Genomic DNA, 57671 nt, shown 5'->3' on the forward strand with positions numbered 1-57671 from the left:
AGCCTCACCCTGCCCTCTCCATAGGAGAGGGTTCAATAACGGCATCTTTATAAAGTCCTCTCCTTTGGAGAGGATTTAGGTGAGGCTGCCCTTGCAAATACGAAGTTTTGTAAAAGCAGAAATGTCATTGCGAGCGCCAGCGTGGCAATCCAACAAGCCTCACCCTGCCCTCTCCAGAGGAGAGGGTTCAATCGCAGCATCTTTACAAAATCCTCTCCTTTGGAGAGGATTTAGGTGAGGCTGCCCTTGCAAATACGAAGTTTTATAAAAACAGAAATGTCATTGCGAGCGTAGCAATCTTATAGGACAAGCAATCGTAAACTGCCTATGAGATTGCCACGTCGCCTCCGGCATCCTCGCAATGACACTGTTTTAAGTAATGTGGCAATCCAATAAGACTCACCCTGCCCTCTCCAGAGGAGAGGGCTCAATAGCAGCATCTTTACAAAGTCCTCTTCTTTGGAGAGGATTTAGGTGAGGCATTCATTATCCGATATTATCCTTACACAATATTGCTTTCCAACAAAATCTTTACCTTAGCCCACACAATAAAACAATAAATTTGAGCTGATGAAAAATGGGTTAAAGATAGCCATTGGGGCTGACCATGCCGGGTTTGATTTTAAGCAGGCCATACTGGGTATGTTTGATAACATTACCTTTAATGATTTCGGTACGTATTCCTCCGAATCTGCCGATTACCCGGATTTCGCGCATCTGGTAGCTAACGCTGTTGAAAGCGGCGAAGCCGATTTTGGGATATTGATATGCGGTAGCGCCAACGGTGTAGCCATGACGGCTAACAAGCACCAGCACATACGTGCCGCTATTTGCTGGAAACGCGATCTGGCAGTACCCGCACGCACCCACAACAATGCCAATGTGCTTTGCCTGCCCGCCCGCCACATGAGCCTGGATGAGGCGAAGGCTACTATCGAAACATTTTTAACCGAAGAATTTGAAGGCGGCCGCCATGCAAGGCGTGTCGATAAAATAAGTTGTTAACTATAAACTGACCAATTAGTAAAAATTAAATGAAAAAACTGACACTATGGGTTACGGGCCTGGCCATTTCGGCAACGGCCTGCGCGCAAAACCCGACAGCGGTAAAGTACGGTAGCCTCATTACCGCTGCCGATGCTAAAAGGCATCTGAGCATTTTGGCTTCTGATGAGTTTGAAGGCCGCGAAACAGGCAAGCCGGGCGCCGAAAAAGCGGCTAACTACATTGCCGCTGAATTTAAAAAATTAGGCTTGCAGGCACCGGTAAAGGGCTCCTACTTTTTAGATGTACCGCTGGTAGAAAATATGGTTACCGTTAGTCCGCTAACGCTTAACGGCCAGAGTTTCATGAACTGGAAAGACTTTGTTTACCAGGGCTCTGCAGAAACCAAAGTAAACAGCAACGAGGTGGTATTTGTAGGTTTTGGTACTGCCGATGAATTGGCAGGTACCGATATTGCCGGCAAAGTGGTGGTTTGGATAAATGAGGACAAGCCGGAAGCAGGCAAGGAAGCCAATACCGGTTACCGCATGAATGCTGCCCGCCAGGCCATTGTAAAAGCAATAATGGAGAAAAAGCCGGCTTTGGTGCTGGCTGTAAATGAAGGCTTAACCGCTGTGCTGGCACGCTTTAACGGCGTAAACCCAAGTGGTGCAGGTCGCCTTACTATTAAAAAAGCCACTGCTGATGAAAAGAAAGATACATCGGCCCCTTTATTTATGGTAACAGGCCCCGTGGCTGACGCCGCCTTAAAAGCAAGCGGTAAAAGCTATGCCGACCTTAAAGCCGCTGCTAAAGCAGGTAAACAAACGCAGGTAATTAAAGGTACCGCGGCGGTTACCATTAGCAGCACTACCAAAGATGTTAAGGCTGTTGATGTGTTAGGCTTTATGCCCGGAAGCGACCCTAAACTAAAAGACGAAGTACTGGTTTTTTCGGCCCACTATGACCATATTGGTTTAAACCTGCGCCCGGGCGCTACCGATAAGGTAAACAACGGTGCCGATGATGATGGTTCCGGTACTACCGGTATACTGGAGATAGCACGCGCTTTCTCACAGGCTAAAAAAGATGGCAAAGGCCCTCGTCGCAGTGTGCTGTTCCTGGGTAACGTAGGTGAGGAAAAAGGCTTGTTAGGCTCAGAGTACTATACCGATCATCCGGTATTTCCGCTGGCAAACACCATTGCCGATCTTAACATTGACATGATTGGCCGCGTTGGTGAAGAATACATTGGCAAGCCCGATTCTGCCAACTATGTGTATTCGATAGGTTCAAACATGCTGAGCTCCGATCTGCATAAAATTGGCGAAGAGGCCAATAACACTTATACCAAGATGAAACTGGACTATAAGTACGATGATCCGAACGATCCTAACCGCTTCTATTACCGTTCAGATCATTATAACTTTGCCCGTTACAACGTGCCAATTATCTTCTACTTTAATGGTGTACATGCTGATTATCATGCTCCCGGCGATGAAGTAAGTAAGATCAACTTCCCGCTGCTGGCGAAACGTGCGCAGCTGGCTTTCTATACCGGCTGGGAACTGGCTAACCGCGATAACCGCCCGGTAGTAGACAAGGCCGACGCGGCCAAAGGCACCCGGTAAGATATTTTCAACCTGTTTATAACAATAAGAGCGGCTCACGGGCCGCTTTTGTTGTTAACAAGGGCGGCATTTTTAAAGATATCGTAAAACTTTTATCAGCTTTATTTACTTTCGCATACATGGGGAACACGGCAGAAGAATTTTTGGCAGCATCGGAGCAAAAAGCGTTTGAGATTGACCATCGCCGTATTATCAACAAGAATATTGATAAGTACGGTGTGGCGTTTGAGCGTGGTAAAGAAGCGATGATCAATCTCGAGCACTCCAAAAAGAAGGGCCACGTAACCAAATGGCGGGTAATGGAAAACCTGGACAAGTTCCTGCCCGAGTTTGAATCAAATTTCCTCAAACGTGGTGGCAAGATAATATGGGCCAATGATGCTGATGAAGCCCGCCGCGAAATACTGCAAATTATACAAAAGGCGGGTGCCAGATCGGTTATCAAATCAAAATCAATGGCTACCGAGGAGATCCACCTCAACGCAGCCCTGCAGGAGAACGGTATAGAGGCCCTTGAGAGCGATCTGGGGGAGTATATTGTACAGTTGCTGGGGCAGGAGCCCTACCACATGGTAACGCCGGCCATGCACCTTTCTACCGAGGATATCGCTAAACTGTTTAATGAAAAATTCGGCAGCCCGTTAGACAGTACGCCCGAGCAGCTTACCCAAAAAGCGCGTGAGATATTACGAACAAAATATCTGCAGGCTGATGTAGGTATCACCGGGGCCAACTTCCTGATTGCTGATACCGGCAGCATTGCCATAAGCGAGAACGAAGGTAATGCCCGGCTAACTACCAGCTTTCCCAAGATACATATAGCGGTAGTGGGTATTGAGAAAATGATACCTTCTATTACCGACCTGGATACCTTTTGGCCCATGCTGGCTACGCATGGTACCGGCCAAAACCTTACGGTATATAACACCATACTGAGCGGCCCCCGCCAGCCGCACGAAACAGACGGCCCCGAAGAAATGTACGTAGTGTTGCTGGATAATGGCCGTACCAATCTTTTAGCGCAAAAAGACCAGCGGCAGGGCCTTTACTGCATACGCTGCGGCGCCTGTTTAAATGTTTGCCCGGTTTTCCAGAACATTGGCGGCCACACCTATGATTTTACTTATGGCGGCCCTATAGGTTCCGTTATTGCCCCGCATTTACAGGGCATGGAAAAGTTTAAACACCTGAGCTATGCCTCCAGCCTGTGCGGTAAATGTACCGAGGTGTGCCCGGTAAAAATAGATATCCATAAAATGCTGCTGCTTAACCGCCGCGACGCGGTAAAGGAAGGGCTTACCCCATTAAAAGAAAAATGGGGCTGGGCCATATGGACCAAAGGAATGCTCAAACGCAGCCTTACCGATTTTTTTGGTGGCAAAATGAAAAACCTTTTCATGCGTATCTTCTTTAAGAAAACCTGGGGCCATTACAAGGAAATGCCTAAGGTTGCCGAGAAATCCTTCAGTCAGTTATGGAAAGAAGGCCACCGGTCCGAATAAACCTGTTTTAACATGCGAAAAGTGATCATGAACCTGGCTGTAAGCCTGGATGGTTTTATTGAAGGCCCTAACGGGGAGTACGACTGGTGCTTTAACGATCAGGACTATGGTATGGAAGCTTTTTATAGCCATACCGATACCATGTTTATCGGCCGTAAAAGTTTTGAGGTGATACGTGCCGATCTCAACCTGTTCCCGGTGCCTAATATTTACGTATTCTCAGATACGGTTACTCCACTGGCGGGCGAAAATATAAAGGTAGTTAGCAAAGCTGGGTTTGATGCAGTAGTAAACGAGGTACTCAACGCGCCCGGCGGCGATATATGGCTGTTTGGCGGTGCCGAACTGATCGCGGAAATGATGAACAGGCGCCTGGTTACAGAAATGCTGCTGGCGGTACACCCCGTAATACTGGGTGGTGGCAAGCCCCTGTTTAACGGTATACAGCAAAGAGTAGATATGACCCTGCTGGATAGCAAGACCTATGATACCGGGTTGGTACAGTTGCGCTATACCCTAAGCCCCAAATTCGACCTCTCGCAGCTGCACCTGCTGGGTTAATCAGTGCTTATCGCCAAAGCCAAATTCCTTATAGGTATTTGGCTCATCATCGTGGTTCCTGAACGAGAAAATGTAGCTGGCCACCCATGATTCGTAATCGGCATCTTTACCTTTTGAAGCCTCAAACTTGGTAGCGCGTATCATGTAAATTCCCTCACGACTGATGTTAGCGTAAATTCTGCCGGAAGCATCGCTGGAAAGCTGTTGCGGGTACACATTGCCCGATGCGGTTTTAATGTACAGCCAAACCGGGCCCTCATAAGGTTTGCCCTTAAAGGTGACTGTAGCGGTTAGGTCTTCACCGTAGTTGAGTTTATACGGGTTCTTTTTTAGGGTGATCTCGAAATCGTCGCCAACAATTTTGTTGTAATCGTTGCCGCCGCCGTCGCCAACGGTAACCAGTGTTTTCAGGTAACGGTTATATTTCTCGGTAAAATTGAGCGCGTTACTGTTTTTTAGCTTCTCGGCAATATTATCATACCCCTGCTCGGTTAAAAAGGTCATGAAGTCTTCGCGGGGTATCTCGTTTATTTCGTTATTGTTGAGCGATACCAATATCAGTCCGTTGTTTTCAGGGCGGTAACTCAGTAAGGGTACGGCGTTATTCTTAATAGTTTTAGAAAGGTCGGTTGTTTTCTTACCTTCGTAAACCATGAGTTTAGTGGTTTGCTTTGCGGCGTAGGGTACCTCGCTATCCTTGCTCAGGTTTTCGCCCAGCAGCAGGTGCAGGCTCAGGGTATCGCCTTTTTTCAGGAAGAAGTGTTCGGGCATCAGGAAATGGTCGGGTACAAAGGCCATCAACACAAAAAAAACGAACAACAAGGCAATTCTGAGGTACAAATGCTTCATAGCGGAATAGTGGAATGTTCAAACATACAAAGTTTTAAAAACTTCTTAGCTTTACGTAATGATTTTTGACCGGAAAAATATCGACGACAACGGTTTGATAACGTTTTATAAGAAACTGTTATTGCCCCGGCTGGTCGAAGAAAAAATGCTGATACTACTGCGGCAGGGGCGTATCGGCAAATGGTTTTCGGGTATAGGGCAGGAAGCTATTGCCGTAGGCAGTACGCTCGCGCTTAATAATGATGAATATATACTGCCTATGCATCGCAATTTAGGAGTGTTTACCTCGCGCGATATCCCCATTTCCCGTTTAATGGGGCAGTGGCAGGGCAAGGCGTCGGGCTTTACCCGCGGGCGCGACCGCTCCTTTCATTTCGGAACACAAGAGTATAAGATCATTGGGATGATATCGCATCTGGGCCCGCAGCTGGCCCTTGCTGATGGTATAGCCCTTGCCGATAAATTAAAGAAAGATAAAAAGGTAACGCTGGTATTTACCGGAGAAGGCGCTACCAGCGAAGGCGATTTCCACGAAGCGCTTAACATTGCCGCCGTTTGGGACCTGCCGGTGATATTTTTGATAGAGAATAACGGCTATGGCCTGTCTACCCCAACCAATGAGCAGTACCGCTGCGCCACCCTTGCCGATAAGGCTATAGGCTATGGCATGGAAGGGCGCCGGATAGACGGGAACAACATCCTGGAGGTTTACCATACCGTTAATGAACTGGCCAAAGAACTGCGCGAACACCCGCGCCCGGTATTGCTGGAGTGCATGACCTTTAGGATGCGGGGCCACGAAGAGGCATCCGGAACCAAATATGTGCCCCAGCATTTGTTTGATGAGTGGAAACAGCGCGACCCGGTAGATTGCTTCGAGAAGTTTTTGCTGGACGAGAAAGTGCTGCGGCCCGAGTGGGTGCCCTTCTTACGCAAGGAGTTTACCACGTTGATTGACAATGAGGTAGAGAAAGTATTTAACGAACCGGACATCATACCCCATGAGCAAACAGAGGTGCAAAGCATGTATCGCTTGTTTAACCATCCGCGCCACCTGCCCGCCGAAACCTTTTCTGAGAAACGGTACATTGATGCTATAAGCGACGCGCTACGCCTAAGTATGCAGGCACACGCTAACCTGGTGTTGATGGGGCAGGATATTGCCGAGTATGGCGGTGCTTTTAAGATTACCCAGGGCTTTGTGGAGGAGTTTGGCAAGGATAGGGTACGTAACACACCTATTTGTGAATCGGGTATTGTGGGTACGGCCATGGGGCTGGCTATTAACGGCTACAAGTCGGTGGTAGAAATGCAGTTTGCCGATTTTGTAAGCTGCGGTTTTAACCAGATAGTGAACAACCTGGCTAAAACCTATTATCGCTGGGGGCAAACGGTAGATACGGTTATCCGCATGCCGGCAGGCGCGGGCACAGGCGCGGGGCCTTTCCATTCGCAGAGTAACGAGGCCTGGTTTACCAAAACACCCGGATTAAAAGTGGTTTACCCCGCTTTCCCTGATGATGCTAAGGGTTTGCTGATGGCCGCCATAAATGACCCCAACCCGGTAATGTATTTTGAGCATAAACTGTTGTACCGCAGCATTAATGGTATAGTGCCCGATGAGGAATATTACGTAGAAATAGGCAAGGCTAACGTTGTACGCAAGGGTACTAAAGCCAGCATTATCACCTATGGCCTCGGTGTGCACTGGGCCATGGAATACGCCGATAATCATCCCGACCAGTCTATTGAGATACTCGACCTGCGCAGCCTGCAACCATGGGATAAAGAAGCCGTTGAAAAAACGGTAAAGAAAACCTCAAAGGTACTGGTGCTGAATGAGGATACGCTCACCAGCGGTTTTGGCGGCGAAATAGCCGCCTATATAGGCGAGCACTGTTTCCAATACCTTGATGGCCCGGTAATGCGCTGCGCCAGCCTGGATACCGCCATCCCGATGAACAAGGCCCTTGAAGACCAGTTCCTGGCCAAAGCCCGTTTGGAAGAAATGATGGATAAATTATTGAAATTTTAGTATCTTCAAATATGATAACCCTCGATGAGCTATATGAAAATGATCCTATACAAAAGGTAATAGATGAAGGTGCCGGATGGGGAGCAGAACAGATGCTGAAAGCAGGAGTGCCTATATATTATCGTGATGAGCTTTACCCGGAGACTATGCAAGGTGAGCTTTTTGTAAAAGAATATTCAAGCGGTGCAAAGTTTATTGTACGTAAGTATCTCACGGAAGATTTGCGTTTACTGGAGGAAATAATACGCTCCATCAATGCTTTGTAAACCTGTAAAAATGTTTCACAAACTACTTCTGCCGTTTATAGTGGCTGTACTGTTCACCTGCACCCTGCATGCCCAGTCGGTTGATTGCTCTAATGCCAAAACGCAGTTGGAAATGAACCTTTGCGCGCAGAAGCAATTCGCGGCGGCTGATAAGGAGTTAAATGCACTCTACAAAACCTTAATGGGCCGGTTAGCGCCTGAACTAAAAACGGCTCTCACCTTATCGCAGCGCAAGTGGGTAGCTTTCAGGGACGAGGAGGCAAAAATATACGCGTTACTGTATGAGGGGGGCTCTATGGCGCCATTAGCGGTTTATAACTCTAAAACGCAAAGCACACAGGCCCGTATCAAACAGCTAAAAGATCTTGCCGAGGAAACAGACCATTAAGCTATGTTCAGCTTATCCAGGTAGGTATTCAGTTCTGCGTCGCCCATGCCATAGATGGATTCGGTTTTCAAGAATTCCTTGTGGATGAGATGCCGGTCGGTTATACCGCTGTTGTAAATATCCAGTAACCTTTGCGCAATATAATTATGCCCTTCGCTGTTGGTTTGCAGGCGTTTTAACTGGGCTCCCAGTGCCGGTTTTAACGCGGTCATATTTGCCCAGAACCGCTCTTTGGTCAGCCAGTCCGCTAAGGCCTTTGCATCCTGCATCAAATAAATATCCCATGCCTCGGTAGCCAGTTCAATATCGTAATCGCTTAGCTGCACGCGGATGTTATCATACAGGTATTCCAGTTCGTCGCCGTTGAGTTCACCCATCCCTCTGAAATCAGGCTTATCGGGGTAGCTATCAGGGCAGATCAGATAAACCGCCCGCTCATTAAGGTTTGTTTGTTGCGATAGCAGCATGATTACGCCCAGTAGGTTCACCTGGCAGTGCAGGTCGAACTCAAACCACAGGTTGATCTCGGAGTACGGGCTATTGAGTTTCTCCAGCGGCTGTATCACTTTCTCCTCATATCCCTCAGGTGTTTCATCAAAGGTTGATGTAATCCACGCTTCTCTTTGCTTCCAGAACGCGGCAGTGCCTATACGCTCCATCAATGGGCCTTCAGACAGTACCTCGCGCCAAATTAATATATCACCATCAATGCCGGTACTTTCAAAGCCGTACAGGGTAGCGTCGCCGTTTAAAATATGCAGTATGTTGCTCATGACTATTCTTTAGCAGTTTATGGGCCAAAAACTTAAGGCAAGTTAACTATAAAGCTTTAAATATGATGATGCGGTTAAACAAGCACGGCTCCGATAAAGGAGCCGTGCTTATTATTATTCCATTACCAACTGGCCAAGCGCGGCCGGGCTAAAGCCCTTGAGTTGCTCGTTGTGGCCCTGGTGTACCTTTTTGGTCCATTGCGGGTCTGATAACAGCGGGCGGCCCACCGCTACCAAATCAAAATCGCCGCGGTCATACCTTCTCAGCAGTTCGTCTAAAGAACTGGCCTGTGAGCTTTCGCCGGCAAAAGCGCCAAAGAAATCGCCCGACAAGCCAACCGAACCTACCGTAATGGTGGCCTTGCCGGTAAGCTTTTTGGCCCAGCCGGCAAAGTTAAGATCGCTGTCGGTAAACTCAGGTTCCCAGAAACGGCGCTGCGAGCAGTGGAAAATATCAATACCGGCATCGGCAAGCGGGGTAAGCCAGGCTTCCATTTCCTGAGGGGTAGCTGCCAGTTTGTTATCATATGCAGAAGGCTTAAATTGCGAAAGGCGTATAATAACGGCAAAATCGTCCCCAACACGTTTACGCACTTCTTTAATTACTTCTATGGCAAAGCGGCTGCGCTCAGGTAAGGTTTTACCTCCATAGCTATCTGTACGCAGGTTGGTACCTTCCCAAAAGAACTGGTCAATGAGGTAGCCATGCGCGCCGTGTATCTCTACGCAATCAAAACCCAGTTGTTTGGCATCTGCCGCGGCCTGGCCAAAAGCGGCTATCACGTCGGCAATGTCGCTTTCGGTCATGGTTTTGCCGTTGTTGTTGCCGGGGCGGTTAATGCCTGAAGGGCCTTCGAAAGGTACGGGAGGTACCCAGCCCGAAGCATGGTTGTCCATTACACCCATATGCCATATTTGCGGGCCCATAGCACCACCGGCCTCGTGTACGTTATTAATTACCTGCTGCCATCCGGCTAAGGCTTCCGTTCCGTAAAAATGCGGTACGTTGGCATCGTTAGATGATGACGGCCTATTGATCACGGTACCTTCTGATAGTATCAAACCTACTTCGCCTTCGGCGCGTTTGCGGTAATAAAGGGCTACATCCTCTGTAGGTACGCCGTTTGGAGAGAATGACCGCGTCATGGGGGCCATTACAATGCGGTTTTTAATATTTAATGATTTTAGGCTGAAAGGCCTGAATAAACTGTCGGTATTCATAAGTATATAATTAGATATCTGCTTCAATTAATTTGCTCAGTGCCTTAAAGGCTTCCTCGTTACGTTTGTAATAGGTCCATTGCCCTACCCGTGTAGAGGAGATGAGGCCCGCGCGCTGCAGGCTGGAAAGGTATTCGGATACGGTAGATTGGGTAAGGCTGCTTTTGGCATGTATCTGGCCTACGCATACGCCATTGGCATAACCATTTTGCGCCTGTGCGGGGAAATGTACTTCCGGATCTTTGAGCCAGCTCAAGATCTGCAAACGGGTTTTGTTGGAAAGTGCCTTAAATACTTCTACCTGATCCATGATGCAAATATATATCGGTTATTCCCGATATGCCAATAATGGAAGTAGGATATGACAGTGTGCTGATAGAGGGTAATAAAAAAAGCCGCTTCAATTGAGTTGAAGCGGCTTTGTATAAGGGTTGTTAAGCTTATTTAGCTACGTACATTACTTCTTTTACAGCTTTTACCAGGCGCTCGGCATTTGGCAGGTACTCCTGGATAAGGGTTGGCGCATATGGCAGTGGTACATCGCCGCCGGTTAAGCGCAGGATAGGCGCGTCAAGATAGTCAAACGCGTCTTTTTGCACCTTAAAGGCTACCTCGGTAGCAATTGAACCTAAAGGCCAGCTTTCTTCTACAATAACTAAGCGGTTGGTTTTCTTAACCGATTCAATTACGGTAGCGTAGTCAATAGGGCGTACGGTGCGCAGGTCGATCACTTCGGCGCTGATGCCTTCTTTTTCCAGCTCAGCAGCAGCGGCATTAACCACTTTCATGATCTTACCGAAACCAACCAGGGTAACGTCAGTACCTTCTTTGGTTACTTTCGCTTTACCTAATTCAATATAGTAAGTTTCTTCAGGCACTTCGCCTTTGTCGCCATACATTAATTCTGATTCCATGAAGATCACCGGATCCGGATCAAGGATAGCTGATTTCAACAGGCCTTTCGCGTCATAAGGGTTTGAAGGTACTACTACCTTTAAGCCCGGGCAGTTGGCATACCAGTTCTCAAAACACTGGCTGTGTTGTGAGCTAAGCATACCGGCATTACCAGTAGGGCCACGAAATACGATAGGTACCGAGAACTGGCCACCGCTCATTGACATCATTTTGGCAGCGCCGTTAATGATCTGGTCAATAGCTACCAATGAGAAGTTGAATGTCATGAACTCGATGATAGGGCGCAGGCCGTTCATGGCCGAGCCTATACCTATACCGGCAAAACCCAACTCAGAGATAGGTGTATCAATAACGCGCTTAGCGCCAAATTCATCAAGCATACCCTGGCTTACTTTGTAGGCACCGTTATATTCGGCAACCTCTTCGCCCATCAGGTATATATTCTGATCGTTGCGCATTTCTTCCGACATGGCTTCACGTAGCGCTTCTCTGAATTGTATTTCTCTCATTATATTATTAAAATGAAGTTTTTTGCGATGGCAAATATAAGCACTAATGTGTAAAATGCAATCAGTTATGTATGCATAATAAAGGTGTTACATTTTACGCCCAGGTTTGCACGTAGGGGGCAAAATTCAGTATCACTTCAGGATCGGGGATATTTTGCTCATATTCGCTTAAGCGGCTGTAATAACCCACGCCCGGGTAATCGCCTCTGGCATCGCCAATATTCAGCATCAACTGGAAATGCAGGTGCGGCGGCCAGCTGCCATTTTCACCGGCATCACCAAAGGTACCAATAGGCTGGTTCTTTTGTATCACCATACCATTGTGCAAGCCCTCCAGGCTTTTGCGGCTCAAATGCCCGTATAAACTGTACAGCGTAAATTCGGTAAACTGGTGCTGCAGGATAATGGTTGGGCCGTAATCGCCAAAGTGGTTATTATCTGCAAAGCTGTGTATGGTACCTGCTACAGGGGCATAAACGATTGTACCTGCCGGCCCCCAAATATCTACCCCGAGGTGCAGGCGGCGGGGTTCGCCTTCCGCGTTAAATAACTGGCTACGGGTATAAACAGCCCGGTGTTCCATATACCCGCCAATAGCATAGCGGCATTTATTTACAGCAAGGCATTGATTTACCCATTCGCTAAAAGCGGCGGTATCTGCTAAAAGTTCCGGCGTAAGTTCGGTGTTAGACAAGGTGAGATCCAACGGATACAACTTATCGTACACCGGGTCGAGGTCTACCACCTTGCCAAACGTGGCCGGGTTTTCCTTCACGTAAGCTGCCAGCTTTTCGATAGCGGTCATGAGCTTAGTTTTCGTCCGTATCCGGCTGGCGGTCTTCCTTGCTTATCTTATCAAATATCTTGTCCATACGCTCCACGTATTCGTTGGTATCATCAACAAAGAACTCGAGTTGAGGGATAACCCTTACCTGGTCTTTGATACGCGCGCCTAACTTGTAGCGTATCTCTGATGCGTGCGACTTTACAGTTGCCAGCGATTGCTGTGTATTAGTATGATTAAAAAAGCTGAGGAACACACGGGCGATAGCCAGGTCGGGTGTAACGCGCACTTTTGTAATGGTTACCAAAGTATTGGGCAGATAGTTCTGGCCCTCGCGCTGAAAAATGGCTGCCAGGTCTTCCTGGATCACCCCTGCAAATTTTTGCTGACGTTTAGATTCCATAATATTGTAACGCCCTGCGGGCGATTGAGTTTTATTAATTATTTGAGCCGGGCAATGCCTAAAGCTATCATTTTATTTTAATAGTTGCTCACGGTCCGACTCACCCCGACATCGCTTGCGCTCGTCGACCCTCTCTTCGCTGCGCGAAAAGAGGGTGAGAAAAATTGCCTCTTATACCTTCTTTGCTGATCGCAGCAGAGAGGGTGGTCCAGCGTAGCGCAGACCGGGTGAGTCAATGTTTGCCAGACTTCAGACCAAAGACTACTCGACTTTACAAGTCTTTCTTTATCTCATCCAGCCGCTTTACGCTCAGCCGCGCGCTGATACCCGACGCGATAACCGATATGGCTAATACCGTAAAAAATACCAGCACAAAATCGGTAGGTTTAAAAGCCACCGGGTAGGCATCCAGTACCGAAAGGCTCGACCCCATTTTGATCAGCTTAAAATGCTGCTGAGCCAAACACACCAGGCTGCCCATGATGATACCGCCTATGCAGCCGATAAAGGAGATCATCATCCCCTCGAAAAAGAAAATGCCCTGTATGAGCGGTTTGCCGGCACCCAGGCTGGTAAGTATGGCAATATCTTTTCGCTTATCAATTACCAGCATGGTAAGCGAGCCCACAATATTAAATAAAGCGATAATGAGCACAAAAACCAGTATCATGAATATAGACCAACGCTCGTAGTTGATGGTTTTATACAAGCCGGTATTTTGCTGTTTGCGGTTTTTAACCGTGTATTTGTTGCCTATTTTTTCGATTATGTTATCCTGTATCTCCTCTATATCAGTGCCTTTTTTAAAGTTGATCTCGAGTGATGATACCCGGTTGGGTTCTTCGAGCAGGTCGCGGGTAAACTCCAGGGGAGTAATAATGATATCGTCGAAATCCTGCTGTATGCCAAAAACCCCCGATGGCTGTATGGAGCGGAACACAAAATCATTCATGGGATTGGTAGAGTTACCCGCCGTACGCTTGGGCGAGTATACCTGTAACGCTATAAACTGGTTTTTAAGGCTTACGCCGAGGCTACCCTGCACGGTAGCGCCAATTACGGCATAGTCGGTGCCTCTGTCTTTTAAAGTGAAGGAACCAAACTGTATGGTGCTATCCAGTTGGCGGCCTTTTAAAAAATCGTCGCTTACACCCTTAACAGTACCGATGAACGAACGTTCGGCATATTTAATAAGCGCTTTTTCTTCCAGCACTTCGGTGAATGAAACAATGCTTTTATCTTTTTTGAGCGACAGAAAGTAAGGCTCATCGGGGTTAAAGGTTTTGCCGAGTTTGGGCTCTATCTTTAGTTCGGGCGTGAAATTACTGTACAGCTTCAGGATCACCTCTTCCAGCCCATTAAAAACGGAAAGGATGATAATAAGCGCGGCACTCCCTACCAATACCCCCAGCATGGATATACCGGAGATAATGTTAATGGCGTGGGTCTGTTTTTTGGAGAACAGGTATCGCCGGGCTATGTAAACCGAGGTGTTCAAATTAAGCTGCTTGCCTTTAATAACTTATAAATACGGATTATGTTGTTTTTCGAAACCGATGGTGGTTTCGGGGCCGTGGCCGGGGTATACGGTACAATCATCCGGCAGGACGAATAGTTTTTCTTCAATACTTTTTACCAAAGTGGAATAGTCGCCGCCCGGCAGGTCGGTGCGGCCAATGCTGCTGCGGAAAAGCACATCGCCGCCTATCAGCATATTGGCTTGCTTATCGTAAAAGCATAAACTGGCGGGCGAATGCCCCGGCGCGAAGATCAGCTCCAAAGTAGTGTTGCCAAAGGTAATGGTGCCGGTTTCCGGTAAATAAGTATCCGGTATGGGGGAGGCATCATACCTGAACCCCATGGCCGGCGCGTAAGCCACCACAGCGGCCAGCGTTTCCGATTCGCCCTCGTTAAATTGTGGTTTTAATCCATACTGGTCAAATACAAAGCGGTTACCCAGCACATGGTCTATATGGCAATGGGTATTCAGCAGCAATACGGGCTTAAGCTGGTTATCCTTAATGAAATTTACCACGGCGTCCTGCTCAGGCCGGGTGTACATGCCGGGGTCGATGATAGCGCACTCGCCGGTTTCATCATAAATGATGTAGGTGTTTTCCTGGTAAGGGTTATTTACAAACGATTGTAATTTGGCCATGCGGCAAAGGTAGGGTATTAAGGTGAAAGGTTAAAGGCGGAAGGCGAAAGGTCACGAAACTCGGAAAAACCCTTAACCCTTTGCCTTTCGCCTTTAACCTTAAAAACTATCGCCACTTAAAGCTTTTGATCATTACATCCACATCTTTCTTGATAAAGTTGAGCACGGGTTGTATGGAATCGAGCCTGGGTTCGGAATTGAAGTACAGTGCCCCGCGCAGGTAATGGTGGGTACTATCGGTTAAAAAAAACTGCGCCGATGAAGCCGCGTTACCATCAATGGTGTAATAAATGCCGTAAACCTTACGATCAGGGTAGCTGATGCGCCCTTCGTCTATAGAAGTGGCCTTAACGGTATGTTTAAAGCTGAGCTTGTGCGCGTCTTCTACCAGTTGGTTAAATTCCTTTTTAGAGGTAACCGGCTGGTAGCTCAGGTGCAGCGTGGCGTTAAACTGCGGAAACTGGATATTTTGCCAGCAGGGTTTAGCCCCCGGAGAGCGGTCGGGTTCTATTTTGCTGTATTTAGGATATTCAAAGGTAAAAGGGCAGCCTTCACTGTAAGGCTGGTATACCTTTTTCGGGAATTCAATACGGAAATAGCCCCTCGGCTTGGGCGAAAAATCGTTATTGCCCCCGCAGGCGGTAAATACCAGCGCGATGAGCGCTATCCACAAAAAGTTTATTTTACGGTATTGGAGTTCCATATTTCCCATGCTTTTTCGGCCTGTAATACTAACATTTCATAACCATTTTTAATGGTGGCGCCGCGCTCTTTGCCCTTCTTCAAAAATAATGTTTCTTCGGGGTTGTAAACCAGGTCAAACAAAAGATGCTTGTGGCCTACACCTTCATAAGGGATGGGCGGGCACTCATCAACATTAGGATAAGTACCCAGCGGGGTGGTATTAATGATGAGTTTATTATCCTCAATATCCTTTACGGTAAGTTCGCTGAACAGTAAATTGCCGGGAGCGGGCTTGCGGGTTACGGTTTTGTAAGTAATGCCCCGGTTCTCCAGCACGCATTTAACGGCGCGCGCCGCGCCACCATCGCCCAGTATAAGGGCGGTATCATGGTTTTGAGTAAGCAAAGGGTTAAGCGAACCGTCGAAACCATAAATATCTGTGTTGTGGCCTTCGAGCCAAAGATCGTCATTGTTAAAGGCTAACTCGCCTGAAAAAGCAGTTGATACAGGACTTTGCGAAACCACCTTGATACAGTTTACCGCTCCCACACGCTTGGCATCGTGCTCAATCCAGTCGAGGTGTTTTAACACACTTACCTTGTGGGGGATGGTTACGTTTAAGCCACACAAATACGGGTTTTTATGCAGAAGTTTTGGCAGATCGTCGATATTTTCTAAGGGGTAAAGTTCGTAAGTGCAGTCTTCAATGCCTTCTTTCTCGAATTTTTCGGTAAAGTATTTTTTTGAAAAAGAGTGCGAAAGCGGGTAACCGATGAGGCCCAAATGTTTCATTGCCGTAATATTATGCCGCGGCAGCAAAAAACCGCCGCGGCTGTAATATTAGCAACAAAGAAGCACGTTTTAAAATTTATTGAGATACGTTGACTGGAATAGATATCTTTCTATTTTTACATAAAAAAACTGCATGAAAAAAATTCAATTATCGGCTTTTATCGGGAAAGAGGTTGAGCCCGTTAAGGTTTTAAAGCGAGAACAATTAAGGAAAGTTTGGGGTGGAAACGATGGCGGAACTCCAACGAACCCTAATGACGCGAATGGTGGGCCTCAATTCCCGGATACTACAAAGCCTAAGCCCTAAGATTAATAAAGGGATGCACATACTGGGCATCCCTTTTATTTAAAATTCTAAATTGTCTAAAAAAGATTTTACCATCTTTAAATATTCATCACTTGTTTCTTTTTTGGCTATATCTGTTGGGGTAAATATCTGCTGTGAGAGTATTTCCTCGTTTTTAATACTGCTTAAGGCGCTCCTGAACACATCCGCCCACGTATCGGGAAAAAGGCCTAACGTAAGGTGTACCGAAGATTCTTTAACTGTTACTGCTTCATGAACCATTCCTCTTGGTATATAAAGCAAATCTCCCGGCAAAAGTTCTATTACTTTACAGGGTTCAATTCCTTCGTAATTAAGCTGTTTGTAAGACTCGCTTAGTATTGGTTGTTTCTTGTTGATATCATATAGGTTCCAGGTTTTTTTTCCGTATAACTGAAGTATTACTACATTGTGATTGTCGTAATGCGCGTTAAAGCCTTTCGCATTCTCAGGAGTAATAAAAATGTTTGTTTCCGTTCTGAAGTTTAGCAATCTTTCTAACTCAGCTGTAAAATTTGATAAACTTTCAAGGCTATACTTCATTCTTTGCAACACAATGGTCGCGCCCTCATAAAAGCAATTAAACAGTTTATCAGTATTAATGATGGGTGCTGCAAAAGAATCTTCTGCAATATCTATGTCTGTGTATTCGATAAATGGTAATTCTAAACCATTACGCGCTACTCTGATTGATGGAAACCGGGTGTCTTGCTTTGATAAAAAATGATTGATGTCTTTTAAATCAATTATGTTTTTATAATAGTCAGCATCATTCCTTTTGATATTTAGAAACGCCTGGTCCCAATATTCGTTAAAAAATTGTTTGTCAGGTATTGGCGACAGTATAAAATTAAAAAGATTATTCATTATTAATTTTTAACAAACCTTTCTCGATCAGTACTTCTATAAATTTTATATCATTTTCTTCAACAGTCAAAGCTTCTCTAACAGTTAGTCTGCCAACGGCCACAATTTTTTCTACAATATCATATTGAGCTTTATTAATAAATAAGCTGTTATTGGTAAGTTTCAAAAGTGCATAATTATCGGGATCTCCGATCAATATTTCAGTAGCCGGCACTTGTCTTATCGCCACTATGGTTTCAGATGAGATAGACTTTAATTGAAGGTAATCGAAGAACCTGTCAGACTGATCTACATAATTTATTGTAATGCAATTTTTTTCGATCGTATTTTTAAAAACTAAGCCAGCTTCGTTTTCTATGAGATTTTTAATCTCCTCTAATTTTTCAGAAAAGTCATGATCACAAAATTGGGGAATAATAGATTCGCGAATAATGCTGTAATTTTCAATTACATGTTCCAATGTATCGCTTAGTAAATTATAAAATGTGGGTGTATTTAAATGCAGTTGAAGGATTATAACATCTTCGCTAACTGCTGAATAAGCTATTTCTTCCTCACTAATATATAACAAGTCGCCGGCGGCTAAGTGTTTAAAATCTGTATCATCTGTTTGAGCAGATAAAATGCCTGAAATAATTAAGTGAAGGCAATTTTTGGTATTTCTAAGAATCGTATCTCCTTTTTTTACTGGAATAAGAAAAAGTGAGATATCAATACAGGTATTGAATTCCTTTACAAGCCCAAATTGGCATTTTCTAACGCCGGAAAAACTTTTTTCAGGATTTTTTATACAAATAATTTCACCATTCTTATAGTGTTCAAGCAGTGCAGGCGGATAAACGAGCCTCTCGTTGGTAAATTGTCTCGCTTCAATAGGTTTTGCATACTCATCTATGGGTATAATACTCTCAAGCAGGCTAACGTCGGAAAAGCGGAGGTCTCTTCGTTTAAAAAAGCTTTCAATCTGTTCTTTACAGATGATGGTGTTGTAATAGGAATTATCATTACGCTGAATCAATAACGTCTTTTTGCCCCAAAAATCAGTGCGAAAAAGCTCGATATCAATTGAGCCTAATAAATGCCTAAATGTCATCGCTTAACGCTTTACTTAATACATTCAAATTTAACTACCAGTTCCCAGCGTTTTGGGTTTTCAACCAGTTTAAACATAGGGTCGGCCGAGTCATTGAACTCGCAACGGCGAATGTTGGTAAAACCTGCATCGCGTAACTCTTTTTCGGTAGATTCCCAGTCCCAAAGCCAAAGGTGTTCCAGGTAGCCAAACAAATGTTTGGTAACCGCCTTAAAGCTGCGCGGCCTTACTTCAACACCCATCATCATCCGTTTGATCAGGCGGATGGATGCTTCCGGGTCATGCTTTACATCTTTATCGGTAATATAATCGCGTACCAATACTTCCAGGTCGGGCATAATTATCCTGAAAATACCGCCGGGTTTCAGCATTTTATAGGTATTGCGTAACGCTATCCTGAAATGTTCCAGCGACATATGTTCCAGCACGTGCGAGCAGTACACGCCATCGGCAGTGTTATCCTTTATCCCTGGCAGGCCTTTGGTAATATCGCCGTACTGCACATTTTTATCAAAAACCTGCCCCAGGCTGTTCTTAAGCAGGTAGCCGATCACCGGCGTATTCTGGATCACCAGGGTAGGCGAAACATCAAAGTTTTTCCATTCAGGAGGTGCGGTTTGTCCGCAACCGTAGTGCACGTACAATTTATTATCAGGCATGGTGTATGGGTAGTTATGCGGTTTTAAAGGTAGGGGAAAAATTATAGATAATTTTAAAGCATATCTTATATTTTTAACAAAAATTAAGCTTTTTGCGCATCAAATAGTTTAAGTACCACGTTAAAAAGGTAGTTTAGACACTCACAAAAACATCCATGTTAAAAAACCGAAACATACTTTGCATCAGCGGTACCGAGTGGAATGGTAATTACATTAAGGCCGTGGTAGAGTTAATGAAAGTATTATCGGTGGGTAACAGGGTGCTTTTTGTAGAGAATGCTTATACCTACAAGGATGCCCTGCTTGGCGTTAACAATAAGGATAAGATAGATTTTAAAAAAGTTTTCGGGTTAAGGAGCCGCATCAGGCAGGTGCAAACCGAAGGCGGCGGCGTGGTGCATGTACTGTTTCCGCCGTTGGTTTTCCCGGTGAGCTTTTTACCGGAAGGAGCCCTTTACAGTAACCTGCTAAAGTTTAACGGATGGCTGCTGCGAAGGACGGTAAAAAAGGCCTTGAAGCGGCTCCATATGCAAGAGGAGCTGATCAACTTTACCTCCTTTAACCCCGGTATGGGCGTAATGACAGGGCGAAAATTCAATGAAAAAACACTTATTTACCATTGTTATGATGAGATAAAAGGCGCCGCGGCGTGGCTTAGCCGGCACGGGCTGCGCCTGGAAGCCCTGTTCATGAAAATGGCCGACGCGGTAATTGTTACCTCGCAGGGGCTGTATGAGAGCAAAAAGGACGGCAGCAAACAATGCTACATTGTAAAAAACGCCGTAAAGGTTGACCTGTTTAAAAAGGGGTTCAAAAGTGAGCCCGATACTTCTAAAACCATTGTAGGTTATGTAGGCACTATTGATGAACGCAGCAACTACGATATACTGGAACATTTGTTTACCCATATGCCCGATGCGCAATTTGTATTTGTTGGTCGCATCCTGAGCGAGCGGGGCTTAAATATCCTTAAAAAGTACCCCAATGTGAAGGTAGAGGGAGCAAAGCGCCCCGAGGAATTACCGGCCTACCTGCAAACGTTTAGCGCAGGTATTATCCCCTTTGTTAAGGACGACCTCACCAGTGGTATTTACCCCATGAAAATAAACGAATACCTGGCCGCAGGGCTGCCGGTAGTGAGTACCAATTTTGGAGACATGAGCGATTTTGCCGGCCTGGTGAAGATAACCGACGAAAAGGAGGATTTTTTAAACGCTTTAAAAGAGGAGATCGCTCAGGATAATGCCGCCAAAAGGGCATCGCGCTTAAAAATGGCCGAAAGCAATACCTGGGAAAAGCGGGCGGGAGAACTGTCTGACGTAATTGAGCGGGTAGAAGCAGGGCTGCAATAAAGCCGTTGCCATACCGGTAATTTCGCTACTCCGAAAAAAATGCGTTATTTGACTGCCTGTTTATGAACCCTTACGAACAAAAACGACGCTGGAAATATTTTTTGCTCGCCTTCGCGGTAGTTATTGCCAGCGGCTCAGTTTTCTATACCAGTTACCTTGTTAAAAACATTGCGCGAAGCGAGCGTACACGCGCGCAGGTATGGGCACTGAGCATGAAACAACTGGCCAATACCTATGATAACGATTTTCTATCATATGTTTTCGCGGTGCGCGACAGCCTGGTGGTGCCTGCCATTTTAACCAATACAAAAGGACAGATACAGACCACCCGTGGGCTGGACACCACCAAAACCTATATCAAGCTTGATCCGCAGGAGTTAAAGGCCAGTAAGAAAACCTACGACCCACAATACTTTCAGGACGAACTGGCCTACATGAAAAGCCAGCACGAACCCTTTAAGATCACGATGCTGAATGATACCTTCCTGGTATATTATAAAGATTCGGCCCTGCTTACGCAGTTAAAGATTTTCCCTTACATACAGCTGTCGGTAATAGCTATATTTTTGGTGGTGGCATACACGGCCTTCAGCTCGTCGCGGCGATCGGAACAGAACCAGGTTTGGGTAGGCCTGGCAAAAGAAACCGCACACCAGTTGGGTACGCCTATATCATCACTCATGGCCTGGATTGAGCTGATGAAGGAAAAGTTCAACGCCGAAAACGACCCGCTGATGGGCGAAATGGAAAACGATGTTAAACGCCTGGAAATTGTGGCCGACCGTTTCTCCAAGATAGGCTCCAAACCTCAGCTGGAAGACCACTCCGTATATACGGTGGTAAAAGATTTTGTTGATTATTTTAGGGTGCGCGTAAGCAGCCGCATTACTTTTGAAATGACCGGCAACCGCCGCCTTATAGCAGGGCTTAACATCCCGTTGTTTGATTGGGTGCTGGAAAACCTGTTAAAAAATGCCGTAAACGCTATTGAGGGGCCGGGTACCATTAAAGTACAGATACACGGAAATAAGCAGAAGAAACTTATCTTTATTGATATCAGCGATACGGGTAAAGGTATACCACGGTCTAAGTTTGATACTGTTTTCCAGCCTGGTTACACCACCCGCCAGCGTGGCTGGGGGCTGGGTTTATCGCTTACCAAGCGTATTATCCAGAACTATCATAACGGGCAGATATTTGTAAAGGACTCTGAAATAGGCAAAGGAACCACCTTCAGGATAGTACTCAAAACTATTAAATATGATAAAGAAACCAAGGTATGATGAGTACCGGCCTTATTTTGCCACGTACATTGATCTGGTGCCCGATAATGCCGATGTATTGCAGGTGTTAAAGGATAACCAGCAAAAAACATTTGACTTTTTTAGCAGCCTATCCAATGAGCAGGCCATGTATACCTACGCCGAAGGCAAATGGACCTTAAAAGAGGTATTGGGGCATATGATCGATACGGAAAGGGTATTCTCTTACCGGGCCTTTGTTTTCTCGCGGGAGGATATCTCGCTGCCGGGTTTTGACCAGGACACCTATATCAACAGTACCGATTATAACAACCGCGATATACTCGACCTGGCAGGCGAGTACAAAGCCTTGCGCGAGGCCACATTGTATTTATACCGTTCGTTTAGCCATGAACAGCTCACACGCTCAGGTGTTGCAAGCGGTAATCTGGTGAATGTAGCCGCATTGGTTCACATGACTGCCGGGCACGAACTTTATCACCTCAATTTGATTGAGGAAAGGTACCAGCAATAAAAAAGCAGCGCTGATTGCTCAGCGCTGCCTTTTACGTTAACTGGCGCGCTTATTCCGGGCGGTGATTTTCGTGCAGCTCCTTTTTCTCTATCCGGTAGGAGATGATCAGGCCTATGCCGCCAAATATACCTATCAGCGCGAAGTAGATAGCCGCGTTTTCGTCGCTGTTGCTTGAGTACATGTTGCGGTCCAGTAAAAAGGCCAGGAACAAACCAAGGCCGGAGCCTACAAGCAGTAACCCCCACTTAAGGTTTTCCCAGGGGGCGGGTTTAGGTCTGTTTACCCTGGGGTCCATACCGCGCTCTATCATTGCCATACGTTCGCGGTTCCTCATGTAAAAGATCCCGAAAATTAAAGCGAAAAGGCCAAGGGGCACTAAAATGGGTATTAATATTTCTGCGTTATCCATGATATGTATTTTTTTGTTGTTAACTGATTTGTTTAAAGTGCTGCAGCACTATGGTGTATTTGAATGCTATGACCACATAATTTTTAAACAGGTTACACCCTATGCATAAAAAAGTACAGATTTTTTAGGGCCTCATTCGCACCCATCCTATATGATTAGTGTACAAGCTATGTAATAGTTAAAAATGTTAAATTGGCATGTAACCTAATTTACGGAAGTGTTGTCAGAGTAGATAGTAATGCAAAGCAAGCTTTCTGACATAGAACTTATACAAGATACGCTCAATGGTGACCAGTCGGCCTATGCCGCCCTGGTGAAACGCCACCAGCGTTTAGTGTTTACGCTTGCTATGCGTTTTGTAAAAAACCGGGAAGATGCCGAAGAAGTAGCGCAGGATTGTTTTGTGAAGGCTTATAGATCGCTTAGTTCGTTTCAGCAGCAATCTAAATTCTCTACCTGGCTATATACTATTGTTTACACCACAGCTATGACGCTGCTGCGTAAGAAAAGGGTAGATACGTCGTCGATAGATGACGAGTCTACTTATATGCAGATCGAGAATAAGACATACGGAATGGACGAGCACAGTGCCGAAGGCAGATCGCGCTCGTTTTATTTAAACAAGGCTATTGATGAACTGATGCCTGATGATGCTACCGTTATTACGCTGTTTTATAAAGGCGAGCAATCATTAGAGGAGATAAGTAAAGTAATGGGTATAGAACCCAACACGGTAAAGGTTAAACTTTTCAGGGCCCGGCAGCGTTTAAAACAAAACCTCGAACGCAGCCTGGGAAATGAAGTAAATGAATTGATATGAGTACAATTGAAGAAAAGCTATGGGATTATATCGACGGAAACTGCACTCCGCAAGAGGCTGAAGCGATAAAAATGCTCATAGAAACCGACGAAGTGTACCATAAAAAGTACAATGAGTTGCAGGTACTGAACAGTACCATAGATGGGATGGAAGAAGATGAACCCTCAATGGCATTTACTTACAACGTAATGGAGTGCATAAGGGCCGAAGAAGCGCGCGTGCCTTTAAAAGCCCGTGTGGACAGTCGCATTATCTGGGGTATATCGTTATTCTTCATCCTTACCATTGCTGTATTGCTGGTGTACGCGTTAAGTTCCATAAAACTGTCGGCACCGGGGAAATTAACAGATTACACCAAGGTACCCGTTAGCCAATTAAATGGCTTGTTTACAGGGCCTATAGGTAAAGGGTTCTTATTCTTTGATATGGTAATGGGTTTGTTCGTAATGGATAAGGTATTACGCCGCCGTGGCATGTCAAAGGGGTAAAAATGTCACTATATGTAGACAAAATTTCAACGTGTTAATGGCTATTTGTCAGTACTATATATAAATTTAATTTACAAAAAGCCCCTGGTGGTGTCTGTTTGACACATAAGGGTTGTGCTGGTGATATTTTGGTATAGTGTTTGTTATTAAATCAACATACCGGTAAACTTACCGGTTAATTGTGATAAGGTTTAGGTTGAAAGTCCTCCGGAGCAAGTCTGGAGGGCTTTTATTTTTTTAAGGAAATTAGCAACTGGCATTAAACCATTTCACAAAAATTTCATCTGTTAATTGTTACCTTAGTGGTAAATTTTTACGATGAGAAAAACTAAGATCTATCTGTTTGCCATATTATTTTTATGCGCGGGCTTAAACAGCTACGCTCAGCAGGAGCCACGCATACCCGAGGCAAGCTCAACCCAAACTATTATCCAGGATTTTGGCCTTGGCAAAATAAGCATCACCTATTCGCGGCCAAACGTAAAGGGCCGTAAGATATTTGGCGGTATTAACCCTTACGGGCAGGTTTGGCGTACAGGTGCTAACGCGGCTACTACCATTAACTTTACCGAGAATGTGGTTATTGAGGGCCACAAGGTAGCACCCGGTACTTATTCGCTTTTTAGTATTCCTAATAAAGATGTATGGACCATTATTCTCAACAAAACGGTTAAACAGTGGGGTGCTTACTCTTATAAAGAGGCCGATGATTACCTGCGCTTTAATGTTAAACCCATCAACGTAAAAGAAAAAAGGGAAACGTTTACCATCTCTTTCGCCAACTCTACCACCAAAAGTACCGATATGTACATTGTTTGGGACCATACCGCCGTACCTATCCACATGGAAACGGATGATGATGCCCAAATTACTGCCAACATTGATAAGTTGATGCAGGGTGAGATAAAAAAACGCCCTTATTTTAATGCTATACAGTATTACTATGAAAACAATAAGGACCTGAAGAAAGCCATGCAATGGGCTTTAGAGGCTGAAAAGCTGGAGCCATCCGCGCCATGGTTCAAATTATGGAAAGCACGTATTCAATTAAAAATGGGCGATAAAGCCGCGGCTATTGCCACCGCCAAAGAGGGGATAAAGCTTGCTAAAGATAGTAACGACGATGAGTACGTACGCCTTAACGAGGCTGTAATTGACCAGGCTAAAGATTGATCTGGCTCAAAAAATATGATGAAAGCCCTGAATAACTATTCAGGGCTTTTTTTGTTCCGTACCAAGGGTGCCGGGCAGTATGCTATAAGTTTGCGGCTGCACAAATACCAGCTTAATAAGCGGAAAGGTAGTTTTTATGGCCTCCCTTATACGCTCAATGGCCGCGGTAATATCTTCGGTATCAATATCGGGGTCAAAATCAATAATGAGCATAAGGGTTACATCCTCAGGCGATTGATAGGTGGATAATACGTTAACTACTTTTATAACGGCCGGGTCCTTCTCGGCAATGGCGCGGATTTTTTGTTGCGTTTCCGGCGCTATGCCTTCACCCATTAGCAGGCTTCGGCTTTCCCGGGCCAATATGGCCGATACCAATACCAGTAACAGCCCAACCAGTACCGAGGCCACACCGTCCATATAAGGCAGGTTGAAATTATGCCCTATCAGCATAAATACAAAAACGATAAGCAAGCCCAGTACAGCGGCGCCGTCCTCAAACAGTACCAGGAAACTACTGGGGTCTTTACTTTTAACAATAGCTTTCCACCAGCTGAGACCGTTACGTACACGGTTAAACTCTTTGGTGGCTATCAGTAAAGAGCTGCCTTCAAAAATTAGCGATAAGCCGAGCACGATATAGTTCCACAATGGGTCTTTCACAGGTTCGGGACGTATGATGTGCTGTATGCCCTGGTATATGGAAATACCTCCGCCCAAACCAAAGATGAGGATAGATACAATGAACGACCAAAAGTAGAGCTCCTTACCATAACCGAAAGGATGCGTAACATCGGGCGCTTTTTTGCTGCGCTTAAGCCCGTAAAGCAATAGCACCTGGTCAACGGTGTCTACCAGGGAATGTATGCCTTCTGATATCATGGATGAGCTGTTGGTAAACCCGCCGGCTGTAAATTTTGTAAGGGCTATAAGCAGGTTGGCAATAAGCGCGCTGTATATGGATGTTCTGTTTTTGGCCATTAGCAATTTGTATCTACTACTAAAAGGCCTTGCCGCAAAATAGTTTTAACCGTTTGTAATTTGCTTGTTGGCCGATTGGTTTTTACCGCTCCAAAAGGTATTGATGAGCAGGGCTATTACAATTACACCTATGCAGCCGATAGCGTTAAGCCACAAATAGGCCACAGTCTCATAATAACCCATTACACAAATAATCATTTCTGTAATAATAGCGGCAATAAACACGGGCGTGCCCTTTATAGGTTTTATGTAAAAGGCCACTACAAATACGCCCAGTATAGTGCCATAAAGGTATGAGCCTAACTGGTTAACGGCTTCGAGCAGGTTACCTATTTTGCCGGCATACAATGCCATAACAATGCACACTGTGCCCCAAAATAAGGTTGCCAGTCGCGAAGCGTTCACGTAGCGTTGCTGGGAGGCGCCGGGAGATACCACACGTTTATAAATATCTACCACTGTTGTTGATGCCAGCGCGTTGATGCCACTCGCTGTCGACCCCATTGAGGCCAGGAAAATAATGGCGATGAGTAAGCCGATCAACCCGCGGGGCAGGTACTGGGTTACAAAGGTTAGGAACACATAATTAGTATCGTTAATATTAGGGTTGCCGCTGCTCTTTTTCAGGATGTTTACGACCCGCTGCCTTATGGTATCGAGCTCGGCACCAGTATTGATCAGTTCTTTTTTCGCCGTGGCTATACGCTGTTCGTTCCGGCTATCCTGGGCACGGTTAAACTGTTGCACACTTAATTTTTTGCGTTCAAAAGCTACGTTGTATTGCTGTTCCAGTTGTTTAAATGGTGCAGCGTAGCTCCCTTTTTTTACCTGTTCAACTTCGTAATTATTAAAAAATACGGGCGGTTTGTGGTACTGATAGAAGGCGAATACCAGTATACCTATCAGCAGGATAAGGAATTGCATAGGTATTTTTACCAAGCCGTTCATGATGAGGCCCAGGCGGCTTTGACCTACAGAACTCCCGGTTAAATACCTACCTACCTGGCTTTGATCTGTACCAAAATAAGATAGCTGAAGGAAGAAACCGCCGATAATGCCACTCCAGATGTTATACCGGTTTTCGGGGTCGAATTTCCAGTCGATAACATTCATGCGCCCTTGTGCCCCGGCCAGTTTAATGGCTTTTATAAAACCTACGTCGCCGGGTAAAAGCATCACTACAAAGCATCCCGCTAAGAACATGCCCGCGAATATGATACTCATTTGCAGCAATTGCGTGTATGATACGGCTTTTGCACCGCCATAAACCGTATAAAACAATACCATGCATCCTATAAATAAGGTGGTATAAGTGGTGTTGATGTGTAAAATGCCTGATAAGATAATGGCAGGCGCGTAAATGGTAATAGCGGTTGAAAGCCCGCGCTGTACAAGGAATAGTATGGCGGTTAGCGTGCGGGTTTTGAGATCGAAACGGTTTTCGAGGAACTCGTAGGCTGTATACACCTTAAGCCGGTGAAAGATGGGGACAAACGTTACGCACAGCACGATCATGGCCAGCGGCAGGCCAAAATAAAACTGAACAAAGCGCATTCCATCCGTATAGGCCTGGCCCGGCGCGGAAAGAAAAGTAATAGCACTGGCCTGTGTAGCCATTACTGACAGGCCTACATGGTACCAGGGCAGGGAGCGGTCGCCGGCCAGGTATTGGTCTATGTTTTTACTGCGCCCGCTTTTGCGGATGCCGTAAATAACAATACCCAGGAGCGTGGCGGCGAGAACTATCCAATCGGTAAGGCTCATTCAAATGCAATAGTGATGAGCCAAAATATGAAAATTAAAAAAACCAGCCATACGATAACGATACCGTAAAACTGGTTCCAGTTTTTTATAAATGAAGGGAGGTCGCTATTTTCAGACCTCTTCACGGCCCCTCACCAGGAATTTCAGGAATACGGCTGCGGTTAATAAACCAAAAACACCGCCAACAGGTATCCATATAAAACCTCTTTCAATAACGGCGCCTACAAATAAGCCGCATACTAAAGCTACCAAATAGTAGATGTAATCGTAGCTTTTATCTTCCTGATGATGCGGGTGATGATGATGTGACATAGTATGTTACTTTAATAATGCTCTGCAAATTTAAACGAATAACCTATTGCTGCCTAATCTTTTTAAAGTAAATAAAGAAGCTATTGTTTGTGGAAATTACTCGTCTGGCTGCCCGTCCCATGAATGGGACGGTAATGAAATGAAGAAATCATTGCCGTCGGCTTCAGCCGACGGATAGTGAAGATGTTAATTTACCTTGTTTGTTATCCATCCCGTGAATGGGACGGCAATGAAATGAAATCATATCCGCCGGTTTCAGCCAACGGATAGTTAGGCCTTTACAACAGTCCAACCATAGGCTGCAGAAAATTCTTCTACTTCTTTATCAAAAGACTTTTTAGCATGGTGCTGCTCTTGATTCTTTATATAATTGGTAACCGTTTGGAGCTGAGATTCACTTACCGATACCGCGAAATAATCATCCTGCCACCCAAAAACATCCTCTGTAAATCCTTGTCGGTTAAACCAAAATGACGATTCACCTTTAATGAGGTTAGCTATTTTTGCAATGTTTTGCTCTTTACCTAATGATATAAGGCAATGAATATGATCGGTATAGCCATTTATGGCTTGCAGAAAAATCTCTTTTTCTTTACAGTTTTGAATAATATGCTGATGCAGCTTGTATCTGATCTCTTTAAGTAACCAAGGGTTGCGGTTCTTTGTTGAGAAAACTAAATGCACCCAGATTTTTACGAATGACATAGCGATTGGTTTGGCTAAAGCCAAGATAGAGAAAAATTTTATCCGTCCCATGAATGGCACGGCAATGAAATGGAAAAGCTATGATTTCCGTTGGCTTCAGCCGACGGATGGAGAAGATGCTAATCGAATTTCTTGTTATGCGTCCCATGAATGGGGCGGCAATGAAGTGTAACAGGAATCATTGCCGCCGGCTTCAGCCGACGGATAGCGAAGATGCTAATTGATCCAGTTTTTGCATTGTTTTTTATCCGTCCCATGAATGGGACGGCAATGAAGTAAAGAAATCATTGCCGTCGGCTTCAGCCAACGGATAAAAAAGCGGCTAATTCGCCTTGCTTGTTATCCGTCCCATGAATGGGACGGCAATGAATAGTAAGATGCCATTGCGCAAATAAAATGAAAAGGAATCATTGCCGTCGGCTTCAGCCGACGGAACACAAAAGCAAATCCGGCTTTAGCCAAAAACAGCTAAAATTAGTTCTTAGGCTTGCTCAATAAATTAATAAACAATCTATATGCGCCCGGTACACCGGCAGGCAGTTCTCTAAAAAATGCCAGCGAAGTATATACAAAGCGCCCCTTACCGTAGTCGCTTACCAGCAGTGCTCCTTTATTAGGCGCCATGCCGTTGTCATTCATTTGTAGTGGGGTGCTGTAGTGGCTGTCTATATTATCCGCAAAGTATAAGCCACGTTCCTGTACCCAATCATTAAAATCCGCATCGGTTATTTTATTAGGATAGTTAAGTACGGCATTCCCTGGCTCGGTAAAGGTTACTTTGGCATCCTCTTCAGTCACACGCTGGTTCACAATAGTAAAAGAATAGGGGCCAATGTCGCGAGTGACCAGGCCATTATTATTGTTATACTGTATAAGTAGGTTGCCGCCGTTTTTTACATATTCCAGCAACCGGGGCTGTTCATAGGCCAACCGCTCATTTACATTGTACGCGCGTACGCCTGTAATAATAGCGTCATAAACGGAAAGGTCACCATTGATGATCTCGTTCTCATTGAGCACATGCACATCGTAACCCACCTCCCGTAACGATTGGGGTATCAGGTCGCCGGCGCCGGCTATATAGCCTATTTTTTTGCCGGCGGTTTTCAGGTCAATACTTGCCAGCTTGGCCTGTGCCGGCGGGAAGATAGTAATAGCCGGGATATGGTTATACCTGATGTCCAGTATACCACGGTCATACATCTTTCCATTAGCGTTTATTTCGGCCTGTAAAATTCCCGTGCTGGTTTGTGTGGTATTAGGCGTAACGGTAAACGTTGCCGTCCACTCGTCGCCTTTATTTTTGTTGGTAAAGTCTATTTTTTCCGGACTGATCTTCCAGCCCTGTACGGGTTTAAGGCTGATGCTGCCGCTTGCGCCGGTAAAGCTTTTTAGTTTAAGCTGTACGTTTTGTGGCTGTTTACTGTTAAACACGTAGAGCTGCTCGGCGATGTTAGCCGTTACAGGAGGCGTAATTTCCAGTGGCTGGTAGATCTCACCTCTTGCCGGGTCGGCATATTTGTATTCAACCGTGCGTTTAAAGCGTAGCGTTTTACCATTGATATTAAAATCAAACCAAACGGCAAGCGCGTCGGGGTTTTCAGGGTTGCCAACTTTTTGTTCGTCGTTAATGGTATAACTGCCTATACTGCGTGGCGACTCCAGCCAGTAGGGCTGCGAGATTTTTTCAGCAGGTAAAGCGTATGACCAGGTTTTCAATTGATTTTGACTTAAGATACTATCTGCTTGAACGATAAACGTGTCAGATTCCTCAAGTCCCAAAAGCTTAATGGGTATAGATCCGTTATTTATGGCCTGAAGCTGAAGATTGATTTTATCCCCAACCGCGTAAACCGGTTCCTTGGTATATGCCTCGAACCACAAACCGGCGCATTGCGCTATGAGGTCTTTTAACTCTTTGCTTTTTTGTTTGTGCCAGTAATCATAGCTGGAATTAGCTACTTCGGTAAGCCTTACCGTTTGGAAGGCTTTATTGGTAGCAACAGTTTGGTCAACATCGTTTAATAAGGCTACCAATGCCGGTATAGAAGCTTGCGGGGCATCGCTATTGAAGGCTTTATTAATAGCGGCTACCTTAGCGGCTATGGGTGCGCCAAACGGTATGCGGTTCCAGGTAACGTCAACGCCATCCATCAGGTCGGTTTTAGGAGCATCACCTAAAATGGTTTTAAAATATTCGTACACAGCTCCGCGCTGGCGTGCCGAGCCAAAGCCCTGCGTTTTGTGGTTGCTGCGGCTTTCAGCAGCTATTTCGCCATAGCTTTTACCCAATATAGGGTTATAACCGCCAACGTTGATCTTAAACTGATCGGGAGATGTAGTGTTAATACTGCCAAAGCTAAAGGTGTTCCAAAGTAATCGTTTAGCTTGCCATACGCCAACGTATTTGAGTTGTTCCGGGTAGCGTTTAGGGTCGGCAGCGGCGCTGAATGCCTCTAGAGCTAATATGGCCGACGCGGTGTGGTTGCCATGCCCACCCTCGCCGGTGGTAGGGAAACGGCAGATCATCACATCCGGCCTGAAATTGCGTATCACCCATACCATATCGCCCAGTATTTTATCCTTATCCCAAAATTTCAGGGTTTCCTCGGGGTTTTTGGAAAAACCGAAGTCGTTTGCACGGCTAAAAAACTGTTCGGCGCCATCCACCCGGCGGGCTGCCAGCAGTTCCTGTGTGCGTATCAGTCCCAATAGTTCGCCCTGTTCTGTGCCTATGAGGTTTTGTCCGCCATCGCCACGCGTAAGCGAAAGGTAGCCGGTACGGTAGTGCTTTTCCTGCGCCAGGTAACCCAGCAGCCTTGTGTTTTCGTCGTCGGGGTGGGCGGCTATGTACAACACACTGCCCAGCACATTCAGTTTTTTCAGGTTCTGCCGTATGGTGGCAATATCCGCTGGTGGTGCGGTTTGTGCAAACAACTGTAAAGTAAATAACAGGCTAAGGGTAAGCAGCAATAGGCGTTTCATAGCGGCAAATATATCTGAAAGATAGGATGATGCATATAACTTAATTGTAAAGAAGTTTTTAATAGCAGCCTGGGTATGCCCGATATAATCCGGTCATTTAACACCCGGTACAGTTCAGACGATGTCGTCCCCGGGGAAAAATGAAAATCACGGGTTTTTACGTGGTTTTTAACGGATGCCACTTTATACATTTGAAGCAACCTAAACCTTATTGTATGAACTATACCAACTTACGGTGCAAGTAAGTTTTAATATAGTTGATATCAGTTGTGTTATTGGAATAAGCTCTGATACAAAAGCCGCGCGATGCGGCTTTTGTACTTTTACGGCTTTTGGTGCAATAATTGCTTACATCACAACCGCCTGCCGTGTAAACGGTACACACCCCTTTTTTAATCATTTGATTAATTTTTTGTACTTGGCTGTCAGTGTTTTAGGACGTATTTACAGTTATATGACCAAATTAATCAATCGCTTGATTAATTTTGTGCTGTGTTAGAAATGGAAAAAGAAAAAACAGATAAGAAAGACCACATACTCGACGCCGCCGAAAAGGTGTTTGCCGAGCATGGGTATGACGGCGCTTCCACCCGGATGATCTCTGGTGAGGCAGGTGTTAACATGGCAATGCTTAGCTACTATTTTGGTTCCAAGGAAGGGGTTTTCCTGGCCATATTTGAACGCCGGATAGCCGCTTTCCAGGCAACGCTGTTAAGCATTAACAATGATGAATCGCTTGGCGCATGGGATAAACTCATGCAGTTTGTTGACCGGTACCTGGATAAGGTGATCAATAACAACTGCTTCCACATTATGCTTAACCGCGAAATATCTAAACCGAAGAAAACCGAGCTTACTGATAAGATCACCAGCATTGTGATGAAGAACGTGCATGTTTTTCACCAGATCATTGAGGATGGCGTAAAAAGCGGCGCCTTTAGTAAAGAGGCCGACAAAGAGTTGCTGGTGGCTACCATGTTTGGTACTAAAAACTACATCGTTAATACACCCCACCTGTCATCGGCTATTTTAGGATACGATGTGATGGAGGCTAAGAACCAGGACGAAAAACTAAAACCACGCTTAAAAACTTATATGAAAAACTTGTTAAGGGCTTATTTAATGAATGAAAATGACAACAAATAATATACCTCCGAAACCTTTATTAACCAAAACGCTGAAGGCGGCCGGGTGCATGGCACTTGCGCTCATCTTGTTTGCCGCGCAAGGCGTTTTCGCGCAAGACAGGGCCATCACATTAGACGAAGCGCTGAAACTGGGCATTGCCAACAGTAAAGTGCTTAAGCTATCACAATCACGTATTGACCAGGCTGTATCACAGTATGAGCAGGCAAAAGACCGTTCACTGCCAACCGGTAAGGCCAGTTTTGGTTACAACCGTGCGCAAATACCGGCCAACAGCCTAAAACTGGGCCAGGAAACCCTTAACCTGCCAACCAGTGCTAATGCATGGCTGGGTACGGTATCGGTTAACCAGCTGATATGGGCCGGCAACAAGTTACGCTACGCCCGCGAAAGTACCATGTTGCTTACCGAAGTTGCCCGCCTTGATGCGGATAACGATAAGGACCAGATAAGCTACGCCATTATTAACGCCTATTACAATTTGTACAAGGTGCTGCAAAGCAAAAAAGTGGTTGACCAAAACCTGGTAACTATTGACGCGCAGATCAAACAGGCGCAGCGCTTTTTCGACCAGGGGCTGGTGACTAAAAATGATGTTTTACGTTTCCAGTTACAGCGTTCAAATATTGAGCTGAACGGGATAGACCTGGAGAACAACCGCAAGATCATTAATTACAATATGAATATTTTGCTTGGTCTGCCGGAGAATACCCAGTTGAGCATAGCCCAGATAAACGAAGCTTCAAGAGAAATAGCGCCTTTAACAGCCTATCTGGATACTGCTTTAACCAGCCGCCCCGAATTAAGGCAGGCTGATGTGCGTGCCAAAGTAGCCGATGTGAATGTTAAAAGCATTAAAGCCAATCTTTCTCCTACACTATCGGCTTCGGGCAGCGCTTACTATGTGGGCATAGCGGCTAACCCTATCCCTAAGAACGGCAACTACATTACACCTATCTCATTAGGCTTAACACTGGGCTGGGACTTCGGCGCTTTGTGGACCAACAAAAACAAAGTAAAGCAAGCGCAGTTGGAGCGTGAGGAAGTAAGTATCAACAAAGGCATCACGGCTGATAATATCCGTAACGAGGTAAACCAAAACTACCAGAATTACAAAACAGCGCTGGATAAGATCACTTTGCTGCAAACCTCTATTGCCCAGGCGCAGGAAAATAACCGTATACTGGAAAATAAATACCGCAGCAACATATCGTCATCAATTGACCGTGCCGACGCGCAAACCTTACTTTACCAGGCCGAAATTAACCTGGAACTGGCCAAAGCCGATGCCGGCCTGGCTTATTACACCTTATTAAAATCAACAGGAAAACTTAACAAATAATACAATAAAACAATGGCAACTCAGGAAACCGAAACCAAAAAGAAACCGAACAGAGTTCTCCCGATCATTCTGGGGATTGTACTGATAGGAGGAGCTATTTTTGGCATTAAAGAATATATATACTTTGGCAAGCACGTAGATACCGATGACGCGCAGATAGACGGCGACATTAGCCCGGTAGTAGCCCGTGTAGGTGGTTATGTGGATTCTATCTTCTTTGAAGAAAACACCCATGTAAACAAAGGCCAGCTTTTAGTAAAGATAGACGACCGCGATTACAAGGTAAAAGTTGAGCAGGCACAAGCAGCGCAACAGGGCGCCAGCGCAGGTATTAACGTTGGCCAATCGCAGATCTATACTACCGCGGCCAACTCATCAAGCGCCAGGGCCGAAGCTGAATCGGCAAAAGCCCGTTTAGATAAAGTGCGTAAAGATTACCAGCGTTATGCCAATCTGGTGTCTGACGGTTCAATCACCCGCCAGCAGTTTGACCAGGCCAAGGCCGATCTGCAGGTAGCTCAGGCTAACTACCAGGCTGCTTTAGACCAGTACAAAGCCGCTCAACAGCAGGTAGGTACCACCCGTAGCCAGTTAAAGGTAACCAACACCGGTGTTACCGCGCGCCAGGCCGATGTTGACTTTGCCAAACTACAGCTTTCATATACCAACATTAAATCGCCGGCAAGTGGTTTAGCTGCTAAAAAGAATGTGCAGATAGGCCAGTTGGTACAGGCAGGGCAAACCCTGTTCTCTGTAGTAAATGATAACAGCCTGTACGTAACCGCAAACTTTAAAGAAACCCAGTTAGAGAAAATACGCAACGGCCAAAAAGTTGACGTTAAAGTAGACGCTTATCCCGACCTGAAAATACAGGGCGAGGTGTACAATTTTTCTCCGGCTACAGGTGCTAAGTTCTCTTTACTACCTCCGGATAACGCTACCGGTAACTTCGTGAAAGTAGTACAGCGTGTGCCGGTTAAAATTAAACTGAGCGGTAGCAAAGAAGATATCGCCAAGCTGCGCCCTGGTATGAGCGTAGATGTTTCTGTAATTACCAAAGACTAATAAAATGGCTGAAACTGGCTTTAAAAAGTGGATAATTACCATTACGGTGATCATGGCATCGCTCCTGGAGCTGATAGACACGACCATCGTAAACGTAGCTATTCCGCATATACAAGGTAACCTGGGTGCAACCCTTGAGGATATTGCATGGGTGGTTACCGGTTACGCCGTTGCAAACGTAATCATCCTGCCTATGTCGGGCTGGCTGGGCGGGCGTTTCGGCCGTAAAAATTACTTTATGGCGTCTATCATAATTTTCACGATAGCGTCGTTCCTGTGCGGGAACTCAACATCTCTGGATGAGCTGGTGATCTTCCGTATCCTGCAAGGTGTCGCGGGTGGTGGTCTGATATCTACTGCGCAGGCTATCCTTATCGAAACCTGGCCACGCGAACAAATTGGTACCGCTACCGCCCTTTTTGGTTTGGGAGCCGTAGTAGGCCCAACCGTTGGCCCTACCATTGGTGGCTGGATAACAGAGTCTGAACTGGGTTGGAGATGGATATTTTATGTAAACATACCTGTAGGGATTTTAGCCTTTTTACTCACTTACACCTTTGTTAGGGAAACACCAAAAGATGAGAAAAAACCTATCGATTGGTGGGGTATAGGCCTGCTGGCGGTAGCCGTGGGCAGCTTACAAACCATATTGGAAAAAGGCGAGTCGGAAGACTGGTTTGCCAAAACCTATATTATTGTGTTAACCGTGCTGGCCGTTGTGGGTACCATATTATTTATATGGCGCGAGTTAAGTACGGACCACCCCATCGTGAACTTTAGTATCATGCGGCACCGAAGTTTTTCCGTAGGTATGTTCACCTCCTTTATTCTGGGGTTTGGGCTCTATGGCTCGGTATTCGTGTTCCCGGTGTTTTGTCAGAACCTGCTTGGCTTTAATGCCCAGCAAACAGGCGAGCTACTGTTTCCGGGTGGTTTGTGTACCATTATCATGATGCCTTTCATCGGTAAAATGCTCAATAAAGGGGTTCCGGCGCAGTTTATGGCTACCGTAGGGATGTTCCTGTTCTTTGTATTTACCTGGATGCTGAGCAACTCTACGCTTGCCACAGGTGAGCATGATGTACTGATACCGCTGTTGATACGTGGTGTGGGTATGGCCCTGTTATTTGTGCCTTTAACTACATTGGCTATGGCCGACCTGAAAGGGCCGGAAATTGGCCAGGGATCCGGTTTGAATAACATGATGCGCCAGCTGGGTGGTTCGTTCGGTATCGCGGCCTTAACAACGCTTATCCACGTTCGTCAGGGCTTGCACCGGTCTAACCTGTTAGCCAACATCAACCCGTATAACCCCGCTTACAACGAGCGGTTTAACCTGCTGATGCACGGGTTTATGGCGAAAGGTAAATCAATGCTTGATGCTACGCAAATGGCGTACGCGGCCATTGAGGGTACCGTGATGAGGCAAACGCTATTACTTACCTATGATGATGCTTACTGGGTATCGGGATTGATCATGTTGTTCTCTATCCCTTTATTGTACCTGCAGCCGTTTAAGAAGCTGAAAGCGGTGGCTGACGCCCACTAAAAACAAAACCGGTCAGCCTGTGAAAAGCTGACCGGTCTGTCCAAAAAAATCAACAATTAAATATTTACTCTAACACAATATGCCGTTGTTTGCAAATACCGCGAGCAACGGCAATTATTACTGTGAACAAAGCTTTAAGGCTTAAATTTAAGGGTTTAAAACCCATATTGCCAAATAATATTGTTATTATTTTTGCACACAGGTAAAACGCCTTATTTTATTTAGAAAATAATTTTACCTGTTGCCGTTACTAATGATGCTATCCTAACGGCATCAAAAATACGCTCCTCGGTGGTGCCCAGCTTAATAAGCGAATCTTCATGCGCATTCACGCACATTTCGCAGCCATTAACGGCTGATATGGCCAGGCTCATCAGTTCAAAAAATTCCTTACCGGTTAGGGGTTTCATCATTAACTGCATGCGTATACGTGCAGGTATCTGGGTGTATTTTTCCTTTTGGGTAAAATGCCTGAAACGGTAAAACACATTGTTTGATGCCAGTAAAGAGGCGCAGCCTACCGCTTCGGCAACCTCCGCGTCTGTAGCCTCGTTTTGTTTGGCAACAGAAGTGTAGTATTGTATAAGCGGTTTGTTCTGGTTATTTACCGCGGTGCTTAAGCCCAGCAGCGCGCATTCTTTAGCGCTCAAATGCTCGGAGGTAAGGGTGCTGGTAAAGTTCAGCTTAAAATCGCGCAGGTAGCGGCTTTCGCCTGTTTCCAACAGTTGCAGCGCGTCGGTGCGGTAATCTGCCGGTTGGCCTATGGTACCTAATATTTCCTGTATTAACTCGGTGCTTTCGCTCATGGGTGTATAGATGCTAAAATGTGCAAATTCCGGATGGGCAGATGATACTTATTTGCACATCTGCCCATCTGAAATTTGCACATCAAATGATTATATTAAATAATTATACGGTTAGGGTTTCCTGGCCTTTTTCCCAGTTGCAAGGGCAAAGCTCATCGGTTTGTAAACCGTCTAACACACGCAGTACCTCTTTTACGTTACGGCCTACGTTAAGGTCGTTAACAGATACCCAACGGATGATACCCTGAGGATCGATAATGAACGTAGCGCGGTAAGCGATCTTTTCGTTTGGCTCTAAAATACCCAGTTCTTCGGCTAATGATTTTGAAGTATCGGCAAGCATCGGGAATTTCAGGTCGCGCAGGTCGTCGTGGTGGGTTCTCCAGGCAGCGTGTACAAACTCGCTGTCGGTAGAAGCGCCGATCAAACGGGTTTCACGATCACGGAATTCACCATAGTTTTTGTTGAACTCTGCAATCTCTGTAGGGCATACAAAAGTAAAGTCTTTTGGCCACCAGAACATTACGGTCCAAACGTTATCATCGTTAGTAAGGTAGTCTGAAGTAATGGTTTCAAACTCTTTGCCTTTTTCTAAAGAAACAACGGCCGTTTTAGAAAATGAAGGGAATTTTTGTCCTATCGTTAACATAATGGATGTATTTTTAAAATTTATGCAACAAAGGTACGGATTTTAGTCCGTAGGGTAATATTGGAAAATTCTATAGGTTATAGTTTTTATCTATGAATTACATATTTTTTATAGCTTATAACGATGGTTTTTAATTAGACTTTTACAACCGATTTTGAACCTTGAGCGTGAGGCTATTGGCTTGTACTCACTTACCAAAGGGGCATGTGATGTACACGGTAATAAAAGCGGATAATTTGCAGCAGAATGTTAAATTTGTAACCCCGCTATATTTACTTATACCTGTTTGCATGTTATACGATATCTGCTGTATTGGGCACATCACCCTTGATAAAGTGGTAACCCCCCGCGCCGAAAAGCATATGGCCGGTGGCACCGCTTTTTATTTCTCCAACGCCATCCGCAATATGGATGTAAAATACAAGCTGGTTACTGCCGTTGCCGATACCGAATTACCAAGCGTAAGCAGGCTTACTGATAAAGGTATTGAAGTAAAGGCCTTGCCCAGCCAGCATAGCGTATACTTTGAGAACATTTATGGCGATAACCAGGACAACCGTACCCAACGCGTTTTGCAAAAGGCCGACCCATTTACGGTTACAGACCTGCAGGACACCGAAGCGGTGATATTCCATTTGGGTGCGCTGCTGGCCGATGATATGTCGACCGGTTTGATCAAAGCGTTATTTGAGCGGGGTAACGTTTCTGTGGACGCGCAGGGCTACCTGCGCGAGGTAGTAAACCAGCAGGTACGCGCCATTGACTGGGCCGACAAGCGCGAGGCCCTGCAATATGTAGATATCCTGAAGGTGAACGAGCACGAACTGGAAGTACTTACCGGCATTGCCGATATTAAGGAAGGCGCCAAAGTACTGGCCGAATGGGGTGTGAAGGAGGTGGTAGTAACGCTGGGCAGCATGGGCTCGGTTATCCTAAATGACAATGTTTTTTACACCATACCTGCCTACAAGCCTACCGAAGTGGTAGATGCCACCGGTTGCGGCGATACCTATATGGCAGGTTACCTCTACAAACGCGTTAAAGGCGCCGATATACAGCAAGCCGGAGAATTTGCTGCCGCCATGGCCGGCTTAAAAATTGAAACCTCCGGCCCGTTTGAGGGTACTGAAGAAGATGTACTGGCAATGATGACAAGGTAATAAGTACTTTTCCAGATTTAACGAAGAATAAATTGTGCATAAAATATGTAATCATCACATTTAACCAGCTGGTTATGTCGGTCATATTTACGTTAATCGAATTGTACTTACACATATAAATACTCAATATCTTTTATACCTTTAACAAGTCTTTACATAGCTAAAAGTAATCTTATTTACTAATGAAAATAAAATCTTTAACCTACAGCGAATATCCCGAGCAATCTAAAGAGTGGATACTAAATGATTTTATACTTAGTGATATTAATTTAATGGTTGGGAAAAATTCTAGTGGTAAATCCCGTACACTTAATGTCATTGCGGGTCTCGCTAATTTAATCGTTTCTCCAATTGTTAATGTTGAGGCTGGATCTTATTATGCGGAATATGTAGATGGGAACGATGGTATCAGTTATGAATTGAACATTTTTCAAAATAAGGTCATTAAGGAAGAGCTGACGATAAACGGTGAAAGCGTTTTAACTCGAAAGGTAAATGGGTTAGGTAGCATGAAGAATATTCAAGCAAAAATGCACTTGAACTTTCAAATGCCTAATAATGTTGCATCAATAACAAGAAGAGATCAAATCCAATATCCTTATTTAGAAAGCCTTTATCAATGGGCTCTTAATGTAAGATACTTTCATTTCAATACAGAGTTAGGTAAGAATCATTTTAATTTAGATGGTTCTTATTCTGAACTTAGAGAGTACAACTTGAGGGATACTAGTAAGGTTGTCGATTTGTTTATAGAAGGACTTCATAAATATAAAAAAGAATTTGAAAACGCTATTATATCAGATTTTAATCTGATAGGATATAAAATATCCAAGATATATTTGGGTCCTATGTTAGCTTTGAAATTTCATGACAATAAATTACTTAAGAACGGTTTATTAGGCATCACAATCCAAGAAACTGATAGAAAAGGGCCTACTGATCAAGTTTCGATGTCTACAGGAATGTTTAGGGCGCTGGCAATTATTATATATATGAATTTTTATGAATTGTCAAATAAGCATGGCACTATTCTAATTGATGATATTGGAGAGGGGTTAGATTTTGAAAGGTCTAGATTATTAATCGACTTATTAATTGAAAAGGCATCAAAAAATTTCGTACAACTTGTTATGTCGACTAATGATAGGTTTGTAATGAACAATACTCCACTTGAATATTGGCAAGTGCTGGATAGAGTTGGCGGTGTAGTTAATATTTATAATCATTTAAATTCGCCCCAAAACTTTAAAGACTTTCGATTCACTGGGCTAAATAACTTCGATTTCTTTACAACAGAATTCTTTAAAGACGGTTTCTCTAAAGCTAATAGCAATGAGTGACTTAGTAAAATTAGCGTTTGTTGTTGAAGGTGCAACAGAGGCGTTGTTCATAGAAAATCTATTATCAGAAATTCTCACATCGAATAACTACACGTTCGAAAAACTACAACAAGATCAAACAAGAAGGGGCGATTTTTGGATAATTTTAGAAACGCCTTCAATTAATGACCAAACAAAATATTATATTCTTATTGTAAATTGTTGTAGTGATGCAAAGGTTGCGTCTTATATAAAAGATCATAGAAAGAATTTAATATCTGAAGGCTACAGAATTATCATTGGGCTTTTAGACTTATATCCCGAAAGTAGAGACGATTTACACGCCTATCATTACGGTCTTAAGGCCTTCATTCCACAGAAGCCCATTGAGACTAAATTTATAATAAGTATAATGGAAATTGAAGCATGGTTTATTGCGGAAACATCCCATTTTGAAAAGATAGACCCACAATTAAATTTGGAATTTATAAAAAATAATTTGGGAGTGGATTTAACTAGTACTGATTTTGAAGCTATAAATCATCCGGCAGATCAGCTTAATTTAATATATAACCTTGTCGGTAAAGCTTACAAAAAGCAAAAATCAAAGATTGAACGTACTGTTGAGTCTTTAGATTATGCTAGGCTTTATTTAGAGTTGCCTAATAAATTAAATAGCTTAAAGGAACTTGTTAAATTGATTAATGAAAATATTTAATTCCTAGGCGGATTTAGCATCAAAAATACCCTTTACTGACCCAAGTTTAGCGTAACCTGAATCTACAGTATGCTTGCCATGTTTTGGTACGAAGTTGGAGACTTCGACCAGTAAGAGACGGTTATGAAAATTATTCTATCTGGATATTCGGTATCTCAAACTGCATCATTTTCTGCCTGGCAATTTTTCTTTTTTCCGGTAAGGATTTTAAAAAGAGCATGCTGTCATCACCAAAACCACGGTAGCTTACTCCTAAAAGCAGAACACCCATGTGTCCTGCACTATCTGTGTGAAGTTTATATCTGTAACAATCCCATTCTACAATGTTTAATTTTCCATCTTCTGAACCACTAATGATAAAATCTATTATGTATTCTTTACCGTCCCGACTTTTTATAACCTCGTAATTACATATTTTATCTGTTTGCTTGCGTTGCCGTAGCGTGTAAATCTTATTAGCCACTACGTCGTGCAAGTTAAAATCTCCTTTCAAAAACTCAAGAAGAATCATCTTTGTGATATGGTCAAATGTTTCGTTTTCAAGCAAATACTCATGCTTATAATAATATTCATTTGGATGCGAACTCCATGCGAGTCTATATCTTGTAGCATCGAAATTTAGTGTATCCGGCGTAGAGTAATAGTTAATTATTGGTGCTTTATCCTGCGCGTAACTATAGCTGATGCTGAATATAGATATAACTATACAGGCGATATATTTCGAGCTATTTGTCATAACATTATTAAAAGCGTCATTGCGAGGTACGAAGCAATCTCTTACTATACAGAGCGGCTCTGTAAGTAGGGGACTGCCACGCTGGCTCTCGCAATGACACGGTTGCATAAAAGCCGTACAATGCCTTACATCCCCAACTGGTTCATTACATATTCAAATACAAACGTCCAGTTTTCTATGGCTTGCTGGGTGCTTTGGCCGCTGCCGTGGCCGCTGTCAAAATCCATGTGGAGGATGATAGGGCTTACCTGGCCGGGGTTGTTCTGCAGGGCGGCTACAAATTTCTTGGCGTTCATGGGGTCAACCCGGGTATCATTGGCGCCGGCGGTTACCAGCATAGGCGGTACGTTGACCCCCGCGCGGATGTTCTGGTAAGGCGAGTAACGCAGCAACCAGCGAAACTGTTCCGCATCTTCAGATGAGCCGTACTCCGGTATCCAGTAACGGGCTATCAGGAATTTATGGTAGCGCAGCATATCCAGTAAAGGTACTTCGCAAACAATGGCCTTAAACAGGTCGGGGCGTTGGGTGGCCGCAGCGCCCATTAAAAGGCCGCCGTTGCTGCCGCCCAGGGCAACTATCTTGCTTTCTGTAGTGTACTTTTCTTTAATGAGCCACTCGGCGCAGGCATAAAAATCGTCGAAGCTGTTTTGCTTTTTAGCCAGCATGCCATCCAGGTGCCATTTTTCGCCAAACTCATCGCCACCACGGATGCCCGGCTGTACCACTATACCGCCCGCCTGTATAAACGGCGCGTAAAAGCCAAAATATCCCAGCTTAATACCCGACTGGAAACCACCGTATGCCGTGAGCAGCACCGGGTTCTTGCCGTCCATCTTAATATCCTTGCGGTGTACCACAAATACCGGTACGCGGCTACCATCTTTAGAGGTGTAGAACTTGATCTCCCCGGCGATCTGGCTCATATCTACCGGTAGGTGGCGTTGGTAATACAGCTTCCATTTATAGTCTTTTGGTGAGCAAACATAGGTCTTGGGGGTAGAGGTGAAGGTCACCAGCGAAATGTACAGTTTATCTTCCTCCCTGTCGTAACTTACGCTGCCAATGCTGCCTTGTTCGGGTAGGGGCATGGGCCGCAGCTTTTTGCCGTTAAGGTCGTAAATAGTAAGGCGGCTTTCAATGTCTTTTTTATCCTGTACAATAATCGCGTTAGGCGTAATTACCACATCCTCCATTACAGTGCTGCTCTCGGGGATCAGTACCTTCCAGTTCTTGTACTCGGGGTGCAGCTTATCGGCCACCATGAGGCGGCTGTTGGGGGCATTGTCATTGGTTTTAATGTAAAGCTTATTGCCAATAGCCTCGGGGTATGCCTGGAACTTTTTGCTGCTGTAGATGAGTTTGCCATCTTTAAGGCTGCCGGTAGGGCGCATTTTTACACTGTTGGAGTAAAAGTCGCCTTCGCCGCTAAAGGTAACGTCGCTATAGCGGTTATCGTAAATAAAAAAGCTGTTCTTGGCATCGGCGGTGGTGCCCACAAAGGTGGCTTTTTCAATAGGGTCGCCAACTTTGATATAGTATGTTTTTAAAGGACGCTGTTTGTCCACATCTTCCTGGGTGCGCAGCGTTACATAGGCATGCTGCTGATCTTTACACCACTGGAAGCCGCTGGTGCCGGTTAATGGCTCATGTATCTGTTTGCCGGTGCGGGTGTCAATGAAATACACGGTATTCACTTCGGCGCCGCTTTTTTGCGCGCTGATGGCCGCTTGCTCACCATCATACGTATAGGCAATGCCGCTGGTAGATATTTTGCCGTCGGGGTCAAGCGCTACAGGGTCCCATATCAGTATTTTTTTACCATCAATAATGGTGTAGGTTTTATATTGCTTATCGCCCTTCTTTTTCACCGTCTGAAAAACACGTTTGCCTACATTATTCAGCGGGCCTTCGTAGTCCATATTCAGGTAGGCCGCTATGCCTGCTTTAAGGTCGGGGTGTGTTTTTTGGATTTTGTTAAGGTATTCAACCCCGTAGTCGTGCTGTTTTTTAGTCCACTCGATCACTTCCGGGTCTTTCTTGTCTTCCAGCCAGCGGTAGTTGTCGGTAAGGATAACGCCGTGCAGCGTATCAACAACGGGTTTGGCTTTGGTTTTAGGAGGATCGAATTTTACCTGGGCGTTAGCGGCCATAGCAGCGGTGGTGATTAAAGTAATGAGGGATAATCTTTTCATTGTGATGATATGGTAAAGCGTGCTAAATATAAACATTAGCCAACAAAAAATCCCCTGCCGCAGGGCAAGGGGACGAATAATAATCTATTTATTTATGGGTATTGATCAGATGCCTTCATGTATTACATGCCCCTCCGGCACCACGCCGGCTTGCTTGTCCTGCATGCGTTTCTTAGCGAGGTTGTTTACACGCCACATCAGGATGATACTGATCATGGTGATAAAAGTAACCAGGTAGCCGATGATATGGTAATGCTGCAACGGGGCACCTTTGGTTGGTTGTGTAACAATGGCGCCGGCAACCGCGGCAGCAATACCGCCGGCTATTTGCTGCATGGAGGCGTTAACGCTCATGAACGCGCCGCGGTCGGCCATATCCGGGATGGCGCTTACCAGTGCGGATGATGGGATCATGCGGCTCATGATGCCTATCATCATACAAACGTTATAGATTATCACGAACCAAAGCGGCGTAACCGAGAGATGCGTGTAAAAGACGCAGGTGATCATCATCCACACACAGGCTACGGCGAATATCCTGAATTTGTCTATCCTGTCGCTCAGTTTACCTATCAGCGGCATAAAAATCAGTGAGCTGAGGCCCGATACCATAAACAGCATGGGCAATTGCTCTTTGGTAAGCCCGAGGTTATTAATAGCGAAGGCGCTCCCGAACGGCATCATCATAAAACCGCCTATGGAGAGCAGGGCGGTAGCCGTGTAACCTACGCGGTAATTTTTTTTGATAACGGTTTCCCAAAGGTGTTTTAAAGCCGACTGATGCTTTTGTATGGTAAGGTGCTGCGTTACGGGTTTTAATTTGGTGACGATGAGTAAAGTGATGAGCAGGCCCAGCGCGGCCACCATCCAGAATGGCGATTCCCAGCCCCATTTGTTGGCCAGGTACAGACCGATAGGTACGCCCAATATCTGGCTGGCGCCGAAGCCCATTTGTATAAAGCCCATTACCCTGCCGCGTTGCTGCAAAGCAAAAAGATCGGTAATAATAGCCATGGAGACAGAGCCGATAACGCCGCCAAATAAGCCCGTTACCACGCGAGCGGCTACCAGTGCCGGGTAGGAATGTGCCAGCCCGCAGCAAATGGTGCCGATAATAAACCCGCAGTAAAAGAACAGGAATAGCTTCTTACGGTCGAACCTATCGGCAAAGCCCGCGGTTAACAGGCCGCTAACGCCTGCGCTAAAGGCATAGGCCGAAACCGCCACACCAAATGCCGATGGCTTTAGCGAAAGCGATTTCATCAGCATATCGCCCAGGGGCGACATCACCATAAAATCCAGTATCACCGTAAATTGGGTAATAGCCAGTATGAATATCACAAATTTCTGGTAACCCGTAAGAGCTGCCTGTTGCTCGTTTTTCATGATCGTTAAACTAATTCACAGCATTCATAGCCGTGTTGGGTAAGCAGGTCAATGATGCCCGAATGTGTTAAGCCGTGCGATACAATGCGCAGCACACGGTCCTCATCTTCCATGTCAATATTCCAATGCTCAATTTCGGGAGTTTGTTTTAGCAGGTTACCCAGCGCCAGCTTATCAGCATCGTGGCTGATATTGGTTTTAAAAAGCAGTATGTGCTCAAAGGTTTCCATCATCATAAATTTATTTTTTTAATGCCTTTAGTACCAGTTCAAATGTTTTCCAGAATATCTCGTCGGTCATTTTAAAGGGTTTGCCGCCCAGGCTTTGGCCTTCGTGGTCAAACCTTACCAGGGCGTAAAGGGGGGCAAACGCTACCGACCAGTAAGCCTCCAGTGGCAGATCATCTATCTCGCCGCGATTGATGGCGTTGGTCATGAAGCTGCCGAGTATGGTTTTCATATCATTCAGGAAGCTCTCCAGGAACCGTTCCTGGTAACTCGAGTTTCTCAATAATTCAAAAAAAGCGTTGGCCAGCACATTGTTCTTCATATACTCATACCGGTTACGCCACTGGTTTTTCAGCCCTTCTTCAAAGCTCATTTCAGGGTTAAACCCGCGGGTAATGGCAGCGCTCATTTTTTGGCCTTCTTCGGCGGCAATGTTAATGATCAGGTCGTCGCGGTCTTTATAGTAGATGTATAATGTAGCCACAGAAATATTGCATGCCCTGGCCAATTTGTTCATGCTAAAGCCTTCCAATCCATCTTTCACCATCATCTCAATGGCGGTTTTCTTTACCAGTTCTACTTTATTGTGGTCACGAGTACGCATATTGAAAGCAAATATAAATGAATATTCATTTATTTATAAAAATTATGAAGAATTTTATTTCTCACGAACATGCGGGCGATGAATCACGGAAATAGCTTTTAAACTTTTATGTCATATTTAGCGACAGCGAAATATCTTCTGCGCGTGCAAAGTCGCCTACTTACAAGGCGAAGAAGATGTTTCACTACGTTCAACATGGCAAATTGATCTTTTTATACAGTGAATATCACTGCATATCGTATTGTTAAACGTTTGCACAAATTAAATGCGATCTTCCCCGGCGATGAGTGAAATAATTATATTACAGGAAATACGAAATGTGTAGAAACGCCAAAAACATCAAATACACTACCGGGCAAGCCCGGTAGGTATTGATGCACACAATAGATTCAGAAAATCCCCCTTCTAAATCGCGTTATTGGTGTTTTTTTGAGGCGCAGTTTCCCATGCCGAACCATATACATAGGACTTTTTGCTGCACAGGCTGCAGGAGTATCTTTTTATAGGGAGCCAAAACAGGAAAGCTTTCACTAATGGCGGGCGCTTGGCGCGGTAAGCCAACCTTCCTTTTTTGCAATGCGGGCAAAGTTTCTTTTGGGGAGTTTCCATTTCAGTAGGGGTATAATGTAACGGGTTAATCAATCGCTTTATTTATATCATATGCTTTAGTTTATCAGCATACGTTTATGTATTAATTATTAATTTATTGCACAGGGCAACTGTTAAAATAATTACAGATCAAATATCAGCCAAAAAGCTGTTTATGGGCTAATTTGAGGGGTGGACAAAAGCAGGACATTTGCTTTACACTTAAAAACAGCACTTTACAAGGTGTTAACAACATCTTCAATCTCCTCATTATCAGCCAGATTTAGTTTTTTACGCAGGCGTTGTTTAGCTTTTTTAACACCATCAACGGTGATGCATAACATTCCTGCCATTTCGCGGTTGTTAAGCTTTAGCTTAATGAGCGCCATTAAGCGCATATCTGTAGCGGAAATGGCTGGATACCTTTGCCTTATGTTAAAAAGAAAATTGCCATGTACCTTGGTGAATAGCTTCCGGAACTCGTCCCATTTATCATCCGTCATGATATGGGCATGCATCATCCTGTCCAGGTTTTCGGTAAGGGTGCGGTCGTTTATGGCGTACTGTAACCGTTCTAATTCCGTTTTAAACCCTTCAATAATGTCATTTTTCTGCTTTAAATTCTCTGTATAGTCGCTAAGCGCGTTTTCGGCGCTTTTTCGTTCTTCATCCAGCCGGCGCAATTCAGCAGCCAGTATCTCTTTATCTTTCCGGGTTTTAAGCCTTTGCCTGTTAAAAATAAGTACCCCTATCACCATCAATAAGAGCAGCACCGTGATTACCGTATACTGCTTGTAGGAGTTGATCCTGGTTTTTATTTGCAGGTTGTTATAATCTTCTAAACTTTTTTCTTTGGTCCACTTAAGCCGTACCCTATCTATGGCCGCCACATTATCACGTTCCATTAGGCTATCCTTTAATTGCTCTGATAGCAGGAGATAATGCTCTGCAAGTGTAGGTTTGTTGCTTTTTTCCTTTACCTGTGCCAATAGCTCGTAATACTGTATACGTTCTTTTAACACGTTTTCTTTGGTAGTACTTAAAACCTGGTTGGCGGTATCCAGCTGCGCGCTGGCTAATTTAACATCATTAAAAGATAGGCTTATCTGTGCCAGCCTTAGCATCGCGATAGCGCAGTTGGCCCCTTCATTATACTTTACAGACTGCACGTAATCTTCCCGTACCAGGGGTAGAGCCTCTTTATACCTTTTCTGTAATACATAAACCGACCCAATATTCCCCTTGGCCAGCGCTATCCATATGGTATCATGTAGTTGGCCGGCCAGCTTTAATGCCTCATGAAAATAATTAAGGGCAAGTTGGTAGTTATTAGTGTTACGGTAGGTAAGCCCTATGGTATTGAAAATATTAATTCGTGTACGTGATGGTGCTGTTTGGTAAATAAGCGCGTTTTTGAGATACTCCCTCGCGCCATCATAATCGCCCAGGGCGTAGTAAAAATTTGATGTTTCTGAAAATATATTGCCTATGCCGGGCACTTTTTTGTAGCCGGTTTCCTTTAGGTTCCTTTCGGATAGCAGGTAATATTGAGCCGCCTCTATATTTTTTTTATAGAGCGCAAAGTAATTGGCAATACGATGCTGGTAAATACCGGTGAGCATCTGGTCTTTTCTCTCTTCGGCAAGTTCAACGGCTTTTTTATAATATTGGGTACTTAGCTGGTTGTAGCCACGGTTAACCGAGTAATAATCGGCGCGGAGGTCAAAAACGGCGCATTGCAGGGCAAGGTCATTGAGGTCTGCGGCAATTTTGCCCAGATCGTCAATGGTGCGCATAGCATCAGCCTCCGTCATTTTACGGCACGGCCTCGAAAGGGCGCGAGCGGCTTCAACACGCCTGTCGGCGGCTGTGTCCTTTAGGTTAGTGAAAAGAAAGGGTTTGTAGGCAGGTCTTTCGGCTCCCTGTACTGCGTTAAGCGTTGGCATGCCCAGCATCAGCCATAAAAATGGCATGCTAAACAGGCCGAACCTTAAGATGTGCAATCTCTTAGTGGTCACGGTTTAATTTTAGTTATTTAAGTAGGGGACCTTTAACAGGTTAAAGATACTAACAAGCCGGATAATAACTACATATTAAAAAATATTTTACAACTAAAAGTTTTAACCGGTGGTTGATAAGTGTGGGATTAATTTTCGCCGGTTTGCGGTGAATGGATCTCGTTAAGCGACAGAGGGATGAGCTTTTGGGTTTTAAAAAAAGTAATGGTAACAATAAGCAGCGTTATGCTTCCGCCGAAGATAACAGCCGGTATAGTGCCTAAAAACCGCGCTGCCATGCCCGATTCAAAGTCGCCGATCTCGTTAGATGAGCCGATAAACATTGAGTTTACGGCGGATACACGCCCGCGCATATGATCGGGCGTGAGCAGCTGCATGAGCGTACCTCTTATGATAACGCTTACACTATCAAATGCACCCTGCATGAATAGGCAGAACAGTGATAGATAGAATATGCGCGATAAACCGAAGCCTATGATAGATAAGCCGAAGCCCGCAACCGCTACTAATAGGTTGCGCCATGGCCGGTTCATGGGTGAAAAGCGTACCATAGCGATCATGGTGAGCGCCGCGCCGAGTGAGGTAGCCATACGCATAATACCCAAACCTTCGGGGCCAACCTTTAAAATATCCAGCGCGAATACCGGCAGCAGCGCTACAACCCCGCCAAAGAATACCGAAAAAAGGTCAAGGCTCATGGCGTAAAACATGATCTTGTTGGTGAAAACAAAGTTGAGGCCCTCTTTAAGGCTTTTCCAAATATTTTCTTTAGGTACAAATACCGGCGGGAACTTACGCAGCAGGTACACCAGTACCAATGCCACCAGCAGGAATATAAGGATAATGCCAAAGGTTGCGGTAATACCGCTAAGGCCAGGGAAAATATGGCTGGCAAAACCGTATACGGCGCCGCCGGTAAGCGGCCCTAATATAGAGGCTACCTGCCAGGTTGAACTGCTCCAGGTACTGCCATTAGGATATAGTTCTTTAGGTATACTATGCGCATATATCACAAAGGTTGCCGGCCCGTAAAAGGCGCGTGCCAGGCCGTTGCAAAATATCATGGCATATAGGGTAGGCAGTATCCAGGCGTGGTGGATGTAGGGCTTAAGGCTGTCCAGAGTAACGGTAAACATGGCCAATGCCGCCATAAATACTCCCGCGAAGATAATGAGCAGCATTTTACGTTTCTCGTACTTATCGGCAATGTAACCACCGTATAGGGCTATGCCTACAGCCGGTATAGCTTCGGCCAGGCCAATAAACGCTATGGCTATTTTGCTGTGGGTAAGCTGGTAAATGTAAAAACCCAGCACAGTGGTTTGCATTTGGTACGCAAACGTGAAAAAGAAACGCATCCCGATGTATGAACGGAAATCTTTGTAACGCAGGGCTGCAAACGAGTCGGGTTTTTGCGGGGCGGGATCTTCTGTTGACACTGTTAAAAAAGTTAAGGGCGCAATTTACATTAGCAAGCTTGCGGCGCAAAGCATTTAATTGTAAAATATTTATAGGTTAAGGCCATACTGGTCAATTAAGTATACCAGCGATGTGATGGCTGCCGCGCCCAAGTGTAATTCGCGTTTGTTTACATTCTCGAACACATCATTAGGGGTGTGGTGAATATCAAAGTACCGTTGTGAGTCGGGCCTGAAACCGATCAGCCTGATAGCGGGCCTGGTTTCCTTAAGCGGGCCAATGTCTGTACCGCCGCCACCTTCCACCAGGCGATCTGCTTCATAGGGCTCAAGCAGGGTTTTCCACTTGGCGTTTACCGCCTTTAAAAAGGCAGGCGAAGCACCCTCAAAGCTAAAGCCGCGCGGAGTGAAACCTCCCTCATCAGTTTCAATGGCCGCTATGTGTTCCTCTTTATTGGCGGCAGCTTCTTCCGCGTATTTAATGCCTCCTTTGTGGCCGTTCTCTTCATTCATGAAAAATACCGCGCGTATGGTGTTCTTAGGCTTGTAGCCGGTAGCCTTTAAAATGCGCAGCACTTCTACTGATTGCATTACGCCGGTGCCATCGTCATGCGCGCCTTCTGCCAGGTCCCACGAGTCGAGGTGGCCACCAACGGTGATGATCCTGTTAGGGTTTTCGCTTCCTTTTATTTCGCCAATTACGTTGTATGACTTTACATCGGGTAGGGTTTGGCAGCTTTGCTTCAAATAAAATTTAATAAGCGGCAGCTTACGCAGTTTAAGCATAGCACTCAGCTTGTTGGCGGCAACGGTTGATATGGCCGCGGCAGGTATTTTATTTACTCCATCAGCATAAGCAGTTGCGCCGGTATGTGGGTAATCATCAAGCGCGGGTGTAATGGAACGCACTATAGCGCCTATAGCCCCGTATTTGGCAGCAGCTGATGGCCCCGCGAAACGTTGTACACCTGCGGCGCCATAACCTGCGCCGGTTTCTATAAAACGCTGGTCAAAGGCACCGTTAAAAAATACGATCTTCCCCTTAATTACGCTTTCACCCAGGGTTTCCAGTTCTTTAAGGCTCTTCACTTCTATCACATTGGCGGTAATGCCACTGGCCGGTGTGCCTACAGACATGCCCAACGCGGCTACAGGTACCGGTATCTTTTTATTACCATCAATAATATAAGCTTCTTCTTTTGCGCCGCGTACCCAATGCGGTACCATTACTTCCTGCAGGTAAACTTTATCAAAACCATAGCTGTCCATGAGCTTTTTGCTCCAGGCAACGGCCTTTTCGGCACCTGCCGAACCGCTTAAACGCTGGCCTATTTGTTTACACAGGTAACGCAGGTTATCATACGCCTGCCCGTTAACCAGGGCTTCATCGTAAAAACGGCGTATAGTGAGCGAGTCCTGGGCTTGTGAAAAAGTTGCTGAAATAAGTAACGCGGATAGTAACAGAAGTTTCTTCATGGGAGCGCTTATCGTTTAAACAAATGTAATATTTGCCGGCTCAAAAGTCAATCTCAGGAAATCTTATTCCAGGTTAAGCCGCCATCTTTTTGCTGAAAAGCGCGGTTAAGGATCATATTTTCAGGCGAAGCCAGTTGCGGGTCCTTGTCAAATATCTCTATCACGAGGTCGCGTGCCTGCTGTAATACTTCCTGGTCGGTAGCCAGGTCGGCCACTTTCAGATCCAGCACACCGCTTTGCTGGGTGCCCTCAATATTGCCGGGGCCGCGCAGCTGCATATCAATTTCGGCTATCTCGAACCCGTTATTGGTTTTTACCATGGTGTTCAGTCGTATACGCCCATCGTTACTCAGCTTTTCCTTGCTCATAAGTATGCAGTAGGATTGCTCGGCCCCGCGGCCCACACGCCCCCGTAACTGGTGTAGCTGTGAGAGCCCGAAACGCTCCGCGTTCTCAATGATCATAACCGATGCGTTGGGTACGTTCACACCCACCTCAATCACCGTAGTGGCTACCATGATCTGCGTTTCGCCTTTAATAAAGCGCTGCATCTCAAACTCCTTTTCAGCCGCCTTTAGCTTGCCATGTACTATACTGATACGGTATTGCGGCAAGGGAAACTCGCGCGACATGATCTCAACACCATCCTGCAGATTTTTCAGATCAAGCTTTTCGCTCTCCTGTATCAGTGGGTATACCACGTAGATCTGTCGCCCTTTGGCTATCTCCTGTTTCATAAAACCAAACATGCGCAGGCGCTGTGCTTCATAAAAATGTATGGTTTGTATGGGTTTGCGGCCCGCGGGCAGCTCATCTATCACAGAGATATCCAGATCGCCGTACATGGTCATGGCCAGGGTGCGTGGAATAGGAGTAGCCGTCATTACCAATACATGCGGGGGGATGATGTTTTTTTTCCAAAGCTTGGCGCGCTGCTCAACGCCAAAGCGGTGCTGCTCATCAATCACCACAAAGCCCAGGTTTTTATACTGTACCTTGTCCTCAATTAAAGCATGGGTACCCACCAGTATTTGCAGGCGGCCATCCTCTAAATGCTCGTGTATCACCCTGCGTGCTTTTTGCGGTACTGACCCGGTGAGCAGGGCAACCTCAACAAAGCCATCGCCTACCAGGTTTTTAATGGTTTCATAGTGCTGGGTAGCCAAAATTTCTGTAGGGGCCATTATGCAGGCCTGGAAACCATTATCAATAGCGATAAGCATGCACATTAAAGCTACTACGGTTTTGCCGCTGCCTACATCACCCTGTAACAGGCGGTTCATTTGTACGCCGCGTTGGGTATCCTGCCTTATTTCGCGCAGTACACGTTTTTGGGCGTTGGTTAGCGGGAAAGGGAGTTTGTGGTGGTAAAAATCATTAAAGTAATTGCCTACCTTATCAAAGATGTTGCCTTTGAACTTTTGCGTATGCAGCAGTTTGTTTTTGAGCAGTTTCAGCTGCAAGAAGAACAGCTCTTCAAACTTAAGGCGGTACTGTGCCTCTTTTAACTGGTTGGCATTGTTAGGAAAATGGATGTACCTGTAAGCATCGGCACGGGGCATCAGCCTCATGCGGTTAATAATGTACGCAGGCAGGTTCTCCTCAATGTCGCGCCCGTGTTGTTCAAGCAATATGGCAACCAGCTTTTGTATGCCTTTGCTATCTAAACTAAATTGTTTGAGTTTCTCCGTTGAGTTGTAGGCGGGCTGCAGGGTTAGGTTACCTTTTTGTTGTACGCCCGGAGTGTAAGGCTCCAGTTCGGGGTGCGACATCTGCACCTTACCATTAAAAAAGCCGGGTTTGCCAAACAGTACATATACCTTGCCGGGCACTACCATTTTCTCTACCCAGCGTATTCCCTGGAACCATGCCAGTTCTATAACTCCGGTATCATCCTTGGCTTGTACAATAAGGCGCTTGGTGTGTTTTTCGCCTAATATTTCTTTTTGGAAAACACGGGCCAGTACTTGTACATAGGGCATATCGGGCTGTATGTCCTTAATTTTATAAAACCGTGTACGGTCTATATGTTTGTAGGGAAAGTGCCGAAGCAGATCTTCGAAACGATATATCTGCAGCTCTTTTTTCAGCGCTTCGGCCCGCGAAACACCTACACCTTTTAAATATTCAATGGGTGTTTGGAGATGCTGATTGTTCAAGGCAATATGCTCAGTCCTTTAACGCGATAACCGATATTTCTACATTAACACCTTTTGGCAGGGCCGATACCTGCACGGTTTCGCGCGCCGGGAAATCAGTGGTAAAATAAGAACCATATACTTCGTTTACCTGCGCGAAGGTTTGCATATCCGTAAGGAATATGGTTGACTTGATCACCGTATCAAAACTGCTGCCTGCCTCGGTAAGGATGGCTTTAAGGTTTTCCATCACCATTTTAGCTTCATCGGTAATACCGGTAGTAACAATTTCGCCGGTGGCAGGGTTCATGGGTATCTGGCCTGAAATGAATAGCAGCCCGTTTACGGCTACCGCCTGGCTGTATGGGCCAATAGGAGCAGGGGCATTGGTTGTATTAATAATGGTTTTCATTTGCTGAAAGATGTATTATTTAGAGAAAAAAAGCCATTGAATGATCTTGTAGGTAATACCTGCCAGGAACATGATGATAGCGATGGCATTAATGGTATGCATCACTTTCAGGTTAAAACTGGTTGGCCTGTTAGGGTCCTTTTTTCTGAAGAAGTACATATAGCAAAGTTAATAAAAAAAGAAAGCCCCCCGAGTTATTCGGGGGGCTCCTTATAATATTTATTGAATATTATTTTTGTTTGAAAGAAACGCGACGGTTAGCGATACGGCCTTCTTCAGTTGAGTTATCAGCAATTGGGTGAGTTTCACCGAAAGCTTTAACTTTCAATTTAGAAGCAGAAACACCTGAGTTAACTAAGTAAGTTTTTACTGAGTTAGCACGGTCACGTGATAAAGCCATGTTGTGAGCAGCAGTACCTTCTGATGAAGCGTAACCATCGATCTCAACGCTTTTGCCTGATGAACGCAGGTCAGCTGAAGTAGCGTCTAATGCTGGATAAGCAGAAGTACGTAATACTGAGCTATCGAACTCGAACTGGATGTTTGAGTAAGGAGTACCGGCAGCAGCAGCAGTTGTATCAGCTTTAGGGAATACGATAACGCAACCAGAACCGTCAACTACGCTACCAGCAGGAGTGTTAGGGCATTTGTCGAATTGGTCAGATACACCGTCACCATCAGAATCTTTCTTAAGATCGTTAACTGCGTTTTCAACGTTAGTTACACGGCCTTTAAGAGCTTCAACTTCCTGACGAAGAGCTGCATCATAAAGCTCATCATACATCATAGCAACTGGGTTAACCCACTCTAAGCTTGGTTTTGAGCTTGAGCCCAGAGTGAACTCTAAACCTCCGTAACCGTAAGAGTAGTGGTCTTTTTTGTTGTTACCGGTAGTACGGCCATCAAAGTTACCACCATCAATAAAGTTCTGAGTGTAACCTAAGTTTAAAGCAACAGCTTCGCTCAGGCGGAATTTAACACCAGCACCTACCGGGATAACATACTCTTTTACCCATTTGCCAGTACCTGCATTACCTGCTGCACCGTTTTTGAAGTCAAAAGGAGTACCGTTAGCAAGTGTACCTGTTGGGTTGTACATAGCCAAACCAGCACCAGCGTTTAAGAAGAAGTTAACAGAGTTTTTACGACGGATGAAGTCGATAGTTGCAACGTTAACAACACCGCTTAAAGTAGCTTGGTAAAAACGGGTTGAGTAAGAAGCCTGGTTAACAGTGTTGTCGCCAGCTACTTTACCACCGCGTACGTCTAATTGTAAGCCGAAGTTATGGCCTAATTGATCGCGGAAAGAGATACCATAACCCAACTGTACTTTGTTGTTCTGGTAATCGTTAAGGCTACCACCGGTTGCCATGGTTGGAGAAGTTACACCAGCGTTAAGGCCAATGCTCCAGGTTCTGTACTGACCTCTGCCGCCAAATACTTTAGCGTTAGTGGTTGTAGACGACATTGTAGTGTCTGAGCTCATTTTAGTAGTGGTAGTTGCGGTAGCAGCTGAATCTGTCTGCGCGCTTACTACACCTGCTACAAGCACAGAAGCAACTGATAATGCTACTGATTTTCGTAATGTAGAATAATTCATAGTTTTAAGATTAAACGATTTAATTGTGATTTTTTTCCAAAATTAGTAATTATGTTTGAAACAAATACCAAATCCCGTTCCAAAATTCATAATTACAATTACAAACTTTTAAATAGTTTGTTTTAAAAAAATCTAATATTTATTTGTGTATGAAATATCTTCCAATTGGCGATCAGTTATTTACATTTAATAGAAAAAATTTCGTTTCGCGACTAAAATCAAACTCAATTGCAATTTTTCAGTCGAATGATGAGTTTCCACGCAATGGCGACCAAAATTTTATTTTTAAACAAAATCCTGATTTTTTTTACCTCACAGGCATAGATCAGGAGCAAAGCATACTGGTTTTGTATCCGGATTGTCCTAATCCGTTATACAGAGAAGTACTATTTTTAAGACAAACCAATGATCACATTGCCATTTGGGAGGGTCATAAGTACACTAAGGACGAGGCAAGGGAAACGTCGGGCATACAACAGATATATTGGCTGCATGAGTACGAAAATATACTGCATACTATTATTAACTACGCCGATAATATTTATATCAACACCAACGAGAACGACCGCTACGTGCATACCGTACCTTATCGCGATATGCGTATGCTGGAGGAACTTAAAAAGAAGTACCCTCTGCATCACTATGAGCGCTCGGCACCCATACTGCGCGATCTGCGTGTAGTAAAATCAGACGTTGAAATAGCGCTTACTCAAAAAGCGTGTGACATTACCCGCGACGCTTTTTTACGCGTGCTTAAGTTTGTTAAGCCGGGTGTTACAGAATATGAGATTGAAGCCGAAATAACACACGAGTTTTTAAGGCAGCGTGCTACCGGCCATGCTTACAACCCTATCATCGCATCGGGCAAGAACGCTATTGTATTACATTATATAGATAATAACCAGGTTTGCAAGGATGGCGAGGTGATACTGTTTGACTGGGCTGCCGAGTATGC

The 57671-nt window shown here is 45.1% G+C and carries 57 protein-coding genes (1 of these 57 running past the window's edge); 22 read left to right on the forward strand and 35 right to left on the reverse strand.

Features of this window, described 5'->3' with window-relative positions:
• Positions 1 to 570: 570 nt before the first annotated feature.
• The 4 genes from rpiB (at position 571) to CKK33_RS05755 (ending at position 4678) form a co-directional block, all read left to right on the forward strand.
• The gene (rpiB, locus tag CKK33_RS05740; RefSeq protein ID WP_095703188.1) at positions 571 to 1005 is read left to right on the forward strand and encodes a ribose 5-phosphate isomerase B; all 435 of its coding nucleotides are present in this window, start codon (positions 571 to 573) and stop codon (positions 1003 to 1005) included.
• Between the two features lie 29 nt (positions 1006 to 1034).
• Positions 1035 to 2615 carry a M28 family peptidase gene (locus tag CKK33_RS05745; protein WP_095703189.1) on the forward strand — a complete coding sequence of 527 codons (1581 nt, stop codon included), beginning with the start codon at positions 1035 to 1037 and terminating at the stop codon, positions 2613 to 2615.
• A gap of 119 nt (positions 2616 to 2734) precedes the next feature.
• Positions 2735 to 4117, forward strand: a complete 1383-nt coding sequence (locus CKK33_RS05750; protein WP_095703190.1) for a LutB/LldF family L-lactate oxidation iron-sulfur protein — start codon at positions 2735 to 2737, stop codon at positions 4115 to 4117.
• Between the two features lie 12 nt (positions 4118 to 4129).
• Positions 4130 to 4678, forward strand: coding sequence for a dihydrofolate reductase family protein (locus CKK33_RS05755; protein ID WP_095703191.1), 549 nt, complete (start codon positions 4130 to 4132; stop codon positions 4676 to 4678).
• Here CKK33_RS05755 and CKK33_RS05760 read toward each other — a convergent pair whose 3' ends face one another.
• Positions 4679 to 5527: a DUF4198 domain-containing protein gene (locus tag CKK33_RS05760; protein WP_095703192.1), complete on the reverse strand. Its 849-nt coding sequence runs from the start codon at positions 5525 to 5527 to the stop codon at positions 4679 to 4681. It lies immediately after the preceding gene.
• A gap of 58 nt (positions 5528 to 5585) precedes the next feature.
• On the opposite strand from CKK33_RS05760, the gene CKK33_RS05765 reads away from it, so the two are divergent.
• From CKK33_RS05765 to CKK33_RS05775, 3 genes are read left to right on the forward strand one after another with little or no spacing between them, the layout of a single operon-like run.
• Positions 5586 to 7562 (forward strand): thiamine pyrophosphate-dependent enzyme, encoded by a 1977-nt coding sequence (locus CKK33_RS05765; protein ID WP_095703193.1) that lies wholly within the window; start codon positions 5586 to 5588, stop codon positions 7560 to 7562.
• An 11-nt stretch (positions 7563 to 7573) separates the two neighbouring features.
• Positions 7574 to 7828 carry a hypothetical protein gene (locus CKK33_RS05770; RefSeq protein ID WP_095703194.1) on the forward strand — a complete coding sequence of 85 codons (255 nt, stop codon included), beginning with the start codon at positions 7574 to 7576 and terminating at the stop codon, positions 7826 to 7828.
• A 10-nt stretch (positions 7829 to 7838) separates the two neighbouring features.
• A complete protein-coding gene (locus CKK33_RS05775; protein ID WP_158223397.1) occupies positions 7839 to 8216 on the forward strand; it encodes a lysozyme inhibitor LprI family protein in 378 nt (125 codons plus the stop codon).
• Here the strand turns inward: CKK33_RS05775 and CKK33_RS05780 are convergent.
• The 10 genes from CKK33_RS05780 to CKK33_RS05825 form a co-directional block, all read right to left on the reverse strand.
• Positions 8213 to 8989 (reverse strand): hypothetical protein, encoded by a 777-nt coding sequence (locus tag CKK33_RS05780; protein ID WP_095703196.1) that lies wholly within the window; start codon positions 8987 to 8989, stop codon positions 8213 to 8215. The two genes, CKK33_RS05775 and CKK33_RS05780, sit on opposite strands and share 4 nt — an antisense overlap.
• Positions 8990 to 9103: 114 nt before the next feature.
• On the reverse strand, positions 9104 to 10210 hold the full coding sequence (locus CKK33_RS05785) for an NADH:flavin oxidoreductase (protein ID WP_095705764.1): 1107 nt from the start codon (positions 10208 to 10210) through the stop codon (positions 9104 to 9106).
• 10 nt (positions 10211 to 10220) lie between these two features.
• A complete protein-coding gene (locus tag CKK33_RS05790) occupies positions 10221 to 10520 on the reverse strand; it encodes a helix-turn-helix transcriptional regulator (RefSeq protein WP_095703197.1) in 300 nt (99 codons plus the stop codon).
• A 130-nt stretch (positions 10521 to 10650) separates the two neighbouring features.
• Positions 10651 to 11634, reverse strand: coding sequence for a pyruvate dehydrogenase complex E1 component subunit beta (locus CKK33_RS05795; protein ID WP_095703198.1), 984 nt, complete (start codon positions 11632 to 11634; stop codon positions 10651 to 10653).
• Between the two features lie 94 nt (positions 11635 to 11728).
• Entirely contained in the window at positions 11729 to 12439 is a 711-nt protein-coding gene (locus CKK33_RS05800) for a peptidoglycan DD-metalloendopeptidase family protein (protein WP_095703199.1), read from the reverse strand.
• Positions 12440 to 12443: 4 nt separating this feature from the next.
• Entirely contained in the window at positions 12444 to 12821 is a 378-nt protein-coding gene (rbfA, locus tag CKK33_RS05805; protein WP_095703200.1) for a 30S ribosome-binding factor RbfA, read from the reverse strand.
• A 271-nt stretch (positions 12822 to 13092) separates the two neighbouring features.
• Positions 13093 to 14319, reverse strand: a complete 1227-nt coding sequence (locus tag CKK33_RS05810; RefSeq protein ID WP_095703201.1) for an FtsX-like permease family protein — start codon at positions 14317 to 14319, stop codon at positions 13093 to 13095.
• A gap of 24 nt (positions 14320 to 14343) precedes the next feature.
• Entirely contained in the window at positions 14344 to 14979 is a 636-nt protein-coding gene (locus CKK33_RS05815; protein WP_095703202.1) for an MBL fold metallo-hydrolase, read from the reverse strand.
• A 106-nt stretch (positions 14980 to 15085) separates the two neighbouring features.
• Positions 15086 to 15682, reverse strand: a complete 597-nt coding sequence (gene gldD / locus CKK33_RS05820) for a gliding motility lipoprotein GldD (protein WP_095703203.1) — start codon at positions 15680 to 15682, stop codon at positions 15086 to 15088.
• Positions 15658 to 16455, reverse strand: a complete 798-nt coding sequence (locus CKK33_RS05825; protein WP_095703204.1) for a shikimate dehydrogenase — start codon at positions 16453 to 16455, stop codon at positions 15658 to 15660. The genes gldD and CKK33_RS05825 overlap by 25 nt, the downstream gene beginning before the upstream one ends.
• Positions 16456 to 16588: 133 nt before the next feature.
• Between CKK33_RS05825 and CKK33_RS19460 the strand changes: the two genes are divergently transcribed.
• On the forward strand, positions 16589 to 16762 hold the full coding sequence (locus tag CKK33_RS19460) for a hypothetical protein (RefSeq protein WP_158223398.1): 174 nt from the start codon (positions 16589 to 16591) through the stop codon (positions 16760 to 16762).
• 39 nt (positions 16763 to 16801) lie between these two features.
• Here the strand turns inward: CKK33_RS19460 and CKK33_RS05830 are convergent, their stop codons facing one another.
• The 3 genes from CKK33_RS05830 to CKK33_RS05840 are packed head-to-tail and all read right to left on the reverse strand — an operon-like array spanning position 16802 to position 19399.
• The gene (locus tag CKK33_RS05830) at positions 16802 to 17647 is read right to left on the reverse strand and encodes a cupin domain-containing protein (RefSeq protein WP_095703205.1); all 846 of its coding nucleotides are present in this window, start codon (positions 17645 to 17647) and stop codon (positions 16802 to 16804) included.
• Positions 17640 to 18740: a hypothetical protein gene (locus tag CKK33_RS05835; protein ID WP_095703206.1), complete on the reverse strand. Its 1101-nt coding sequence runs from the start codon at positions 18738 to 18740 to the stop codon at positions 17640 to 17642. The genes CKK33_RS05830 and CKK33_RS05835 overlap by 8 nt, the downstream gene beginning before the upstream one ends.
• Positions 18741 to 18751: 11 nt before the next feature.
• Positions 18752 to 19399: a methyltransferase domain-containing protein gene (locus CKK33_RS05840; protein ID WP_198952444.1), complete on the reverse strand. Its 648-nt coding sequence runs from the start codon at positions 19397 to 19399 to the stop codon at positions 18752 to 18754.
• Positions 19400 to 19554: 155 nt separating this feature from the next.
• On the opposite strand from CKK33_RS05840, the gene CKK33_RS05845 reads away from it, so the two are divergent.
• The 3 genes from CKK33_RS05845 (at position 19555) to CKK33_RS05855 (ending at position 22527) form a co-directional block, all read left to right on the forward strand.
• Complete coding sequence (locus CKK33_RS05845; protein ID WP_095703207.1) at positions 19555 to 20751, forward strand: glycosyltransferase; 1197 nt, start codon at positions 19555 to 19557, stop codon at positions 20749 to 20751.
• Positions 20752 to 20813: 62 nt separating this feature from the next.
• A complete protein-coding gene (locus CKK33_RS05850; RefSeq protein ID WP_095703208.1) occupies positions 20814 to 22034 on the forward strand; it encodes a HAMP domain-containing sensor histidine kinase in 1221 nt (406 codons plus the stop codon).
• Complete coding sequence (locus CKK33_RS05855; RefSeq protein ID WP_095703209.1) at positions 22012 to 22527, forward strand: DinB family protein; 516 nt, start codon at positions 22012 to 22014, stop codon at positions 22525 to 22527. Before CKK33_RS05850 ends, CKK33_RS05855 begins: the two co-directional genes overlap by 23 nt.
• A 49-nt stretch (positions 22528 to 22576) precedes the next feature.
• Here CKK33_RS05855 and CKK33_RS05860 read toward each other — a convergent pair whose 3' ends face one another.
• Positions 22577 to 22936: a DUF6249 domain-containing protein gene (locus CKK33_RS05860; RefSeq protein WP_233138153.1), complete on the reverse strand. Its 360-nt coding sequence runs from the start codon at positions 22934 to 22936 to the stop codon at positions 22577 to 22579.
• Between the two features lie 238 nt (positions 22937 to 23174).
• Between CKK33_RS05860 and CKK33_RS05865 the strand changes: the two genes are divergently transcribed.
• From CKK33_RS05865 to CKK33_RS05875, 3 genes are all read left to right on the forward strand, one after another.
• Positions 23175 to 23756 (forward strand): RNA polymerase sigma factor, encoded by a 582-nt coding sequence (locus tag CKK33_RS05865; RefSeq protein WP_095703210.1) that lies wholly within the window; start codon positions 23175 to 23177, stop codon positions 23754 to 23756.
• Positions 23753 to 24244 (forward strand): hypothetical protein, encoded by a 492-nt coding sequence (locus tag CKK33_RS05870; protein ID WP_095703211.1) that lies wholly within the window; start codon positions 23753 to 23755, stop codon positions 24242 to 24244. The genes CKK33_RS05865 and CKK33_RS05870 overlap by 4 nt, the downstream gene beginning before the upstream one ends.
• 318 nt (positions 24245 to 24562) lie before the next feature.
• Complete coding sequence (locus tag CKK33_RS05875) at positions 24563 to 25417, forward strand: DUF2911 domain-containing protein (RefSeq protein ID WP_095703212.1); 855 nt, start codon at positions 24563 to 24565, stop codon at positions 25415 to 25417.
• Between the two features lie 39 nt (positions 25418 to 25456).
• Here the strand turns inward: CKK33_RS05875 and CKK33_RS05880 are convergent, their stop codons facing one another.
• From CKK33_RS05880 to CKK33_RS05900, 5 genes are all read right to left on the reverse strand, one after another.
• Positions 25457 to 26398 carry a cation diffusion facilitator family transporter gene (locus CKK33_RS05880; RefSeq protein WP_095703213.1) on the reverse strand — a complete coding sequence of 314 codons (942 nt, stop codon included), beginning with the start codon at positions 26396 to 26398 and terminating at the stop codon, positions 25457 to 25459.
• Positions 26399 to 26443: 45 nt separating this feature from the next.
• Positions 26444 to 28162: a sodium:solute symporter gene (locus CKK33_RS05885; RefSeq protein WP_095703214.1), complete on the reverse strand. Its 1719-nt coding sequence runs from the start codon at positions 28160 to 28162 to the stop codon at positions 26444 to 26446.
• Between the two features lie 111 nt (positions 28163 to 28273).
• Positions 28274 to 28474: a hypothetical protein gene (locus CKK33_RS05890; protein WP_095703215.1), complete on the reverse strand. Its 201-nt coding sequence runs from the start codon at positions 28472 to 28474 to the stop codon at positions 28274 to 28276.
• A gap of 270 nt (positions 28475 to 28744) precedes the next feature.
• Entirely contained in the window at positions 28745 to 29179 is a 435-nt protein-coding gene (gene tnpA / locus CKK33_RS05895) for an IS200/IS605 family transposase (RefSeq protein ID WP_095703216.1), read from the reverse strand.
• 474 nt (positions 29180 to 29653) lie between these two features.
• Positions 29654 to 32164 (reverse strand): PIG-L family deacetylase, encoded by a 2511-nt coding sequence (locus tag CKK33_RS05900; protein WP_095703217.1) that lies wholly within the window; start codon positions 32162 to 32164, stop codon positions 29654 to 29656.
• A 501-nt stretch (positions 32165 to 32665) separates the two neighbouring features.
• Between CKK33_RS05900 and CKK33_RS05910 the strand changes: the two genes are divergently transcribed.
• Genes CKK33_RS05910 through CKK33_RS05925 form a run of 4 tightly spaced genes read left to right on the forward strand, consistent with a single transcriptional unit; the run spans position 32666 to position 37266 of the window.
• Positions 32666 to 33310: a TetR/AcrR family transcriptional regulator gene (locus CKK33_RS05910; protein ID WP_095703219.1), complete on the forward strand. Its 645-nt coding sequence runs from the start codon at positions 32666 to 32668 to the stop codon at positions 33308 to 33310.
• On the forward strand, positions 33297 to 34652 hold the full coding sequence (locus CKK33_RS05915; protein ID WP_198952445.1) for a TolC family protein: 1356 nt from the start codon (positions 33297 to 33299) through the stop codon (positions 34650 to 34652). Before CKK33_RS05910 ends, CKK33_RS05915 begins: the two co-directional genes overlap by 14 nt.
• Before the next feature lie 12 nt (positions 34653 to 34664).
• Positions 34665 to 35717, forward strand: a complete 1053-nt coding sequence (locus CKK33_RS05920; RefSeq protein ID WP_095703221.1) for an HlyD family secretion protein — start codon at positions 34665 to 34667, stop codon at positions 35715 to 35717.
• Between the two features lie 4 nt (positions 35718 to 35721).
• Positions 35722 to 37266 carry a DHA2 family efflux MFS transporter permease subunit gene (locus CKK33_RS05925; protein ID WP_095703222.1) on the forward strand — a complete coding sequence of 515 codons (1545 nt, stop codon included), beginning with the start codon at positions 35722 to 35724 and terminating at the stop codon, positions 37264 to 37266.
• Between the two features lie 221 nt (positions 37267 to 37487).
• On the opposite strand, the gene CKK33_RS05930 is transcribed toward CKK33_RS05925, so the two are convergent.
• Entirely contained in the window at positions 37488 to 38072 is a 585-nt protein-coding gene (locus tag CKK33_RS05930; RefSeq protein ID WP_095703223.1) for a carboxymuconolactone decarboxylase family protein, read from the reverse strand.
• 103 nt (positions 38073 to 38175) lie between these two features.
• Positions 38176 to 38721 carry a peroxiredoxin gene (locus CKK33_RS05935; RefSeq protein WP_095703224.1) on the reverse strand — a complete coding sequence of 182 codons (546 nt, stop codon included), beginning with the start codon at positions 38719 to 38721 and terminating at the stop codon, positions 38176 to 38178.
• 290 nt (positions 38722 to 39011) lie between these two features.
• Between CKK33_RS05935 and CKK33_RS05940 the strand changes: the two genes are divergently transcribed.
• The 3 genes from CKK33_RS05940 (at position 39012) to CKK33_RS05950 (ending at position 41918) form a co-directional block, all read left to right on the forward strand.
• A complete protein-coding gene (locus tag CKK33_RS05940) occupies positions 39012 to 39881 on the forward strand; it encodes a PfkB family carbohydrate kinase (RefSeq protein WP_095705767.1) in 870 nt (289 codons plus the stop codon).
• A gap of 182 nt (positions 39882 to 40063) precedes the next feature.
• The gene (locus CKK33_RS05945) at positions 40064 to 41221 is read left to right on the forward strand and encodes an AAA family ATPase (RefSeq protein WP_095703225.1); all 1158 of its coding nucleotides are present in this window, start codon (positions 40064 to 40066) and stop codon (positions 41219 to 41221) included.
• The gene (locus tag CKK33_RS05950; RefSeq protein WP_095703226.1) at positions 41214 to 41918 is read left to right on the forward strand and encodes a hypothetical protein; all 705 of its coding nucleotides are present in this window, start codon (positions 41214 to 41216) and stop codon (positions 41916 to 41918) included. Before CKK33_RS05945 ends, CKK33_RS05950 begins: the two co-directional genes overlap by 8 nt.
• 130 nt (positions 41919 to 42048) lie before the next feature.
• Here CKK33_RS05950 and CKK33_RS05955 read toward each other — a convergent pair whose 3' ends face one another.
• The 13 genes from CKK33_RS05955 to CKK33_RS06005 form a co-directional block, all read right to left on the reverse strand.
• Complete coding sequence (locus CKK33_RS05955; protein WP_095703227.1) at positions 42049 to 42654, reverse strand: hypothetical protein; 606 nt, start codon at positions 42652 to 42654, stop codon at positions 42049 to 42051.
• A gap of 125 nt (positions 42655 to 42779) precedes the next feature.
• Positions 42780 to 44849, reverse strand: coding sequence for a prolyl oligopeptidase family protein (locus tag CKK33_RS05960; protein WP_158223400.1), 2070 nt, complete (start codon positions 44847 to 44849; stop codon positions 42780 to 42782).
• Positions 44850 to 44954: 105 nt separating this feature from the next.
• A complete protein-coding gene (locus CKK33_RS05965) occupies positions 44955 to 46235 on the reverse strand; it encodes an MFS transporter (protein ID WP_095703229.1) in 1281 nt (426 codons plus the stop codon).
• 5 nt (positions 46236 to 46240) lie between these two features.
• Complete coding sequence (locus tag CKK33_RS05970) at positions 46241 to 46471, reverse strand: hypothetical protein (protein ID WP_233138154.1); 231 nt, start codon at positions 46469 to 46471, stop codon at positions 46241 to 46243.
• A gap of 4 nt (positions 46472 to 46475) precedes the next feature.
• Positions 46476 to 47066: a TetR/AcrR family transcriptional regulator gene (locus CKK33_RS05975; RefSeq protein ID WP_095703230.1), complete on the reverse strand. Its 591-nt coding sequence runs from the start codon at positions 47064 to 47066 to the stop codon at positions 46476 to 46478.
• Positions 47067 to 47471: 405 nt separating this feature from the next.
• Positions 47472 to 47675 (reverse strand): hypothetical protein, encoded by a 204-nt coding sequence (locus CKK33_RS19395; protein WP_143822903.1) that lies wholly within the window; start codon positions 47673 to 47675, stop codon positions 47472 to 47474.
• 215 nt (positions 47676 to 47890) lie between these two features.
• Positions 47891 to 49672 (reverse strand): tetratricopeptide repeat protein, encoded by a 1782-nt coding sequence (locus CKK33_RS05980; RefSeq protein ID WP_143822904.1) that lies wholly within the window; start codon positions 49670 to 49672, stop codon positions 47891 to 47893.
• Positions 49673 to 49800: 128 nt separating this feature from the next.
• Positions 49801 to 51111, reverse strand: a complete 1311-nt coding sequence (locus tag CKK33_RS05985; protein ID WP_095703232.1) for an MFS transporter — start codon at positions 51109 to 51111, stop codon at positions 49801 to 49803.
• A 69-nt stretch (positions 51112 to 51180) separates the two neighbouring features.
• Positions 51181 to 52566 carry a M20/M25/M40 family metallo-hydrolase gene (locus CKK33_RS05990; RefSeq protein WP_095703233.1) on the reverse strand — a complete coding sequence of 462 codons (1386 nt, stop codon included), beginning with the start codon at positions 52564 to 52566 and terminating at the stop codon, positions 51181 to 51183.
• 53 nt (positions 52567 to 52619) lie between these two features.
• Positions 52620 to 54725 (reverse strand): ATP-dependent DNA helicase RecG, encoded by a 2106-nt coding sequence (recG, locus tag CKK33_RS05995; protein WP_095703234.1) that lies wholly within the window; start codon positions 54723 to 54725, stop codon positions 52620 to 52622.
• Between the two features lie 10 nt (positions 54726 to 54735).
• Positions 54736 to 55116, reverse strand: coding sequence for a RidA family protein (locus tag CKK33_RS06000; protein ID WP_095703235.1), 381 nt, complete (start codon positions 55114 to 55116; stop codon positions 54736 to 54738).
• 15 nt (positions 55117 to 55131) lie between these two features.
• Positions 55132 to 55275, reverse strand: a complete 144-nt coding sequence (locus CKK33_RS19605; protein WP_198952446.1) for a DUF6728 family protein — start codon at positions 55273 to 55275, stop codon at positions 55132 to 55134.
• Between the two features lie 70 nt (positions 55276 to 55345).
• Positions 55346 to 56716, reverse strand: coding sequence for an OmpA family protein (locus CKK33_RS06005; protein WP_095703236.1), 1371 nt, complete (start codon positions 56714 to 56716; stop codon positions 55346 to 55348).
• Between the two features lie 149 nt (positions 56717 to 56865).
• On the opposite strand from CKK33_RS06005, the gene CKK33_RS06010 reads away from it, so the two are divergent.
• Positions 56866 to 57671 carry the 5' portion of an aminopeptidase P N-terminal domain-containing protein gene (locus CKK33_RS06010; protein WP_095703237.1) on the forward strand. Its footprint extends 484 nt past the window's final position, so only the first 806 of its 1290 coding nucleotides appear in the window; it begins with the start codon at positions 56866 to 56868; its stop codon lies off the right edge, out of view.

This window comes from Mucilaginibacter sp. MD40 (assembly GCF_002288635.1).
Lineage (GTDB): Bacteria > Bacteroidota > Bacteroidia > Sphingobacteriales > Sphingobacteriaceae > Mucilaginibacter.

What these genes read in the sequence shown, in the direction of transcription:
- rpiB (WP_095703188.1), top strand. Translation starts at nt 571, where the DNA reads ATGAAAAATGGGTTAAAGATAGCCATTGGGGCTGACCATGCCGGGTTT.
- CKK33_RS05745 (WP_095703189.1), top strand. Translation starts at nt 1,035, where the DNA reads ATGAAAAAACTGACACTATGGGTTACGGGCCTGGCCATTTCGGCAACG.
- CKK33_RS05750 (WP_095703190.1), top strand. Translation starts at nt 2,735, where the DNA reads ATGGGGAACACGGCAGAAGAATTTTTGGCAGCATCGGAGCAAAAAGCG.
- CKK33_RS05755 (WP_095703191.1), top strand. Translation starts at nt 4,130, where the DNA reads ATGCGAAAAGTGATCATGAACCTGGCTGTAAGCCTGGATGGTTTTATT.
- CKK33_RS05760 (WP_095703192.1), bottom strand. Translation starts at nt 5,527, where the DNA reads ATGAAGCATTTGTACCTCAGAATTGCCTTGTTGTTCGTTTTTTTTGTG.
- CKK33_RS05765 (WP_095703193.1), top strand. Translation starts at nt 5,586, where the DNA reads ATGATTTTTGACCGGAAAAATATCGACGACAACGGTTTGATAACGTTT.
- CKK33_RS05770 (WP_095703194.1), top strand. Translation starts at nt 7,574, where the DNA reads ATGATAACCCTCGATGAGCTATATGAAAATGATCCTATACAAAAGGTA.
- CKK33_RS05775 (WP_158223397.1), top strand. Translation starts at nt 7,839, where the DNA reads ATGTTTCACAAACTACTTCTGCCGTTTATAGTGGCTGTACTGTTCACC.
- CKK33_RS05780 (WP_095703196.1), bottom strand. Translation starts at nt 8,989, where the DNA reads ATGAGCAACATACTGCATATTTTAAACGGCGACGCTACCCTGTACGGC.
- CKK33_RS05785 (WP_095705764.1), bottom strand. Translation starts at nt 10,210, where the DNA reads ATGAATACCGACAGTTTATTCAGGCCTTTCAGCCTAAAATCATTAAAT.
- CKK33_RS05790 (WP_095703197.1), bottom strand. Translation starts at nt 10,520, where the DNA reads ATGGATCAGGTAGAAGTATTTAAGGCACTTTCCAACAAAACCCGTTTG.
- CKK33_RS05795 (WP_095703198.1), bottom strand. Translation starts at nt 11,634, where the DNA reads ATGAGAGAAATACAATTCAGAGAAGCGCTACGTGAAGCCATGTCGGAA.
- CKK33_RS05800 (WP_095703199.1), bottom strand. Translation starts at nt 12,439, where the DNA reads ATGACCGCTATCGAAAAGCTGGCAGCTTACGTGAAGGAAAACCCGGCC.
- rbfA (WP_095703200.1), bottom strand. Translation starts at nt 12,821, where the DNA reads ATGGAATCTAAACGTCAGCAAAAATTTGCAGGGGTGATCCAGGAAGAC.
- CKK33_RS05815 (WP_095703202.1), bottom strand. Translation starts at nt 14,979, where the DNA reads ATGGCCAAATTACAATCGTTTGTAAATAACCCTTACCAGGAAAACACC.
- gldD (WP_095703203.1), bottom strand. Translation starts at nt 15,682, where the DNA reads ATGGAACTCCAATACCGTAAAATAAACTTTTTGTGGATAGCGCTCATC.
- CKK33_RS05825 (WP_095703204.1), bottom strand. Translation starts at nt 16,455, where the DNA reads ATGAAACATTTGGGCCTCATCGGTTACCCGCTTTCGCACTCTTTTTCA.
- CKK33_RS19460 (WP_158223398.1), top strand. Translation starts at nt 16,589, where the DNA reads ATGAAAAAAATTCAATTATCGGCTTTTATCGGGAAAGAGGTTGAGCCC.
- CKK33_RS05830 (WP_095703205.1), bottom strand. Translation starts at nt 17,647, where the DNA reads ATGAATAATCTTTTTAATTTTATACTGTCGCCAATACCTGACAAACAA.
- CKK33_RS05835 (WP_095703206.1), bottom strand. Translation starts at nt 18,740, where the DNA reads ATGACATTTAGGCATTTATTAGGCTCAATTGATATCGAGCTTTTTCGC.
- CKK33_RS05840 (WP_198952444.1), bottom strand. Translation starts at nt 19,399, where the DNA reads ATGCCTGATAATAAATTGTACGTGCACTACGGTTGCGGACAAACCGCA.
- CKK33_RS05845 (WP_095703207.1), top strand. Translation starts at nt 19,555, where the DNA reads ATGTTAAAAAACCGAAACATACTTTGCATCAGCGGTACCGAGTGGAAT.
- CKK33_RS05850 (WP_095703208.1), top strand. Translation starts at nt 20,814, where the DNA reads ATGAACCCTTACGAACAAAAACGACGCTGGAAATATTTTTTGCTCGCC.
- CKK33_RS05855 (WP_095703209.1), top strand. Translation starts at nt 22,012, where the DNA reads ATGATAAAGAAACCAAGGTATGATGAGTACCGGCCTTATTTTGCCACG.
- CKK33_RS05860 (WP_233138153.1), bottom strand. Translation starts at nt 22,936, where the DNA reads ATGGATAACGCAGAAATATTAATACCCATTTTAGTGCCCCTTGGCCTT.
- CKK33_RS05865 (WP_095703210.1), top strand. Translation starts at nt 23,175, where the DNA reads ATGCAAAGCAAGCTTTCTGACATAGAACTTATACAAGATACGCTCAAT.
- CKK33_RS05870 (WP_095703211.1), top strand. Translation starts at nt 23,753, where the DNA reads ATGAGTACAATTGAAGAAAAGCTATGGGATTATATCGACGGAAACTGC.
- CKK33_RS05875 (WP_095703212.1), top strand. Translation starts at nt 24,563, where the DNA reads ATGAGAAAAACTAAGATCTATCTGTTTGCCATATTATTTTTATGCGCG.
- CKK33_RS05880 (WP_095703213.1), bottom strand. Translation starts at nt 26,398, where the DNA reads ATGGCCAAAAACAGAACATCCATATACAGCGCGCTTATTGCCAACCTG.
- CKK33_RS05885 (WP_095703214.1), bottom strand. Translation starts at nt 28,162, where the DNA reads ATGAGCCTTACCGATTGGATAGTTCTCGCCGCCACGCTCCTGGGTATT.
- CKK33_RS05890 (WP_095703215.1), bottom strand. Translation starts at nt 28,474, where the DNA reads ATGTCACATCATCATCACCCGCATCATCAGGAAGATAAAAGCTACGAT.
- tnpA (WP_095703216.1), bottom strand. Translation starts at nt 29,179, where the DNA reads ATGTCATTCGTAAAAATCTGGGTGCATTTAGTTTTCTCAACAAAGAAC.
- CKK33_RS05900 (WP_095703217.1), bottom strand. Translation starts at nt 32,164, where the DNA reads ATGAAACGCCTATTGCTGCTTACCCTTAGCCTGTTATTTACTTTACAG.
- CKK33_RS05910 (WP_095703219.1), top strand. Translation starts at nt 32,666, where the DNA reads ATGGAAAAAGAAAAAACAGATAAGAAAGACCACATACTCGACGCCGCC.
- CKK33_RS05915 (WP_198952445.1), top strand. Translation starts at nt 33,297, where the DNA reads ATGACAACAAATAATATACCTCCGAAACCTTTATTAACCAAAACGCTG.
- CKK33_RS05920 (WP_095703221.1), top strand. Translation starts at nt 34,665, where the DNA reads ATGGCAACTCAGGAAACCGAAACCAAAAAGAAACCGAACAGAGTTCTC.
- CKK33_RS05925 (WP_095703222.1), top strand. Translation starts at nt 35,722, where the DNA reads ATGGCTGAAACTGGCTTTAAAAAGTGGATAATTACCATTACGGTGATC.
- CKK33_RS05930 (WP_095703223.1), bottom strand. Translation starts at nt 38,072, where the DNA reads ATGAGCGAAAGCACCGAGTTAATACAGGAAATATTAGGTACCATAGGC.
- CKK33_RS05935 (WP_095703224.1), bottom strand. Translation starts at nt 38,721, where the DNA reads ATGTTAACGATAGGACAAAAATTCCCTTCATTTTCTAAAACGGCCGTT.
- CKK33_RS05940 (WP_095705767.1), top strand. Translation starts at nt 39,012, where the DNA reads ATGTTATACGATATCTGCTGTATTGGGCACATCACCCTTGATAAAGTG.
- CKK33_RS05945 (WP_095703225.1), top strand. Translation starts at nt 40,064, where the DNA reads ATGAAAATAAAATCTTTAACCTACAGCGAATATCCCGAGCAATCTAAA.
- CKK33_RS05950 (WP_095703226.1), top strand. Translation starts at nt 41,214, where the DNA reads ATGAGTGACTTAGTAAAATTAGCGTTTGTTGTTGAAGGTGCAACAGAG.
- CKK33_RS05955 (WP_095703227.1), bottom strand. Translation starts at nt 42,654, where the DNA reads ATGACAAATAGCTCGAAATATATCGCCTGTATAGTTATATCTATATTC.
- CKK33_RS05960 (WP_158223400.1), bottom strand. Translation starts at nt 44,849, where the DNA reads ATGAAAAGATTATCCCTCATTACTTTAATCACCACCGCTGCTATGGCC.
- CKK33_RS05965 (WP_095703229.1), bottom strand. Translation starts at nt 46,235, where the DNA reads ATGAAAAACGAGCAACAGGCAGCTCTTACGGGTTACCAGAAATTTGTG.
- CKK33_RS05970 (WP_233138154.1), bottom strand. Translation starts at nt 46,471, where the DNA reads ATGATGATGGAAACCTTTGAGCACATACTGCTTTTTAAAACCAATATC.
- CKK33_RS05975 (WP_095703230.1), bottom strand. Translation starts at nt 47,066, where the DNA reads ATGCGTACTCGTGACCACAATAAAGTAGAACTGGTAAAGAAAACCGCC.
- CKK33_RS19395 (WP_143822903.1), bottom strand. Translation starts at nt 47,675, where the DNA reads ATGGAAACTCCCCAAAAGAAACTTTGCCCGCATTGCAAAAAAGGAAGG.
- CKK33_RS05990 (WP_095703233.1), bottom strand. Translation starts at nt 52,566, where the DNA reads ATGAAGAAACTTCTGTTACTATCCGCGTTACTTATTTCAGCAACTTTT.
- CKK33_RS06000 (WP_095703235.1), bottom strand. Translation starts at nt 55,116, where the DNA reads ATGAAAACCATTATTAATACAACCAATGCCCCTGCTCCTATTGGCCCA.
- CKK33_RS19605 (WP_198952446.1), bottom strand. Translation starts at nt 55,275, where the DNA reads ATGTACTTCTTCAGAAAAAAGGACCCTAACAGGCCAACCAGTTTTAAC.
- CKK33_RS06005 (WP_095703236.1), bottom strand. Translation starts at nt 56,716, where the DNA reads ATGAATTATTCTACATTACGAAAATCAGTAGCATTATCAGTTGCTTCT.